48 protein-coding genes and 14 tRNA genes (2 of these 62 cut by a window edge) are annotated in these 57,671 nt (G+C 47.9%); 16 read left to right on the top strand and 46 right to left on the bottom strand.

From position 1 onward, the window contains the following. The 5 genes in view from holA to BN3910_RS00570 are tightly spaced (at most 18 nt apart) and all read right to left on the bottom strand, a layout consistent with a single transcriptional unit that may run on beyond the window. Window positions 1–1,005, bottom strand: the 5' portion of a protein-coding gene (holA, locus tag BN3910_RS00590) for a DNA polymerase III subunit delta (protein ID WP_066923167.1). 57 nt of this gene lie to the left of the window's left edge; the window shows 1,005 of its 1,062 coding nt (coding positions 1–1,005); it begins with the start codon at window positions 1,003–1,005; its stop codon lies off the left edge, out of view. Between the two features lie 18 nt (window positions 1,006–1,023). Next, a complete protein-coding gene (locus BN3910_RS00585; protein ID WP_066923163.1) occupies window positions 1,024–2,082 on the bottom strand; it encodes an ABC transporter substrate-binding protein in 1,059 nt (352 codons plus the stop codon). Further along, the gene (locus BN3910_RS00580; RefSeq protein ID WP_066923160.1) at window positions 2,079–2,855 is read right to left on the bottom strand and encodes an ABC transporter permease; all 777 of its coding nucleotides are present in this window, start codon (window positions 2,853–2,855) and stop codon (window positions 2,079–2,081) included. Before BN3910_RS00580 ends, BN3910_RS00585 begins: the two co-directional genes overlap by 4 nt. Next, window positions 2,848–3,717 (bottom strand): ABC transporter permease, encoded by an 870-nt coding sequence (locus tag BN3910_RS00575; protein ID WP_075967938.1) that lies wholly within the window; start codon window positions 3,715–3,717, stop codon window positions 2,848–2,850. The genes BN3910_RS00580 and BN3910_RS00575 overlap by 8 nt, the downstream gene beginning before the upstream one ends. After that, complete coding sequence (locus BN3910_RS00570; RefSeq protein WP_066923157.1) at window positions 3,714–4,766, bottom strand: ABC transporter ATP-binding protein; 1,053 nt, start codon at window positions 4,764–4,766, stop codon at window positions 3,714–3,716. Before BN3910_RS00570 ends, BN3910_RS00575 begins: the two co-directional genes overlap by 4 nt. 235 nt (window positions 4,767–5,001) lie before the next feature. On the opposite strand from BN3910_RS00570, the gene BN3910_RS00565 reads away from it, so the two are divergent. Continuing rightward, window positions 5,002–6,306, top strand: a complete 1,305-nt coding sequence (locus BN3910_RS00565; protein ID WP_066923155.1) for a YjiH family protein — start codon at window positions 5,002–5,004, stop codon at window positions 6,304–6,306. Window positions 6,307–6,472: 166 nt separating this feature from the next. Next, window positions 6,473–6,985 (top strand): thiol peroxidase, encoded by a 513-nt coding sequence (tpx, locus tag BN3910_RS00560; RefSeq protein ID WP_066923152.1) that lies wholly within the window; start codon window positions 6,473–6,475, stop codon window positions 6,983–6,985. A 185-nt stretch (window positions 6,986–7,170) separates the two neighbouring features. Here the strand turns inward: tpx and thiI are convergent, their stop codons facing one another. Together thiI and BN3910_RS00550 are read right to left on the bottom strand one after the other, a co-directional pair. After that, window positions 7,171–8,364: a tRNA uracil 4-sulfurtransferase ThiI gene (gene thiI / locus BN3910_RS00555; protein ID WP_066923149.1), complete on the bottom strand. Its 1,194-nt coding sequence runs from the start codon at window positions 8,362–8,364 to the stop codon at window positions 7,171–7,173. Beyond that, entirely contained in the window at window positions 8,361–9,566 is a 1,206-nt protein-coding gene (locus tag BN3910_RS00550; protein WP_066923146.1) for a cysteine desulfurase family protein, read from the bottom strand. The genes thiI and BN3910_RS00550 overlap by 4 nt, the downstream gene beginning before the upstream one ends. Before the next feature lie 216 nt (window positions 9,567–9,782). On the opposite strand from BN3910_RS00550, the gene BN3910_RS00545 reads away from it, so the two are divergent. Beyond that, complete coding sequence (locus BN3910_RS00545; protein ID WP_066923144.1) at window positions 9,783–10,748, top strand: ribonuclease H-like domain-containing protein; 966 nt, start codon at window positions 9,783–9,785, stop codon at window positions 10,746–10,748. 72 nt (window positions 10,749–10,820) lie between these two features. Here BN3910_RS00545 and BN3910_RS00540 read toward each other — a convergent pair. From BN3910_RS00540 to BN3910_RS00450, 19 genes are all read right to left on the bottom strand, one after another. Then, a tRNA-Ile gene (locus BN3910_RS00540) sits at window positions 10,821–10,894 on the bottom strand. A gap of 4 nt (window positions 10,895–10,898) precedes the next feature. Beyond that, a tRNA-Trp gene (locus tag BN3910_RS00535) sits at window positions 10,899–10,970 on the bottom strand. 128 nt (window positions 10,971–11,098) lie between these two features. Then, entirely contained in the window at window positions 11,099–11,338 is a 240-nt protein-coding gene (locus BN3910_RS00530) for an acyl carrier protein (protein ID WP_066923141.1), read from the bottom strand. Window positions 11,339–11,434: 96 nt separating this feature from the next. After that, on the bottom strand, window positions 11,435–12,322 hold the full coding sequence (locus tag BN3910_RS00525) for a DegV family protein (RefSeq protein WP_066923138.1): 888 nt from the start codon (window positions 12,320–12,322) through the stop codon (window positions 11,435–11,437). A gap of 38 nt (window positions 12,323–12,360) precedes the next feature. Further along, window positions 12,361–13,308 (bottom strand): YitT family protein, encoded by a 948-nt coding sequence (locus BN3910_RS00520; RefSeq protein ID WP_066923135.1) that lies wholly within the window; start codon window positions 13,306–13,308, stop codon window positions 12,361–12,363. Next, window positions 13,295–13,825 (bottom strand): dihydrofolate reductase, encoded by a 531-nt coding sequence (locus BN3910_RS00515; RefSeq protein WP_066923133.1) that lies wholly within the window; start codon window positions 13,823–13,825, stop codon window positions 13,295–13,297. The genes BN3910_RS00520 and BN3910_RS00515 overlap by 14 nt, the downstream gene beginning before the upstream one ends. Before the next feature lie 191 nt (window positions 13,826–14,016). Then, a tRNA-Phe gene (locus BN3910_RS00510) sits at window positions 14,017–14,089 on the bottom strand. Between the two features lie 95 nt (window positions 14,090–14,184). Beyond that, window positions 14,185–14,258, bottom strand: a tRNA-Ile gene (locus tag BN3910_RS00505). A 6-nt stretch (window positions 14,259–14,264) separates the two neighbouring features. Continuing rightward, window positions 14,265–14,353 (bottom strand) — tRNA-Ser (locus BN3910_RS00500). Between the two features lie 3 nt (window positions 14,354–14,356). Further along, window positions 14,357–14,445: transfer RNA gene (locus tag BN3910_RS00495), tRNA-Ser, on the bottom strand. A gap of 5 nt (window positions 14,446–14,450) precedes the next feature. After that, a tRNA-Lys gene (locus BN3910_RS00490) sits at window positions 14,451–14,523 on the bottom strand. Between the two features lie 3 nt (window positions 14,524–14,526). Beyond that, a tRNA-Gln gene (locus BN3910_RS00485) sits at window positions 14,527–14,600 on the bottom strand. 24 nt (window positions 14,601–14,624) lie between these two features. Further along, window positions 14,625–14,697, bottom strand: a tRNA-Gln gene (locus BN3910_RS00480). A 4-nt stretch (window positions 14,698–14,701) separates the two neighbouring features. After that, window positions 14,702–14,775 (bottom strand) — tRNA-Arg (locus BN3910_RS00475). Window positions 14,776–14,864: 89 nt separating this feature from the next. Continuing rightward, window positions 14,865–14,937 (bottom strand) — tRNA-Thr (locus BN3910_RS00470). A gap of 25 nt (window positions 14,938–14,962) precedes the next feature. Beyond that, window positions 14,963–15,036 (bottom strand) — tRNA-Asp (locus BN3910_RS00465). Window positions 15,037–15,049: 13 nt separating this feature from the next. Next, window positions 15,050–15,122, bottom strand: a tRNA-Val gene (locus tag BN3910_RS00460). Window positions 15,123–15,128: 6 nt separating this feature from the next. Continuing rightward, window positions 15,129–15,200, bottom strand: a tRNA-Glu gene (locus tag BN3910_RS00455). A gap of 149 nt (window positions 15,201–15,349) precedes the next feature. After that, window positions 15,350–16,243, bottom strand: a complete 894-nt coding sequence (locus BN3910_RS00450; RefSeq protein ID WP_066923131.1) for a LysR family transcriptional regulator — start codon at window positions 16,241–16,243, stop codon at window positions 15,350–15,352. 131 nt (window positions 16,244–16,374) lie between these two features. On the opposite strand from BN3910_RS00450, the gene aroA reads away from it, so the two are divergent. The 3 genes from aroA (at window position 16,375) to BN3910_RS00435 (ending at window position 20,762) form a co-directional block, all read left to right on the top strand. Further along, the gene (aroA, locus tag BN3910_RS00445) at window positions 16,375–17,685 is read left to right on the top strand and encodes a 3-phosphoshikimate 1-carboxyvinyltransferase (RefSeq protein ID WP_066923128.1); all 1,311 of its coding nucleotides are present in this window, start codon (window positions 16,375–16,377) and stop codon (window positions 17,683–17,685) included. Window positions 17,686–17,746: 61 nt separating this feature from the next. Next, entirely contained in the window at window positions 17,747–18,796 is a 1,050-nt protein-coding gene (locus BN3910_RS00440) for a TAXI family TRAP transporter solute-binding subunit (RefSeq protein ID WP_066923125.1), read from the top strand. Window positions 18,797–18,857: 61 nt separating this feature from the next. Then, the gene (locus BN3910_RS00435) at window positions 18,858–20,762 is read left to right on the top strand and encodes a TRAP transporter permease (RefSeq protein ID WP_082790233.1); all 1,905 of its coding nucleotides are present in this window, start codon (window positions 18,858–18,860) and stop codon (window positions 20,760–20,762) included. A gap of 354 nt (window positions 20,763–21,116) precedes the next feature. Here BN3910_RS00435 and BN3910_RS00430 read toward each other — a convergent pair whose 3' ends face one another. Then, window positions 21,117–21,593, bottom strand: coding sequence for a YcxB family protein (locus BN3910_RS00430; RefSeq protein WP_066923119.1), 477 nt, complete (start codon window positions 21,591–21,593; stop codon window positions 21,117–21,119). A 297-nt stretch (window positions 21,594–21,890) separates the two neighbouring features. Between BN3910_RS00430 and BN3910_RS00425 the strand changes: the two genes are divergently transcribed. The 6 genes from BN3910_RS00425 (at window position 21,891) to BN3910_RS00400 (ending at window position 28,343) form a co-directional block, all read left to right on the top strand. After that, entirely contained in the window at window positions 21,891–23,192 is a 1,302-nt protein-coding gene (locus BN3910_RS00425; protein WP_066923116.1) for an RNA-binding domain-containing protein, read from the top strand. 46 nt (window positions 23,193–23,238) lie between these two features. Next, complete coding sequence (locus tag BN3910_RS07640; RefSeq protein ID WP_066923113.1) at window positions 23,239–24,315, top strand: site-specific DNA-methyltransferase; 1,077 nt, start codon at window positions 23,239–23,241, stop codon at window positions 24,313–24,315. Window positions 24,316–24,330: 15 nt separating this feature from the next. After that, complete coding sequence (locus BN3910_RS07635) at window positions 24,331–24,927, top strand: DNA methyltransferase (RefSeq protein WP_082790231.1); 597 nt, start codon at window positions 24,331–24,333, stop codon at window positions 24,925–24,927. A gap of 2 nt (window positions 24,928–24,929) precedes the next feature. Then, the gene (locus BN3910_RS00410) at window positions 24,930–27,116 is read left to right on the top strand and encodes a DEAD/DEAH box helicase (protein ID WP_066923107.1); all 2,187 of its coding nucleotides are present in this window, start codon (window positions 24,930–24,932) and stop codon (window positions 27,114–27,116) included. 70 nt (window positions 27,117–27,186) lie between these two features. Continuing rightward, a complete protein-coding gene (locus tag BN3910_RS00405; protein WP_066923104.1) occupies window positions 27,187–27,660 on the top strand; it encodes a helix-turn-helix domain-containing protein in 474 nt (157 codons plus the stop codon). Continuing rightward, a complete protein-coding gene (locus BN3910_RS00400; RefSeq protein WP_066923101.1) occupies window positions 27,660–28,343 on the top strand; it encodes a hypothetical protein in 684 nt (227 codons plus the stop codon). The genes BN3910_RS00405 and BN3910_RS00400 overlap by 1 nt, the downstream gene beginning before the upstream one ends. A gap of 390 nt (window positions 28,344–28,733) precedes the next feature. Here BN3910_RS00400 and BN3910_RS00395 read toward each other — a convergent pair whose 3' ends face one another. The 3 genes from BN3910_RS00395 to guaA all read right to left on the bottom strand — a co-directional run bounded on the left by BN3910_RS00395 (window position 28,734) and on the right by guaA (window position 32,053). Further along, window positions 28,734–30,158 (bottom strand): SEFIR domain-containing protein, encoded by a 1,425-nt coding sequence (locus BN3910_RS00395; RefSeq protein ID WP_066923098.1) that lies wholly within the window; start codon window positions 30,156–30,158, stop codon window positions 28,734–28,736. Between the two features lie 61 nt (window positions 30,159–30,219). Continuing rightward, window positions 30,220–30,516 (bottom strand): AlwI family type II restriction endonuclease, encoded by a 297-nt coding sequence (locus BN3910_RS07710; protein WP_231862173.1) that lies wholly within the window; start codon window positions 30,514–30,516, stop codon window positions 30,220–30,222. Then, a complete protein-coding gene (guaA, locus tag BN3910_RS00390; RefSeq protein WP_066923095.1) occupies window positions 30,503–32,053 on the bottom strand; it encodes a glutamine-hydrolyzing GMP synthase in 1,551 nt (516 codons plus the stop codon). The genes BN3910_RS07710 and guaA overlap by 14 nt, the downstream gene beginning before the upstream one ends. Window positions 32,054–32,261: 208 nt before the next feature. Between guaA and BN3910_RS00385 the strand changes: the two genes are divergently transcribed. Beyond that, window positions 32,262–33,128 (top strand): MaoC/PaaZ C-terminal domain-containing protein, encoded by an 867-nt coding sequence (locus BN3910_RS00385; protein WP_066923092.1) that lies wholly within the window; start codon window positions 32,262–32,264, stop codon window positions 33,126–33,128. A gap of 9 nt (window positions 33,129–33,137) precedes the next feature. On the opposite strand, the gene BN3910_RS00380 is transcribed toward BN3910_RS00385, so the two are convergent. Continuing rightward, window positions 33,138–34,010 (bottom strand): Cof-type HAD-IIB family hydrolase, encoded by an 873-nt coding sequence (locus tag BN3910_RS00380; protein ID WP_066923089.1) that lies wholly within the window; start codon window positions 34,008–34,010, stop codon window positions 33,138–33,140. A gap of 251 nt (window positions 34,011–34,261) precedes the next feature. Here BN3910_RS00380 and ppk1 point away from each other — a divergent pair, with 251 nt between their 5' ends. Then, on the top strand, window positions 34,262–36,709 hold the full coding sequence (gene ppk1, locus BN3910_RS00375; protein ID WP_066923086.1) for a polyphosphate kinase 1: 2,448 nt from the start codon (window positions 34,262–34,264) through the stop codon (window positions 36,707–36,709). A 113-nt stretch (window positions 36,710–36,822) separates the two neighbouring features. On the opposite strand, the gene tadA is transcribed toward ppk1, so the two are convergent. Genes tadA through BN3910_RS00355 form a run of 4 tightly spaced genes read right to left on the bottom strand, consistent with a single transcriptional unit; the run spans window position 36,823 to window position 43,494 of the window. After that, entirely contained in the window at window positions 36,823–37,422 is a 600-nt protein-coding gene (gene tadA, locus BN3910_RS00370; protein ID WP_197457208.1) for a tRNA adenosine(34) deaminase TadA, read from the bottom strand. A 13-nt stretch (window positions 37,423–37,435) separates the two neighbouring features. Further along, window positions 37,436–40,273 (bottom strand): excinuclease ABC subunit UvrA, encoded by a 2,838-nt coding sequence (gene uvrA / locus BN3910_RS00365; RefSeq protein ID WP_066923083.1) that lies wholly within the window; start codon window positions 40,271–40,273, stop codon window positions 37,436–37,438. A 24-nt stretch (window positions 40,274–40,297) separates the two neighbouring features. After that, window positions 40,298–42,292, bottom strand: coding sequence for an excinuclease ABC subunit UvrB (uvrB, locus tag BN3910_RS00360; RefSeq protein WP_066923080.1), 1,995 nt, complete (start codon window positions 42,290–42,292; stop codon window positions 40,298–40,300). Next, window positions 42,289–43,494, bottom strand: coding sequence for a S41 family peptidase (locus BN3910_RS00355; RefSeq protein WP_066923076.1), 1,206 nt, complete (start codon window positions 43,492–43,494; stop codon window positions 42,289–42,291). Before BN3910_RS00355 ends, uvrB begins: the two co-directional genes overlap by 4 nt. A 218-nt stretch (window positions 43,495–43,712) precedes the next feature. Between BN3910_RS00355 and BN3910_RS00345 the strand changes: the two genes are divergently transcribed. After that, window positions 43,713–44,351, top strand: coding sequence for a thymidine kinase (locus BN3910_RS00345; RefSeq protein ID WP_066923070.1), 639 nt, complete (start codon window positions 43,713–43,715; stop codon window positions 44,349–44,351). Window positions 44,352–44,387: 36 nt separating this feature from the next. Here BN3910_RS00345 and BN3910_RS00340 read toward each other — a convergent pair whose 3' ends face one another. Next, a complete protein-coding gene (locus tag BN3910_RS00340; RefSeq protein ID WP_066923068.1) occupies window positions 44,388–45,014 on the bottom strand; it encodes an ABC transporter ATP-binding protein in 627 nt (208 codons plus the stop codon). A gap of 1 nt (window position 45,015) precedes the next feature. After that, window positions 45,016–47,043, bottom strand: coding sequence for a DUF1430 domain-containing protein (locus BN3910_RS00335; RefSeq protein ID WP_066923065.1), 2,028 nt, complete (start codon window positions 47,041–47,043; stop codon window positions 45,016–45,018). Between the two features lie 438 nt (window positions 47,044–47,481). Here BN3910_RS00335 and BN3910_RS00330 point away from each other — a divergent pair, with 438 nt between their 5' ends. Then, window positions 47,482–47,724, top strand: a complete 243-nt coding sequence (locus tag BN3910_RS00330) for a thymidine kinase (protein ID WP_066923061.1) — start codon at window positions 47,482–47,484, stop codon at window positions 47,722–47,724. Here BN3910_RS00330 and BN3910_RS00325 read toward each other — a convergent pair. From BN3910_RS00325 to BN3910_RS00285, 9 genes are all read right to left on the bottom strand, one after another. Continuing rightward, window positions 47,721–48,440 carry a B3/B4 domain-containing protein gene (locus tag BN3910_RS00325; RefSeq protein WP_066923058.1) on the bottom strand — a complete coding sequence of 240 codons (720 nt, stop codon included), beginning with the start codon at window positions 48,438–48,440 and terminating at the stop codon, window positions 47,721–47,723. The genes BN3910_RS00330 and BN3910_RS00325 overlap by 4 nt on opposite strands. Window positions 48,441–48,464: 24 nt before the next feature. Then, window positions 48,465–50,225 (bottom strand): pyruvate kinase, encoded by a 1,761-nt coding sequence (pyk, locus tag BN3910_RS00320; protein WP_066923055.1) that lies wholly within the window; start codon window positions 50,223–50,225, stop codon window positions 48,465–48,467. 11 nt (window positions 50,226–50,236) lie between these two features. Then, entirely contained in the window at window positions 50,237–51,196 is a 960-nt protein-coding gene (gene pfkA, locus BN3910_RS00315; protein WP_066923052.1) for a 6-phosphofructokinase, read from the bottom strand. Further along, window positions 51,193–54,744, bottom strand: a complete 3,552-nt coding sequence (locus tag BN3910_RS00310) for a DNA polymerase III subunit alpha (RefSeq protein ID WP_075967936.1) — start codon at window positions 54,742–54,744, stop codon at window positions 51,193–51,195. The genes pfkA and BN3910_RS00310 overlap by 4 nt, the downstream gene beginning before the upstream one ends. A gap of 67 nt (window positions 54,745–54,811) precedes the next feature. Continuing rightward, window positions 54,812–55,549, bottom strand: a complete 738-nt coding sequence (locus BN3910_RS00305) for an NAD-dependent protein deacylase (protein ID WP_066923050.1) — start codon at window positions 55,547–55,549, stop codon at window positions 54,812–54,814. 26 nt (window positions 55,550–55,575) lie between these two features. After that, the gene (locus tag BN3910_RS00300; RefSeq protein ID WP_066923047.1) at window positions 55,576–56,043 is read right to left on the bottom strand and encodes an 8-oxo-dGTP diphosphatase; all 468 of its coding nucleotides are present in this window, start codon (window positions 56,041–56,043) and stop codon (window positions 55,576–55,578) included. A gap of 16 nt (window positions 56,044–56,059) precedes the next feature. Then, window positions 56,060–56,707, bottom strand: a complete 648-nt coding sequence (gene deoC / locus BN3910_RS00295; RefSeq protein ID WP_066923044.1) for a deoxyribose-phosphate aldolase — start codon at window positions 56,705–56,707, stop codon at window positions 56,060–56,062. A gap of 35 nt (window positions 56,708–56,742) precedes the next feature. After that, window positions 56,743–57,450: a purine-nucleoside phosphorylase gene (gene deoD, locus BN3910_RS00290; RefSeq protein WP_066923040.1), complete on the bottom strand. Its 708-nt coding sequence runs from the start codon at window positions 57,448–57,450 to the stop codon at window positions 56,743–56,745. 52 nt (window positions 57,451–57,502) lie between these two features. After that, window positions 57,503–57,671 carry the end of a glucose-6-phosphate isomerase gene (locus tag BN3910_RS00285; protein ID WP_066923036.1) on the bottom strand. It continues 1,106 nt past the right edge of the window, so only the last 169 of its 1,275 coding nucleotides appear in the window; its start codon lies off the right edge, out of view — the gene reads right to left on this strand; its stop codon occupies window positions 57,503–57,505.

Genomic DNA, 57,671 nt, shown 5'->3' with positions numbered 1-57,671 from the left:
ACGTTCCAGCTCCGACTCAAGGTGAAATACCTGCGTTTTCATACGCTTTTCCATCGAAAAGAGGCGGTCATGATAAGCAATCAGTTCTTTTTCGGTATAGTTCTGCACACCCCGACGCAATTTACCATATTCAAAAGACGATAGTTTTAAGCGAGCCTGGCCGTCCCGCGGTGAAAGGCGCATGCCTTCGGCGCGCTTCACCCCGATCATATTGCGAATTTGCCTTACGATCATGTAGAACAGGCGAAACGGGTCCTCTCCCAAGGATTCATATCCCTTAATCAGGGCGCAGGCGCTCGCCGATCGCCGATCGTTGATCGCGTCCATCAGCGCAAAAATGTTACGCTCGGACGGAGAAATCAGCGCTTCTTCGGCATCCCGACGATATAAACGGCCGTCTTTCGCCAGTGCCGCTGTGGACTCCACGAGATTTTCCACGTCATAGAGTGTTTTTTCCGCACGCGGATCAAGATATTCGCTGGAAGTCATCAAAAGCGGCAAAACCCCTTCTTCCACGAGGATACCGCGTTGCTTCCATTTCTTTGTCACAAAGCGATGCAATTCCTGTTCTGTCAGCCGAGTGAGCGAAATACGCTGCAAATCAGGCTCCATTTGCTTCAGGATTTTTCCACGAAACGGCTTGTCTCCCACAAATCCAAGAACCAGGAGCACATGCGGCGGACGATGCAAAACGCTCTCACACAATGTCGTTAACAACGCCTCATTTTTTTGCAGAGCTTCTTTTTGAAGAGGTACATTTTCCACAACGACCACTCGCCGTTCCCCCATGAGCGGCAGGGTTTCCAAAGCCGAAATCAAGGTTTCCGACGAAAGCGTACGGGCATCCAGATGCTCATAGTTAAACGACAGATAATTCCCGCCCAGCACATCGTTTTGGAGCACGTTTTTGAGCATTTCCCAAAGATACGGTTCCTCAATACAGCAAAGAAGCACTTGTCCGGGTTCGCCCCGATCCACATGGGAAAGCCAGTCCACGTAATTCATGTGTCCTCCTTTGCTCGCTTACTGATTCTTGACGTCCTGCCAAAGCTGATCATAAAGGTGCACTGCATCACCGATGTATTCAAACACTTCATACTTCTCATAGGCCTTCGGATCCGGATAGGCCACCGGAGAATTGCGCATTTCTTCCGGCAAAAGCGCTCGACCCGCTTCACTCGGAAGCGAATAGCCGACCCATTCCGCATTCTGCGCCATGACATCCGGACGCAACATAAAATTGATGAATTTCTCGGCATTTTCCTTGTTCTGTGCGCCTCTGGGAACGGCAAACACATCAAACCAGAGATTGCCGCCTTCCGGAGGATTGACAAAATCCAGATCTGGATTTTCCTGCATAGCGGCGTAGGCATCCCCCGAATACATGACCGCCAGCGCATTCTCTCCATTGATCATCAAGTCTCGAATTTCATCGATAAGATACGCGTAAACGAGCGGATATTGGCGAATTAAATCCTCCTTCGCCGCAGTCAGCTGTTGCGGATCCGTGGAGTTCACGGAAGCGCCCAGACGAACCAAGGAAACCATCAGAGAATCGCGAGAAGAATCCAGCATGATGATTTGGCGCGTATAGTCCGGATCCCATAGAATATCCCAGGATTTTACCGGCTCTTTCACCATCTTCTTGTTATACAGGATACCCACGGTGCCCCAAAAATAAGGTGCGGAATAGCGTTGTTCCGGATCAAACGGCTGATGAAGAAAAGCGCGATCAATGTATTGCATGTTCGGGATCCGGCTGTAGTCCAGAGGAAGCAGCATATCTTCCTGCACCATGCGCTGGAGCATATATTCCGAAGGCACAATGACATCATACGTCGTTCCACCGTTCTTCAGTTTGACATACAAATCCTCATTGGTGGCGAAGTTGGAGTAGATGACATCAATGCCCGTCTCGTCTTCAAAGCGATGAATAAGTTCGGGATCAATATATTCCCCCCAGTTGTAAACATTGACCTGCTGCTTCGCGCTCCCGGCATCCTTCCCCATGCCGCAGCCATATAGCGTTGCGGAAAGAAAGAATACAAACGCTGCAATAATCGTCAACCGTACGCGTTTCATGGCATCTCCTTTCCATGAATGGTGCGCCAGTTGGTCGCCAAAAGCAATAGGAACATGGCGACAAACATCATGGCGGATAAAGCGTTGACTTCTGGATTGATTCCGCGACGCGCCATGGAATACACCAGGGTGGATACCGTCTCGACACCGTTTCCGGCGTTGAAAAAGGTAATGACAAAATCGTCAATGGACATCGTAAAGCCCATCAAGGCACCGGAAATAATGCCACTTTTAAGAAACGGCAGAATCACATAGTGCAAGGTCTGCCAAGGTGTGGCGCCAAGGTCCATGGATGCTTCCGCCAGCTCCAACGGCATCTGTTTCAGGCGCGGCAGAATGGACAGCACGATGTAGGGAATCTCAAAGGCGATATGCGATAAGAGAATCGTGAGATAACCCGGAGTCATATGCAAAAAGCCAAACAGGGCCATAAAGCCAATAGCGGTCACAATATCGGGGTTGAGTACAATCACCTGATTGATGAGATGCACAGCCACGCGACGTCGCCGTGAAAACCAGTATATGCCGATGGTTCCGAAGGTTGCGATCGCCGTAGCGATGACCGTGGCAAAGAGAGCAATGGACACCGTATTCTTGAGCGCATTCAAAATTTCCTGATTATGCATCAACGACTGATACCAGTGCAGCGAAAAGCCTTCCCATGCTCCACGCGTGTGGCCGCTGTTAAAGGAAAAGACAATCAGTACAACAATCGGTGCATAGAGGAACGCATAAAGCAAAAAAAGGAATACTCGCCTAAATCCTTTAGACATCGCTGACCTCCTCCTGCTCTTCTGCCGCTAAGGCTAAATCCTGCGCCGTGACGACGCTGCCCTGTGCATGCGTTTTTTCCTCTCTTCCGAAGAACAGCGAGAGTACGAGAAACACCATTAAAATCATGGCCATGGCGGAGCCGTATTGCCAGTTTCCGGTGACGGTAAACTGCTGTTGAATGACGTTACCGATAAGATTTGTCTTGTTGCCGCCCAAAAGGGACGTGATTTCAAAGGTGGCAATGGCAGGAATGAAAACCATCGAAAAGCCGGAAGCCACACCGGGAAGTGAAAGCGGCAACGTTACGCGCAAAAACGCCTGCCTCTTGTTGGCGCCCAGATCATCGGCCGCTTCCAAAAGCGCAGGATCCATTTTTTCCAGCGACGTGAAAATAGGCAAGATCATGAACGGTAAAAAGTTATACACCATGCCCAGGATGACCGCCGTCTCCGTATACAACAGATCCGTCGGTGCCAGGCCGATGCTCGTAAGAAAGGTGTTCAGTATGCCGCCGCGTGAAAGGATGGTGATCCAGGCGTACGTGCGCAGCAAAAAGTTCATCCACATCGGAATCATCACCAGCATCAGCAGCATGGGGCGTATGCGCGCATTGGCCTTCGCCATAAAATAGGCCATGGGATAGCCCAAAAGAAAGCAGATCACGGTCGACACAAACGCCAAGCGTAGCGATTTCACCAGCGTGGCTGTCGCATTGCCGGCAAAAAAACGCCGAAAGTTATCCAAGGTCCACTGTCCGTCGGCCGTCGTCAGAGCATAGTAAACAATCATGCCCATAGGGATTAGCACAAAAATCACCGCCCAAAGTAAATAAGGGGCACTTAAACGACGGTATCGCTTCATCGCTGTACTCCTTGCGGCGATGATCGGTGCATAACCTGAATGAGATCGGGTGCAATGACAATACCCACGCGGCTTCCCACTTCCATCGCCTTGGTGCTCTGGCTCTTGTAACATTCGCCGTTGACATCAATTTCCATCTCGTAATGGACGCCGCGGAACAGGCAGCTTTCTACCACACCCACCAGCATTCCCTTTTCCGGTGCCACCAGTTCCAAGTCTTCCGGACGCAAAACGATATCGACCGCTTCTTCCGGGGCAAAGCCCTTATCGACGCACACAAAGCGATGGCCGGAAAAACTCACGTCAAAATCGGCGTGCATGATGCCTTCGACAATATTGGAGTCCCCGATAAAGTCCGCTACAAAGCGGTTACGAGGTTCATCATAAATATCTTTGGGATCGCCCATCTGCTGAATGACACCGCCGTTCATCACCACGATGCGATCCGACATGGTAAGGGCTTCTTCCTGATCATGCGTAACAAAAATAAACGTGATGCCGAGCTCCTGCTGCATACGTTTCAATTCGCCCTGCATTTCTTTTCGCAGCTTGAGATCCAACGCACCGAGCGGTTCATCCAGAAGTAATACCTCGGGTTCATTCACCAGAGCACGGGCAATCGCGATGCGCTGCTTCTGTCCGCCGGAAAGCTGATCCACTTTGCGCTTCCCATATCCGGAAAGATTCACTAAGCGCAGCATCCGCTCCACACGCGCTTCTCGTTCGTCTTTTTCCACGCCCTTCATGCGCAGGCCGAAGCCTACATTTTCTTCCACATTCATATGGGGAAAAAGCGCATATTGTTGAAACACGGTGTTAAACGGCCGTAAATGCGGCGGAACATGCGTGATGTCCTTCCCCTCAAAGAGAACCTGTCCGCTGTCCGGTTCTTCAAACCCGCCAATAATGCGCAATATTGTTGTCTTTCCACATCCCGACGGACCTAAAAGTGTTAAAAATTCTTCATCCTCAATCGTCAGATCAAAATTCTTCAATACCGTCAGCGCATCAAAGGACTTGCTGATTTGCTTGAGTTGAATTTGCTTCAATTCGGTTCCTTTCTGGGTTCTCCCGTTACCTTTGTTTGCAGTCTCTCCTATTTTATGTGAGTTCGGCAGAAAAGCAAACGTCAAGAGGAAAATTTGAAAAGACGATGATTTTCATCGATTTTTTACGCCAATCGTTTTCATTTCCGCATAGAACGAGTATAATTGAGACGAAAGAACTTTATCGCAAAGCTCTTGGTCTTATTTCAACGTTTAACGTAGGTAGAAGGAGGTAATTATGAATACCACCAAATGGTCGGCGAAAGATGTCTGTCTTTTCGTCCTGTACTCCCTGTTCGGCATTTTTATGTTCTTTGTGCCGATCGAATTCGGCGGGAAAAAGACCATTCCCATCGATCACATCGTCAATGCCATCAAAGGCATTCCAAATTACGGTCTTATCTTCGGCACCATCATGATTGTGGCAGGATTGGCGTATGCCATCAAACGCAAGGAATGGGAAGGCGGCGTGGTGCGCAAGATTTTCTTCGCGCTCAAGCTTGTATCCGCTGTATTTCTGGTCATGCAACTCACCGGCTGGGGTCCTGCCGCTTTGCATGAAAAAGGAATGCTGCCCATGATTTATAATTCCATTCTCGTCTCGGTAACCACTATCGTCCCCATCGGTTCGATTTTCCTGGCATTCTTAATCAGCTTCGGTCTGATGGAATTTATCGGCGTCTTTATGGAACCGGTCATGCGCCCGGTCTTCAAAACGCCGGGGCGCAGCGCCGTCGATGCCGTTGCCTCGTTTGTCGGCAGCTACTCGTTGGCACTTCTCATCACGAACCGTGTCTATCGCGAAGACGGCTATACGCAAAAAGAAGCTGCCATCATCGCGACCGGCTTCTCTACAGTCTCGGCAACCTTTATGATTATCGTTGCCAAAACGCTGGATCTGATGGATCATTGGCTCTTCTATTTCTGGGCAACACTCATCATCACCTTTATCGTCACTGCAATTACCGTTCGCATTTTCCCATTAAGTAAAAAGAAAGATATGTACTTCTCCGGAAAACCGGCGGTCAAAGAAGAGCGCAAAAAGATTACGCTTCACAATGCTATGGAAGAAGCCATGACTGCGTATCATCAGGCACCGTCGCTGTTAGAAGTCATTAAGATGAACTTCATCGACGGCTTCAAGATGGCGCTTAATATCGCTCCGTCGCTTCTTGGTGTCGGCATGACCGGTCTTCTCATTGCGACCTATACGCCGGTCTTCGATATTATCGGCTATATCTTCTATCCCTTTACGGCTTTGTTGCAAGTTCCGGAAGCCCAACTGACCGCAAAGGCGCTGTCACTGAGTATTGCCGAAATGCTTCTGCCTGCTCCGCTGGTTGCCGGAGAAGGCATGGCGATTGCCACCCGTATGCTGGTTGCCATCGTCAGCGTTTCCGAGATTCTGTTCTTCTCGGCCTCTATCCCCTGCATGATGGGTACGGATATTCCAATCAAGTTCAGCGACTATCTCCTCATCTGGGTTGAGCGCGTCATTCTCAGTATCATTTTAGCCGGCGCACTGATGCTCATCGTTTTCTAAAACAGCATTCAGATTCTCTCGTGAGCCTCCCCCGAGCTTGTCAAGCACGGAGGCTCACACTTTTCGGGCATGACGAACATCCTTTACGGGGTGTGCGTCATGCCCATTTCCTGACACTACATCAACACCGGACAAAACGGCACTCTCGAAAAGAAAGGAAAATACCATGACAAGAACAGGTTATAAAATGGGGGATACGCCCCTGACATTGCACGGCAAGGAATTGGTTCCCGGAGACACCGCGCCCGACTTTACCCTCACCAAACAGGATTTAAGCTCTCTGCACTTGGCGGATCTTGGCGACAAGGTAAAACTTCTCGTCGCCGTTCCTTCGGTGGATACCTCGGTATGTGAACTGGAGACCATCCGGTTTAACGAAGAAGCCGGAAAATTGGGCGACAAAGTTGTTGTTCTGACCGTCTCGGTAGATCTGCCCTTTGCGCAACAACGCTTTTGCGCTGCAAAAGGCATCGAGAATGCCATCGTAGCATCGGACTATCAACATCGCACTTTCGGCGAAGCCTACGGTGTATTGATTGATGAGCTTATGCTTCTCAACCGTTCGGTATTCGTTTTGGACGGGAAAAATCAGATCACCTATGTGGAATACGTCAAACAGAATACAGAACATCCGAACTACGACGCCGCTCTGGACGCAGCAAAAAAGTTGCTGAAGTAACACCGGTTCACGCTGCAAGAAGCGTGCATAAGCTGACTTGCAACGAGGATGGAACGAGACACAAAATCACCCCTCTTATTTCAAGTATTACGACGAAATGAAAATAAGAGGGGCGCTTTCTTTTGATTTATGTGCTCTGCAACGGCAAGAAGAGCACGAGAGGCACAAACGCTTCGATTGCTTCTTTACTCGACAATTTCCAGCGTTTCCAGCGCTTCCGCAACGAGCACTTCAATATCCAAATGCCCTTCGTCTTCGATAATCTGCTCCAAAGCCGGTCGGGTGTTGGGATGTTCCGGCGCGAAAAGAGAGCAGCAGTCATCATACGGCTCAATGGAAAGCTCGTACGTGCCCAATTCTCGGGCAACATCGATAATCTCCGTTTTGTCGGTGGCGATCAGAGGGCGGAGAATGGGATGAAATGCGGCGTTGTTAACCACATGGATGCCCTGTACGGTCTGCGAGGCGACTTGGCCGAGACTTTCACCGGTAATTAAAGCATGATAGCCGAAGCGTTCACAGAGACGATCACCGATGCGCATCATCATACGGCGCGACAAAAGCGTCGTATTCTTTTTTCGGCAATTTTGCGCAATTGCGGTATATATCTTCACCAGATTAATCATATACAGACGTATAGGTCCGACCGAACGTTCCAACTGCGTTTTCAGACGCTTCGCTTTGTCTTGCGCACGCTCACTCGTAAACGGATAGGAATGAAAATGCACTGCGCCTAACGCCAACCCGCGTCGCGCCATCTCATATCCAGCAACGGGCGAATCGATGCCGCCCGATAAAAGGAGCAAACCGCGACCACCCGACCCTGCCGGCAAACCGCCCACCCCTTCAAAACGCTCCACGGAAACAAAGGCATCTTCGCGAATCTCCACGGCCAGTATGATCTGCGGATCGCGCACGTCGACACGAAGGGCAGGAAAATCCGTCAGCATCCAATCCCCCACGGTCGCGGCAAAGGTTGGCGATGGAATGGAGAACGCCTTGTTGCTTCGCTTCACTTTGACTTTAAAGGTTGGTGTTTTATCGGTGGTGTTTTCCGCGATCTTCTTCGCCATCAGAGCGCGGCACGCCTCGCGAATAGCCGCTTCTTCACAGGCTACACGCAGACCCGGCGTAACATAAAGCAAGCCAAAGACGCGCCGACAAGCCGCAACCGTTGCCGTCACATCTTCTTCGCGGACAACAAAAAACAATTTGCCGAATTGTTCAAACTCTTCTACCACAGGAATGTCCTGCAAAGCGCGGTGCAAATGCCGCTTGATCGCCGCAACAAACATCCCTCGATTTTTCCCTTTAAGCACCAGTTCCCCATAGGAAACCGAAACCACCGGCTGCATACCGGTGTTTGTGTTTTCATTCATGCCTTTCCTCCTGTAATGCGACGAATTTGTTGAATGGAAAACGCCAAATGAGCAAAAAACGGATCCACCTCTTCTTCCCGATTTTCCCGTCCAAACGACAGGCGAATGGCCCCATCGAGATATTCTTCCGGAAGATGAATTTCTTGGAGAATACGGCTGACCTTTCCTTTGCTGCAGGCCGATCCGGAAGAAAGATACATCTCTTCCTGCTCCATAAAATGCAAAAGTACTTCCGCCTTCACGCCCGTAACGGCGAAATTCAAAATATAGGGGCTTCCATCCGCAGGACTATTGATGCGAACACCCGGCAAAGCTTTCGCCCGCTCACGAGCCCTCTTCGCAATAGCGACCACATTGGGATCATACGTTCCTTCCCGGTGCGCCTCCATCTGCGCCAGTGCTTCGGCAAAGCCGAGAATATAGGGTACATTTTCCGTGCCGGATCGCCGGTTTTTTTCCTGTCCGCCACCGGTAAGAAGTGGTAACAAGGTGGTTCCGGGACGAACATAGAGCAATCCGATGCCTTTGGGCGCATGGATTTTATGACCGCTCGCAACATAGGCGTCACAGGGAAGGGCGGAAAGCTGAACCGGAAGTTTTCCCAGCGCCTGTGTACCGTCCACCAGATAGAGTGCACGGGATTGATTTTTGATGATCTTCCCCACTTGATCCACCGGAAGAATCGTACCCAACTCATTGTTGACGTGCATGACGGCGACCAGAAGTGTCTCTTCATCCACCAAGCGTTCCACATCGGAAAGGGAAATCTTCCCCTCTTCATCGACGGGAAGAAAGCGCACATCGAAACCAAACGAAGAAAAAAGCATCGCCGTTTCATGTACCGCTGCATGTTCCACTGCGGTAAGGACGATATTGGCTTTCGACGCGTCTCCCACACGATCGGCGTCGGAACACTCTGCACGTCCTGCATGGCCAACTTGACGCTGGAGCGCCTGCATGAGAACGCTACGCATTACCATATTGATGCCCTCCGTCGCGCCGGACGTAAAAAGCAAACTATTGGCAGGTACGCCGAGCAAGGCGGCTATGCGTCCTCGCGCCTCTTCCATGGCTGTTTCCGCCTGAAAACCGAGTCGATGCAGAGAGGACGGGTTTCCCCATTGATATTGTAAGGCATCGGTGACCACGTTCGCGACGTCCGAAAGGACAGGCGTTGTGGACGCATTATCAAAATAAATCATACAATCCTTTCCACGCAAAGATGCGTTGACTATACTGAAGGCGGATACCGCAAAAATGTTGCGTCATTCACCGTGAACGCGCCTTCTTTCCTACTCTATACAAGATTCTTTCCTATTCTATACAAGGAGGGAAGGACGTGACAAGCTCAACCAGGAAACGGGCAGAAAGATTTGTCTGCTAAAAAAGAGCAACGAAAATCATCGCAAGGAGTATATATGCTGCAAGTCATCCGAAAAAGCGAATCCTCGCCACATATTGCGCCGGAGAGTGCCGTTTTGGATATTGAAACAACAGGGCTTCACAAAGCAACGGATGCCGTCTTTCTTATCGGTCTGCAAACCGCCGAGGAATTTCACCAATGGCTGGCACCTTCGCGTGAAGAGGAAGGAGATTTGCTCAAAGCCGTATGCCCATTTTTAGCCGATAGGACGCTCATCACCTATAACGGGGATCGCTTTGATCTGCCGTTTTTACGGGAACGCTTTGCCGTGCATGGCCTCTCGTTTCCATCGATTCTCTCTCGGGACTGGTTTGCCTATCTTCGACCGCGCCGCCTGTTTTTCCGTTTTCCCAACCTTCGTCTGCGTACTCTGGCACAAAGTGCGGGCCTGGTACGTCAGGATCCGTACACCGGCGCCCAGATCGCGACGTTCGCCAAGCACTTGGACGATCCGGAGGCAAAAGAAGCCGCTCTTTTGCACAACGAAGAAGATGTGCGCGAGCTCGCTCTCCTTCTTCCCTTTTTTTTCCGTCTTCAGCAACAGTTACAGCTGGAAACACCGATTCGCGCCTCGCTGGAGGCTTTTGAACAGAAGGGCGATCAAGCTGTCATGCGGTATCTCACGGAAAAGCCCGCGCACCCGGAGTTGCATATGGAAAACAGTTTTGGCGCCGTCCACTGGGTAGAGCATGATCTGTACTGTATCGTGCCGACGCATCGCCTGGTTGCGGATGCACCAAAGAGCGATCCGCCAGCGATAGCCCATTCTTCCAGGGATGTGCGTTCTTCGGAAGAAAAAACGCCTTCAGGCGATCTTCGTATCACCGCGGTCAGTCCGTCTTATGCCAAAGATTGTGCTGTACCGCCACTTCCTAAGCCGTTTCTCACTCTTTCTTCTGTGGAGGGCGTTTTTACCCGGAACTGTCATCAGCTCGTTCGGGATTTGTTTTCCCTACAATAAATGGTGCGCTGCTTTGCCATTCCGCCTTTTATCGCAAAGAAAAATCCTACATCGAACGGTGTAGGATCTCTATGGGCCTGAATGGACTTGAACCAGCGACCTCACGCTTATCAGGCGTGCGCTCTAACCACCTGAGCTACAGGCCCATAACAGGGGCAAGAGGACTCGAACCCCCGACATTCGGTTTTGGAGACCGACGTTCTACCGCTGAACTATGCCCCTTTACCGATCAAGAGGAGTCTCTTAACCAGTGCTCATTTGCATTGACCGATACAGTATACCAAAAAGGAAAGCGGCATGCAAGGCAAAATGGACTTTTTTCCTCTTTCTCGTATGACGAACGATTGCGACTAACGATTGCTGTCCAGTTCCTCCAATTCGCGCGCCACATCGCCGATGGTGTGGAGGTTGACCAGCACGTCATCATCAATTTGAATATCAAATTCGTCTTCAATGTTCATGACCATCTCGACCAGGTCCAGAGAATCTGCATCCAGATCATTGACGATATCCGTCTGGGCATTCAGCTTCTCTTTCGGCACTTCGAGATTCTTGGAAATGAGATCAATGACGGTTTCCAAATAATCCATGGCTCCTCCTTCAGAACGCATCCGCGATAACACCCGTATTTTACGAACTTCCTATCGCCTTGTCAAGCGCATGCTCGTTATGTTCGACATTGTCGATTAATCTTCGCGTTTTTTGCCCCAGAAGAAGACGGCCACAGTTCCCGGCCCCGTATGGCTTCCGATGGTTGTTCCGATGCTGTTGATTTCCACCTTGCCGCAAAGGTTGGGAAAGCGCTCTTCAATCTGTCGGGCAACCTCTTGCGCATCTTCTAAACAGCCTGAATTGGACACATAGCACTTTTCAGCATATTCCGTTCCGTTGTCCGCAAGCTGTGCCATTTTATCGACAACGACTTTAAATACTTTTCGCTTGGTACGTATTTTTTCGCGCACGATCAGGCGACCGCAGTAATCCATGTTCAGCAACGGACAAATGTTGAGCATCTGGCCAACAGCACCGGCGGCCTTGGAAATTCTTCCCCCCTTAATATAGAACGTGAGATCCATGGAAAAAAACCAGTGATGCACGCGCAACTTGTTCTCTTCTGTCCACTGGTACAGTTCGTCGATGGACATCCCCTGATCACGCAGGTGCGCTATGGTATCCAGCAGCAAACCGTAGCCCGACGAAGCGCCCAATGAATCCACGATGTACAATTTTCGTTCCGGAAACTCACTAAGCAGAATTTCTTTCGCCAGATTCGCCGAATTCATGACGCCCGTAATACCTGAGGAAAGGCAAACATGAAGCACGTCCAATCCCTGTTCCAGAAAAGGCCGAAAGTAGGCGACAAATTCTTCCACGTTAATTTGCGACGTCTTCGTTTCAGCGCCATCCGCCATGCGCTGATAAAACTCGGAATACGAAATGCTTTCTCCCAAATCGTCGACATAGGTCACGCCGTCCATTTGGTATTGATAGCAAATATACTTCACGCCGATCGCATCAAAATGCGCCTTGGAAAGATCCGCTGTGGTACTTCCGCTTACAATATACTTCGCCATTTTTTCTCCCTTGCTATCTCTTTACTCGACAATCGAAGTTAGTCTAACGGTTCGATGTAGAAACGCCCCTCCAATTCTTCCGAATCGAAGATGTTCATAAAGACCGTTTGCTCCGTTTCCTTCAGATAACGCTTGATGACCGGCATGTCCGTCTTGCTGACCACGATATAAATCAAATAGCGTGGCTCCTGACTGAAATTGCCGACACCCTCAAAAATCGTCACGCCGTGATTCGTCAGGCGCTGCAAATCCGTAGCGATCGGTTCGCATTCATTAGCAATAATGAAAAGCGTTTTTCGCTGGTAACGAGCATGCAGACGATTGACCAGTATGGTGGAGCCAAACTGAAAAACCATCGAATACATTGCTGCTTCCGCACCGAAGAGCGCTCCGGAGATGAGGAGTACCACAACGTTAAACATGAAAATATAATTCCAGGTGGCAATATTGTACTTCGTAGAGGCGATCATAGCAATGAAGTCCGTTCCGCCTCCGCTCGCATTCGCATTCAAAGCCACCGCTGCGGAAATGCCGTTAAACGCCGCGCCGAAGATGACGTTAAGCACCGGATCGGTGGTGAAAGCGAATTTTGGCAACAGGTCTACAAAGAGCGAAAAAGCAATGATGTAGACAATAGAAAATGCAAAAAACTTCCTTCCGACGATGAAAAAAGCCAGTATCGCCGGCAAAATATTCAGCGCAATATTGAGCACGGCAAACGAGACATGCCAGCCGAAAAAGGACTGGAAAATATTTTGCAGCAACAGCGAAACGCCACCAAAGCCGCCCGGAAGCATGCCGGAAGGATGCAGAAACACATTGACGCTGAAAGCGCAGAGAAACGCCGCAAGCAGCACCTTAAAAAGGCGCCAGCCGTCCTTCTGGATCGTTTCTCGAAACGGACCAAACATTTCAAACAGTGCACGGGCGGTCAGTTTTTCTTTCTTCTTCTCGGTAACCGAGATCTTCTTTTTATCCTTCGTCATGCACGCCGTCCTTTCCCTTCACGCGTTGAAAATGACGGATTACCCAACGCTTTCCATGATGTTGTCCTTCGCCCAGTTCATCTACAAATCGAAATTCCGGACTTTCATCCAGATTCGGAATCCATGTATCCGCTTCAGCATATTCTTCATCCAACTGCGTCAAGATCACTTCGTCGATCTCCGTCCACAGCGTTTTGACAAGCCCGCCCCCGCCAATATGAAATACCTTCCGCGATCCGTCCCTATTCACTTCACGGAGTAATGTTTTGAGTTCTTCCGGGCTATGTACCACACGCAGTCCGTCAAGTTCTTCCCGTTCTCCGCGTGTCAGGACAATATTCAATCGCCCCGGCAACGGCTTGCCGCCGGGAAGTGATTCAAGCGTCTTTCTTCCCATCACGACGATATTTCCAGTCGTCGTCTCCTTAAAATGGCGCAAATCCGCCGGAATATGAAACAGCATATCGCCCCGGTAGCCGATGGCATAACGTCGATCACATGCAATGAGCAGTATCATGGTTCCTCCTGTTGTCGTTCTGTCCTGTTCGGTTCTATCATACCCTGACACGCCACCTTTTGCTCCTTCTTCACAATAAAAAAGCTGGCCGAAGCCGATAGCAATCTATTATGCGAACACGCTATGTGTTATCGGCCCTCGCCGGGTGCGCAGTAACAAAAAAAGCCCAGCCGAAGCCGGGCCTTTCGTAGTGCCCAGAGCAGGAATTGAACCAGCGACACAAGGATTTTCAGTCCTTTGCTCTACCGACTGAGCTATCTGGGCATGATCATCTTTCGATACGAAAGACAGTATATATTAAATTGTTGAGCGCTACCACCCCAAAAGGTGCACCCCAAAGGGGCGAAGTGGTCAATCTTTGGGCCATCAGGGACTCGAACCCGGGACAAACCGGTTATGAGCCGGCTGCTCTAACCAACTGAGCTAATGGCCCGAACATCGGAGAAGGAGGGATTCGAACCCTCGCACCGTTCATCACGGTCTACTCCCTTAGCAGGGGAGCCCCTTGAGCCACTTGGGTACTTCTCCGAATGGCGGAGAGAGAGGGATTCGAACCCCCGTGAGCTTTCGCCCTAACGGTTTTCAAGACCGCCCCGTTATGACCACTTCGGTATCTCTCCAAAGTTGACCCATCGGGGATTCGAACCCCGGACACCCTGATTAAAAGTCAGGTGCTCTACCGGCTGAGCTAATGGATCGTACTGGGGTAGCAGGACTCGAACCTGCGAAATGCTAGAGTCAGAGTCTAGTGCCTTACCAACTTGGCTATACCCCATCATGCAACGTATTCACTTATGAACTGGGGTAGCAGGATTCGAACCTACGAAATGCCAGAGTCAAAGTCTGGTGCCTTACCGCTTGGCTATACCCCATTAACGCGCCCACGAGGATTCGAACCTCGGACACACGGCTTAGAAGGCCGTTGCTCTATCCAACTGAGCTATGGGCGCATAACCTGGCCCCGCCGAATCTCGGCTCATCCCTATGCCCAACGTCTTTTGGTGACGAGTCGGAACATTTTCGTGTTCGCGCCATCAAAAGCTGGTGAAAGGACTTGAACCCTCAACCTACTGATTACAAGTCAGTTGCTCTACCGATTGAGCTACACCAGCATTCCTCGCTTTCGCAAAGGAAAAACGACCCGGATGGGCTTCGAACCCACGACCTCCAGCGTGACAGGCTGGCATTCTAACCATCTGAACTACCGGGCCAGAAATGGACGTATGGGCGCTACAGGGCTCGAACCTGTGACCCCCTGCTTGTAAGGCAGATGCTCTCCCAACTGAGCTAAGCGCCCATAAATTGACCCTACCCGGATTCGAACCGGGGATACCGCCGTGAAAGGGCGATGTCTTAACCGCTTGACCATAGGGCCGCATAAAAGTTACTCAGATAGTATAGCAAGGCAGTTGCACCTTGTCAAAGTTTTTTTGCACCTCTACCTTATCCAAGTTTTTTACACCACGGTAAGGAATAATATGCCATCGTTTGATAGAAAATACTCGAAGGAATTGTGGAGACCTTTTAATGAACTATACCATTAAAATAGTCTTCAAACAGGCGTAAGGCATAGGATGATGTTTTTCTTTTATACGTAACCATTGCCGTTTGTGTTTTATGTATGGGACGAAGAGGAATACTAACGAGATCTTTCCGCAAATACGGTCGCGCCACGCCGGAAGATAAAAATGTAATTCCTATATTCGCTCGCACCATTCCCATCAGACTATCAATATCGGGACACGTACAGACGATTTTTGGAGACCGGTGCATAGTTGAAAAAATGTCGTTCATCTGCATGCGAATGCTCGTTTTGTTGTCAAGCCCGATAACCGGTAAATCGCAAAGGTCATCCATAGTCAAATATGTTTTATCCCCAACACGGGAGCGACGAGCTGCCACAACAACAACCTTGTCTTCAAAATATGGAATGATATTGAGACGTGGATCTGGGTCTTTGTCTTTAGAAAAGTAAACATTTGTAACCGCTGCATCTAACTCCTGCGTTTTCACCATGGTTATTAATTCTGAGCTCCACCCGATCTGAATATCAATTTGAATGTTTGGATAATGTTGACGAAAGCCCATGATATATTCAGGAATGTTTAGATGAGATAATGTACTGAGAAGCCCTACTGACAAGGTGCTACGTATCTCACGACGGCGAAGTTTCACAATTCTGTCCAATTCATCCATTTCTCGCAATACAGACTGTGCTCGCTCGACAAATTCTTTTCCGACCTCGGTGAGGGCGACTTTTCTTGTGGTACGTTCAAAAAGTTTTACGCCAATCTCATTTTCTAATGCGCTGATCTGTTGTGATAGTGCTGGTTGGGTAATATAAAGTTGGTTTGCTGCCTTGGAGTAATTCGCAATCTCCGCCAACTTTACCACATATCGAAGCTGAGATAACTCCATAAAATCGACTCCTTGGTTATAAGTTTCACTTATAAGTATATTATAGATTGTTATTTCACGTAATTCAACCCCTTTGCTATATTGAAGGCAACCTTCGGCCGAACAATTTACGAAGAAGGAGCGGTTCTTTTATGTATTACATGATAAAGCCTACCTCACGCCTAAATGGTGAGGTGCATATTCCCGGCTCCAAAAGTCAGACTGCTCGTGGTCTAATTTTGGGAACGCTTGCTAAGGGAACCAGTCACGTTTTAAATCCGATGCTGAGTCTCGACAACTATGACATTGCAGAGTGTTGCCGCCGTCTGGGTGCTATAGTAGATACCTCGAATGATAACGATTGGGTAATTACTAGCCCCGGTCTTGATGGATTACACATTCCTGCAGGTGTATTAGATGTCGGAAATTCCGGTACGGGCTACTATTTTTTAACAACGCTTGCCGCCATGCTTGATGGAAAGAGCGTGGTCACTGGTGATTATCAGATTGCCTATCGCCCCATCGCCCCACTCCTCAATGCCATTCGTAAAATGGGTGGAAAAGCGATTTCTACACGGGACAATGAATTAGCCCCTCTTATCATTGAAGGACCTATTGAAGGTGGACATACGGTCCATCTGAACGGCAAAAATGTTCAATGGGGGATCGGGCTTATGGTCTGCTGTCCAGCGCTTAAGGATACCACAACGATCGTTTATGATACGGTTCTCGGCGAGCGGCCTTATGCAAATTTGACCATGGATTGGATGGAAGCAGCCGGAGTTCATCTTGAAAATCATGATTATGAAAAATTCGTCATTCCCGGCAATCAACAGTACCGTCCTTTCACCAAACGGACTGCCTGTGACTGGTGTTCCGCCAGCTATCCCATGGTGGCTGCTGCCATCATGAAGGAAAAATGCCGCATCAAGTTGCACGGTATGGACATCCATGATTTTATGGGTGAGCGCCATTTTGTAGATTGGATTAACCAGATGGGCGGTCATGTAGAAGTGTTGAACGATGGCAAAGACGGAATCATTGTAGAGGGGGGGCATGTTTTACACGGTATCGAAATTGATTGCGGCGATACCCCGGATGCGGTGCCTGCTCTGGCAGTTCTCGGGTGCTACGCACAAGGCAAAATGAAACTATATAATGTCGCTGCCAGTCGCATGAAAGAAACGGACCGAACAAAAACCATCGCTGGCGAATTGCGCAAAATGGGAGCAAAAATTGATGAGGAGGAAGACAGTATCACGATTTACCACTCTCCCCTTCATGGTGCGACCATTGACGGTCATCAAGATCATCGCATCGTCATGGCAACTTCCTGTGCAGCGCTTGGCGCAGAAGGACAAAGTTTCATTGATTCGGTTGCACATGTTGGCGTGTCTTTTCCACGTTTTTACGAAGAAATGAAAGGTATCGGTGCAAACATCTTACGTTTGACCGAGAAGTAAAAGCAGTGAGGGAGTCTCATACACTACAGAAGAAATAAAAATCATTTTAAGGAGGAAAAAAATGAAAAAGGTCGTCGGAATTTTGCTTGCGGTCGCCATTATCTTCGGCTTAACCGCCTGCGGTAAAAGTCAAGCTCCTGCACCTGTGGAGAGCACTTCTGGTGCAGAAAGCGTATCTACTGCGGATAGCTCTACGCCAAAGCGATCCGGAGAACTGCGCATCACCATCGGTACAGCCGGTACTGCCGGTGCTTTGTATCCCATGGGTGTGGCTATGGCAGAAACGATTACCAAACACGTGGATGGCATTTCGGCAACGGGTGAATCCACCGCGGCTTCCATTGAAAACCTGCGAAATCTTCATGAAGGCAAAATGGCCATGGGAATCTCTATGAGTGAAATTTGCTCCTACGCCTATCATGGCGTTAGCGACTATGAAGGTAGTGCGTATACCGATATTCGTGCTATGTTCTCTACAATCAACAATTATCTTCAGGTTTTCACACTAAAAGACAGTGGGATCAAATCCATTGCGGATCTGAAAGGCAAAACCGTTAGCATGGGTGCTGCAGGTAGTGGCGGTGAAATGGCCGGCCGCTTACTGCTTGGCGTCTACGGCCTGGATTATAATTCGATCAAGGCGCAATTCATGGGTGAGTCCGACGGCGCAGCCGCTTTGAAAGATCATAAGATTGACGCTATGATTGCCACGCATCCTTTGAACTCGGCTGCGCTGACGGAACTTACTACTTCTTGTGATGCTGTGCTTCTTCCCGTCGACAATGATGAATTCTATAAAACCTATCCCGCCTATGCACGATGCACTGTTCCTGCCGGAACGTACCCTAACAATGACAAAGATGTAACTATTCCGCAAAACAGTGTCATTATGTGCACTTCCCTCAACAGTGGTTTGACGGATGACGATGTTTATGAGATTACCAAAGCCATCTGGGAAAATCGCGATGAGTGGGCATCTAGCGCAAAGAGCGTGGAAAAACAAGCTGTCTGGGATTCCATTCTGAAGAATATCGATATTCCCTTGCATCCCGGTGTTATTCGTTACTTAGAGGAAAAGGGAGTGACTATACCGGAAGGATTAAAGGGCTAAATTACAACCGGAAGGGCTGGGGATACTTCCTCGGCCCTTTTTTCACATGAACTGAGGTAATATGATGAACGAGAAACAAAGTTCGAAAAACAACAAAATACTGGACGTTATCCTTGCCATTGTTTGCCTTGCAGCAGCGATCTTTCATATTTTTATTGCTTGGAATACTTCCATCAGCATTATTCAGCAACGAGTATTTCATGTTTTTATAATGATTCTCATCTTCTTCCTTATGAAATGCTCCGCCTCTTTGAAAGAGGAAAAAAAGTTCTCCATCATAATGTACGGCTTTTGTTCCCTATTGGCGGTAATTTCCGGATCCTATTTTCTCCTGCGTACAAATCTGGATGTTATGTTAAAACGAAGCATTCAAGGCACTTCGGATATAGAAATATTCTTTGGCGTCCTTTTGATTGTTTGCGTCATGTATCTGGCTTGGCGAACGGTAGGTTGGGCTCTCTCCATTCTTAGCGCTATTTTTCTACTATATGCTATTGCTGGGCCATATATGCCCGAGATCATCTCTCACCGAGGTTACACGATTCCTTATATTACGAATTATGTTTCCTGGACAAGCGAGTCCATTTTTGGGACTTGCGTCAGCGCCTGTGTATCTTTTGTTGCGCTATACATTATATTTGGTGAGCTATTGGACAAATTCGGTGCCGGCCAATTCTTTATTGATATTGCTTATGCGCTTACCGGTCGAATGAAAGGCGGACCAGCCGAAGCCGCGGTTGTCTCCAGCGCACTGATGGGATCCATCAACGGCAGCGCTGTAGCCAATGTTGTTACTACTGGAACCTTTACCATTCCCTTAATGAAGAAAGTTGGATACCGGCCGGAGTTTGCTGGCGCTGTGGAAGCGGTCGCTTCTACTGGAGGACAAATTCTTCCTCCCGTAATGGGGGCTGCAGCTTTTGTTATGGCCGATTTGACAGGCATTCCTTATTCAACCATCGTCATTGCTGCTATCGTACCCGGTATTCTCTATTATTTAAGTCTTGGAACATCGGTCTATCTGGAAGCGGATAAACGCGGATTGGAAGCTGAACCCCCAGAAAACTTGCCGCAGGTAAAACAAGTTCTCAAAGAAGGTTGGTATTATGGGTTGCCTATTATTACCTTAATTATCGCTTTACTCGGCTTTAATCTCTCCGCTAACTATTCCGCTCTGTTCAGCATCGGCGTACTACTCATCATCGGATTTGGAAAAGAATGGTTCGCGCATCGGCGTCTTCCTTTCCGGGAAGTGTTTGAAGCCCTTGTTAAAGCCTCTAAAACAACCGTTTCGGTAACGATCGCCTGCGCCTGTGCGGGAATTGTGATCGGCATCGTTTCTATGACCGGTATCGGGATCAAATTTACCAGCATCGTATTTCAGCTTTCCGGTGGCAATGTTATTCTCATGCTCCTATTGGTCATGCTGGCCTGTATCATAATGGGCATGGGGCTCCCCAGCACAGCCGCTTATATTATTGCAGCAACCGTCGGTGTCCCAACACTTGTTGCTGCTGGAATTTCCACGCTTTCTGCTAATCTATTCGTATTCTACTTTGCTATCATGTCGTTCATCACACCACCAGTTGCAGTTGCTGCCTATGCTGCAGCTGGCTTAGCGGATGCCAGTGCAAGCAAAACCGGTTGGCAAGCATTTATGCTAGGAATGCCCGGCTTCATCATTCCCTATGTTTATGTTTTTAATCCCGCATTACTCATTGTGGATACATCGACGATAGACACGCTTTACATTGTTGCGCTGGCAACATTCGGCGTAATTCTCACCTCCATCGCTGTAATTGGCTGGTTTAAAGGGAAGTTACATCCAATAATCCGACTTCTGATTGCCATCAGTGCTATTCTCATGTTTGTCAGCGGAACAATCTATGATGTTATCGGCGTCGTAATGGGAGTTGCTATTATAGGCTATCTTTTGGTCACCCGAAAAAAGCGCGTTGCTGCATAAAAGATAAAAGCTGGTCTTCTTCTGTCGCATGAAATTTTGGTTTTGAAAAGCCTGTTTCATGCAGTGCATCACCCATGCTCCTACGTTCACTATTAAAACCTGCGCAATACACTTTTATCTGTGTATTGCGCAGGTTTTCTTTCGCCTTTAGAGCGTCTCTGAGATACTTTCTAAAACCATGTTTTTGAAAAAATTATGCATAATATCTCGTTTTGATTTGTTCCAGCTCTTCCTTCATCGAGTGCTCAATGATAATCAAAAAAATCTCTATAGTGTCGCTACTGCTGTGTACGAAACTTTTCTTTCTCTCACCTTTTCCCGCTTGTGCGCGTGAAAGTTATCCCTTTCCGCACCTCACGCCTGATGAAGTCCTTGAAGCCGCACCAACAATTCCTTCGTACAGTTGGCCTTTTTGACCGCAAAACTTTGGTTTGCACCGACCAGGAGATAAAAATTCGTCTTCGTTTCTATCACTTGATACAGCTTATCATAGGGCACTTCCGAATTTCCTGCTTCCGTCTTTGCTGTCAAGTGGTCCTCGTAGAAAACATATTCTACCCGGTGATCTTTCGGCCACTGTTGCGAATAATAATTTTTATGTAGTGAACGCGAGTATAGGCTGATCAACAACAGCGGAAAAAGGAATGTGACAGCAAGGTAAAACACCCCCTCCTTCACCTCTCCATTATAGAGATAGAAGATGCCGAGCAGCAGCATCAGCGTAGATACCACGCCACTAACGATGAGGAATTTCTTACGCTTGAGCGCCCAACACATCCGCTTGTATTCCGGATAGGTCATCTCCATTGTAGTTTGGTAAACGGGGTTCATGGGAGTTCCTCTTCCTATTTTTCGAGCGGTTCGAATGTATAGGTGACAATAAAATGAGCGGTCTTTCCCCTGTTTTTACCACCATTTTCCGTTACATATACATCCAGTTTTTAATATAATAGCGCAACACTTAATAAAAAATATACGCAAGAAGACCGCAGCTTGAAACTTCTTATTTTCAATAACGGCTTGTTGGAATCTTAAATTTTATATTGCTTTTTTCTTTTAATAGTATTAGAGTGTATAAGAACGAATAAGAATGTATTAGAAAGGATTAAAAAGAACGGCGGTGCAGGTATGAACCTTATCGAAAATGTAAATACGGAATTCAAGCGCACATATGTTGATGATATCAAAAAGACGGTTATCGCATTTGCAAATACAAACGGCGGTAAAATCTATATCGGGATTGATGACGACGGAACCGTTGCAGGCGTAGAGGATGTTGATGAAACTATGCTCAAATGCACGAATACGCTTCGTGATTCGATAAAGCCCGATGCTACGCTTTTTTCTACCTGCTCTGTGGAAAACATTGACGGGAAAAATGTTGTTGTATTGGAAATTCAAAAAGGAACAGCGTCTCCTTATTATATTGCTTCCAAGGGTATTCGTCCCGAAGGCGTGTTTTTGCGTCAGGGCGCATCAACCGTTCCGGCAACAGAAACGGCAATTCTGAAAATGATAAAAGAAACAGACGGCGATGAGTATGAGGATGTTCGCTCCCTCAATCAGGAGTTAACATTTACCTATGCGGAAAAAGAATTCAAAAAAGCAAAAGTTCCTTTTGGTGCTCCGCAAAAAATATCGCTCGGCATTGTAAATCCGGATGGCATTTACAGTAACTTAGGTCTGCTTATCTCGAATCAGTGTGTTCATACAATTAAGGTTGCTGTTTTTGAGGGAACCGAAAAAGCTGTTTTCAAGGACAGATATGAATTTTCAGGTTCTCTGTTGAAACAGCTTAATGAAGCATACGAAATGATTGACCGATATAATCGCACAAGAGCTGAATTCGACGGTCTTTATCGTGTGGATATGCGTGATTATCCGATTGACGCTATTCGTGAGACCCTGCTAAATGCTTTGGTTCACCGTGATTATTCTTTCAGTGGCAGTACGCTCATCAGTATTTTTGATGATCGTATCGAAATACTTTCTCTCGGCGGTCTTGTTAAGGGAATTGCATACGACGATATTATGCTCGGCGCTTCTATTTTAAGAAATAAAAAGTTGGCGAATCTCTTTTACCGATTGAAGCTTATAGAAGCCTACGGAACGGGAATGCCGAAAATCGTGAACAGTTATAAAGATTATCCGGTAAAGCCGAAAATTGAAATCTCCGACAACGCATTCAAGATAACGCTTCCCAACACAAATACATGCAATGAGGAAGCTGTGCTTGATACGCTTTCCGAAAAGGAAAAACAGTGCTTTAATCTTTTCAAAACAGAAGAACGCCTTTCACGTAAGCAAGTCGAAGAAGCGCTGAAAATATCGCAGCCTTTTGCAGTGAAATTACTGACCGGCTTAACGAACAAGAAACTGCTTCGCCGTGTCGGTAACGGAAAAAACACACGATATGAAGCGAATGTGTAGTTATTTATAATTGAAAAGATATATTGATATTAAGATGGGAGCAACTATGAGTACGAATATCTCAAAACAAAAGCGTGACGACCTGATTGCAAAAATCGGGGAAATACGCAAATATATATCGTCCGCCCCACAGGATGAAAACACGGGCAACCTGCTGGCCTATCTTTCCGAACTTGAGAAAGATGTGAACGGCAAAAAATACGGGCTTGTTTTCGAGGAGCACCGAGAGGAAATTGACGAGGTGCTTGCAACGCATACGCCCGTATTATCCGAAGAAAAAGACCTTTTCATCGATAACGGCGGCAATATGAATTTTCTCATTGAAGGGGATAATCTGGCTTCTCTTAAATTACTTGAAAAAACTCATAAGAATAAAATTGACCTGATTTATATTGATCCGCCGTATAATACTTTGAGTGAGGGTTTTGTATACTCAGATACTCAAATAGATAAAAATGATACATTTCAACATTCAAAATGGTCGTCACTTATTTGTAATCGTCTGAGAATAGCAAAAAAACTTTTATCAGAAAGTGGAGTTGTTTTTATTTCTATTGATGACAATGAGTTGTATTCATTAAAATTTATATGTGACGAAGTGTTCGGTGCAGATAACTATATATCAACTATTGCTGTAATTGTGAAACCCGAAGGAAGAAGATATGGTGCATTTGCAAAAACACACGAATATATTCTTGCCTATGCAAACAACATAAATCTAATTCAACTTAATGAGATTGAAGTTGAGGGTGCAAAATATCAATATTTTGACGAAAATGGTGGCTTTAACTTAAAGGGACTACGTAATCGTAATGTTCGTGCATTCAATTCAACTAATCGACCTAATTTGAGATATCCATTTTATGTTGATATAAATAATCCTGATAAAAACGGATTATGTAAAGTATCTACTCAAAAAAACGATGATTTTATAGAAGTTTGGGCAAGTGCAATAGAAGGGTTAGAAAGTGTTTGGCGATGGGGTGTAGATACTGCCACTACTCGTATTGATGAGTTAACATCATATCGAGGCAAAGATGGTGAAATACGAATATTTCAAAAAGAGCGAAAACTAACTCAAACCGCCAAAACAATTTGGGACGGAAAGGATTTTATTTCATAAAAAGGAACGAAAGAAATACAATCTATTTTAGGAAAAGGCAAATTCGACTTCCCTAAACCCCTTGAATTGATAAATCGTATTGTTAAAATAGGCTCAACTGAAGAAACAACTATCCTTGATTTCTTTGCAGGTAGTGGTACAACGGGACACGCTGTTATGAAGTTGAATGCAGAGGACGGCGGAAACCGCAAATTTATTCTTTGCACCAATAACGAAAATAATATCTGCCGTGATGTGACCTATGAGCGTATCAAGCGTGTTATTGATAAGGAAAACTACGCAGCAAGCCTTAAATATTATAAAGTTGACTATATTCCCATCTCCGATCGTATGTACTACGAATACGCCGACGAGTTGCTTGCTCATATTCGTGAGTTGGTTGAGCTTGAAAACGGATTGAATTTTACAGGCAATGCTGAAATTGCTATTGTTTTGACCGACGAAGAACTTGAAGCGTTTACCGCAGATACGGATAAGCTGGCAAAATGCCGTAAACTCTATATGGGACACGATTTACTCCCCGACGAAGTACAGGAAAAGGCGCTAAAGGGTAACGGCGTTGAAATCAGCATAATTCCCGATTACTACTACCGTGCTTTACAGGAGGGTTAAAAATGGAGTTAAAAGAATTTCAGCTTAAAGCGGTAAAAGATTTGTTTGAAGCGATGGACTCTCCTGCAAGAGATATCATCTTAAAAAGTCCTACGGGCAGCGGGAAAACCATCATTCTCACTTATTTTATGCACCAATACATACAGAGCGTTCCGAAAACTGTTTTTGTTTGGCTTACCCCCGGTAAAGGCAGTCTTGAAGAACAAAGCAAGGCGAAAATGGATAAGTATATCCACGCTGCACAGACAAAGTTGCTCTCCGATGTTATGACGGGCGGTTTTGAAGAAAACGACAGTTGTTTTATCAACTGGGAGAAGCTGACGAAGAAAGGCAATAACGCTCTCAAAGACGGCGAACGCACCAATTTCATCGAGCATATCGATCACGCTTTGAATGACGGTCTGCATTTTGTTGTTATCGTTGATGAAAGTCATCAAAATAATACGGTTAAGGCGGATGAGATAATTCAGTATTTCCATACGGATAAAATTATCCGTTGTTCCGCTACGCCGAAGGGCATTAAGAATGCAGAAATTATAGAAATACCCGAAGAAGATGTTATCGCCGAGGGACTCATCAAGAAAATGCTCATCATCAACGAGGATTTTCCGCAGGTTATTGAAACCGAAAGCCAAACGGAATATCTACTTGAAAAGGCATACGATAAACAGCGTAAATTACGCTCCGCTTTTCTTTCGGCAGGTAAAGATATTAACCCGTTGATTGTTGTGCAGATACCGAACAAATCGGAAAAATTGCAGGATGATGTAGAGCGTTATTTTGAAAAGCAAGGCGTAGCCTATGAAAATCAGCAGTTGGCAGTATGGCTTTCTGATATGCACGAAAATCTTGAGGGTATCGATGAGCCGAATGCAAAATCCGTTGCCGTTATTATAAAACAAGCCGTTGCTACGGGTTGGGATTGTCCGAGAGCGCATATTCTCGTAAAACTGCGTGACAATATGGACGAAACCTTTGAAATTCAGACTATCGGGCGTATTCGCCGTATGCCCGAAGCAAAACATTACGACAGCGATTTACTTGACAGTTGTTATCTTTACACATTCGACGAAAAATTCACCGCAGGCGTAAAGATGAGTTTGGGTAAAGGTGCTTTGGAAGCACAGACGCTTTTCCTTAAAAAAGAATACAAGGATATTACACTCACAAGCGAACAGCGTACTATGGTAACGAAAACAAGAAATCCGAAAACAGCTTTACTTGCCGTTGCTCAATACTTTGAGCAGGAATATAAAACGGGTGGAAATAAAGCTGAGAATACAACACGCTTGCAAACGGCGGGCTTTGTATTCAATGACGCCATTTTATGCCATACCTATTCGGGCGAAACCGCTACACTTGATTTTAAGTCGAACGATATGAATACCGTTGTGCTTACGGAAAAGCTGAACACGCACGAACACGGTCATCTATACCATAATAGAATCGGTAAACTCGGCTTGGAAATCGGTATGGAATACAGCTATATGAATACCATTATCCGCAAGCTGTTTGACAAGAATTTTACCTATTCGAGAAAAATCCTCGCTCTTGAGCCGAGGCAGGTTTACACCTTTGTAATCAACAATGCTGGATTGCTTAAACATACTGTTCGTGAAGCGATGGCAGCCGAACTTGCACAGTTTACTTTGGATATAAAAACGGTGTCAAAAGTACCCTTCCGTATCCCGCAGAGTTGTATATTTACTTACGACGGCACCGCAAAAACACAGCTTGAAATGAAGAAAAATGTATATCAGGGATACCTTTCTTCTGCCGAGATTCGTTCTTCTTCGGAGCGTAAGTTTGAAATATTCTGTGAAAAGGCAGACAGCGTAGATTGGGTTTATAAAAACGGGGACAAAGGCAACGAATACCTTTCTATCGTGTATGCAGATAACTCCGAAAAGCAAAAGAATTTCTATCCCGATTACATTATCGGTGTAAATGGAGAAACATGGATTATCGAAACAAAAGGCGGATTTGACCGTTCGGGTAACAGCCAAGATATTGATATTTTCACGCCGAAGAAATTTGAGGTGCTGAAAGATTATCTCTCCCGTTACAATTTACGAGGCGGAATCGTTCGCTATGACGACAAGAGCGAGGAATTGTGTATCTGTATGGATACCTATTCCGAGGATATTAACAGCGACAGTTGGAAGCTGTTGAGTGATATTTTAAAGTGAGGTGAATCCGCCGGTTTCTGCATAAGATTCTTATACTATCATTGTAATAAGCGGAAAGGAGCTTACAACTATGGCTATTGGTGAAAGAATACGCTTTTTTAGAAATTTAAGAGGTATGACTCAAAAATATCTCGGTATGCAGGTCGGCTTTCCCGAAAAAACTGCCGATGTTCGTATGGCGCAGTATGAATCGGGTTCAAGAACCCCAAAAGCTGATTTAACCAACAATCTTGCGGAAGTGTTCGGTATATCAGTGCAAGCTCTTACTGTTCCCGATATTGACAGCTATAATGGCTTAATGCATACGCTCTTTACATTGGAAGATTTATACGGCATAAGAATTGATAAACTTTCCGATGAAGTATGTATTCGTCTTGATAAGGGGATGGGTACAAATTACATAATTATGTTTGAAATGTTCTCTGCTTGGCAAAAGCAAGCGGAAAAGCTCAAAAACGGAGAAATTACCAAAGAAGAATACGATAGTTGGAGATATAATTATCCTAAGAGGATAATTGTAAATTCTAATATGGAGAACAGATAATGAGTGAACTTTCTTTTGAAACATTGTTAGAATCAAGTTTTGCCAATGAAAGGTGGTATCCAAACTCTATTGCTACATATAAATGTTCTTTAAAAATCAATATGCGTATGGAAAATGCACAGGCATTACGCAGCAATTTAGCATACAATTTACAATACATAGAGTTTTTGGAGAAAGAACTTGTCGAATTACAGTTATCAAATGTTCTATATACAATGGTTATAAAAAGCTATGTAATTACAGGAATGTCTATATTAGAAGGTCTTTTTACAAACATTATCAAATCAAATGGTTGGTGGAAAACATTGGATTTAGAAAGTTTAGGTACAACTCAATCTAACGAAACGAATTTTTCGGGTCAGAATTTTGTTATAAAAACTGAGATTCTAAAAAAAGTAGAACCATATAGTGTTCAAATGAATTTGGACGAATTGATTAAAATTTTAGATAGACATCACGAGGCACTATCCGTTAACCATCTTATATATCCTGCATTAAGAAGATTAAAGGATTTGCGAAATAGAATTCATTTACAAAAATCCGAGGGGAATACTGACCACGATTATAATGCATTTGATTACTTCGTAAAAAAAGAGATGGGGAAAATCCTTTTTGATATTTTGACTTCTCGTAATATTACTGATAGACCCGACACCTTTAATTTTCTTAAGGTCAATTTATAGACGACAAAAAAGGCATTACCGACTGCATAAGTCAGTAATGCCTTTTTAGAATTTATTAAGATAATTGTACTCGCAAACCACTTGAAACACACAATAAAAACGTTTTGCACTCTACTATCATTTTGCTATCAAATCGGGACTTTGTAAGCCACAAACCCAGTGTTTATGCTGGTTTACAGATTTTACGATTATTCCCATTCGATATGTCCATTGATATCGTTTTGTATAAATGGCATAAAATCAATGCTTTTATTATCAAATCTAGCCTTATTATCTATTTTATTTCTGTTTATATTATTTTTTGCAAGCATATTGCAAGCACAAAACTATTACTTAACACCCCAATAACCTGTCTTGTTTAGTATTATCTATATACTATACACAGTAAGGCTAATTTCTTGTTCCCAACTCTTCGGTCTTCATATAATTCCAGAAATTTTTTGCCGTTTCAAAACAACTATTATAACGATACTCCTTCAAGTCTCCATTATGGAACTTTTCCTCCACGCTCATATATTGTTTCTTAAACGCATCAATTGATTCAAAATCAAGAATGAACAACATGTTTCCCAAATATTCCTTTGACACCAACCTTTTTGAATAAGTTGCAAATAGTCCCCTATACTCATCGGTATTATAAACATATGTTAAGGGAAACCATGCCCAGTCTTTATCATAATTTGAAATCAAAAGTGACGCACTGTGACAAAGCAAATCTCCCGAAACAAACTCATCTTTATTGCATATTTCTACATTAATATTTTCAATCCATAGTGCTGCAGTTCCACAATAATAATTCTTATCATCTCTTTTACATACTGCGTTATCCAAAACATCGTTATAGCAATAAAAGCAATTATAACTATCAGCTTCCTGATTAAAATGTGAGGTGCCTGCAAAATATGTTTTATTCAGAAGATATCTCAAAGCTTCATTTGCATTCTTTTTAAGATAATACGCTACCGAATATATGAAACACTCATGCACAAACGTCACTTTCAAGTTGGCATAATTTATTTGCTGTCTTCGTATTTCATACATTAATTCTTCTAGGAATTTCGCTATATGTTTAAACCCCTCTTGAACATATTCAGAACTTTTAACGAGAATAAGAAATTCGTCTCTGAAGGGCATTAGCTCAAGATAGCATGTAATAACATCTTTTTTAGTATAATCATATTCCAAAATCTGTTTTTTAAGTTCTTCCAGATTCTCAGCAAACTTATTTTTCTTTAATGTTTCACTTGCCGATCCTCGAAAAAAATCGCTTGTCACTCTGGACTTATGTGACACTTTAGGTATCTCCTCTAACCAAACTGGCGGTTTTCCTAATTCTGGCTCATTATATGTGTCTATCCCATATAATGTACGCACCATTCTCTGATACTCAGTATCATAAGTATCTGGCAACGATAAATCGAAGTGCAAAAGCCCCTTTAAGTACTGTGGCTTACACACGTTGCCTTCATCATCTCTCTCGAATACAATCGGTATAAATTTTCTCTGTTCTACCTTGTTGTATACTTCCGATGATATAATCTGTGTTTCTGTACCTACGCCACCGGCTCTTTCATTTGCTTTTTTTGCATAAATAGGGTCTATAAGAATCAGTACATTGGTAACACTCTCATCTAAAACACTTTTTTCCATGAATTTAAAGGTATCATTGCCTTCTTTTAGCTGCCATTTATCAAAAATGACATCTACACCATCTCCTTTAAGATTTGCAGCTAAAGCAATAACCTTCTCATCATGTTCTTGTGACCCCCAAGCATATGAAATAAAAATCTTAGGATGTTCAATTCTATTCTTCATCTGTATCAATTCCCATGTATTCCTTTCAAAATAAGTATTCTTTATCACTATCTTATAATCACTATGCCTTATACTCCCCAGTAGCCTCTCTTATCATTCCATCATGCCAATCTACCGTTTCTAATGGTATTTCATGATATTTATCAAATACTTCATACAGATACTTATACTTGACCTTATTTTCAATTATCTTCTTGAGAGAATCTGTATCCATTGAAATAATCTTCATACCTGTAATAGTTTCTTTATCTCTGGTATATGGGATTATCTTTCTATACCTAAAATCTGAAATCACATTTTTATCTAGGTATGTGCTGACAAAGAGGCTGTAATCGAAAGGATTATTATTCCCACTCAATCGTCGCCGGGGGCTTGCCGGTGATGTCATAGACGACACGGCTGACGCCGTCGACTTCGTTCACGATGCGGTTGGATGCGCGGTCAAGGACGTCATAAGGGATGCGCGCCCACTCAGCGGTCATGAAGTCGTTGGTAGTGACGGCGCGTAGACCGAGGACGCAGTCATAGGTGCGATGATCGCCCATGACGCCGACGGTGGCAATGTCGGTGAGAACGGCAAAGTATTGGCCGATGGTGCGATGGAGACCGGCGTTCTTGATTTCTTCGCGCCAGATGGCATCGGCATCCTGGACGATGCGAATGCGTTCGCGGGTGATGTTGCCCAGAATGCGCACGGCAAGACCGGGGCCCGGGAACGGCTGACGCCAGACGAGATCCTCAGCAATGCCAAGCTCGGTGCCGACAGCGCGCACTTCATCCTTGAAGAGATCACGCAAGGGTTCTACAAGCTCCTGAAAACGGACATTTTTCGGCAGGCCGCCAACATTATGGTGTGACTTAATCACCGCGCCGCCTACGCCGGATTCGATGACGTCCGGGTAAATCGTGCCCTGAACAAGGACATCCACCTCGCCGATCTTGGCCGCCTCTTCTTCAAATACGCGAATAAACTGCTCGCCGATAATTTTGCGCTTCTTTTCCGGATCGGTGACCCCGTCCAGCAAGTGCAAAAAGCGTTCTGAAGCGTCTACGCGAATCAGATTGAGTCCGAATTCTTCCTTAAATACGCGCTCAACCGTATCCGCCTCATCCTTGCGCAAAAGGCCGTGATCCACGAAAACACAGGTCAGATTCTTGCCGATCGCTTTATGAACGAGAAGCGCCGCCACCGACGAGTCCACGCCGCCGGAAAAGGCGCAAAGCGCTTTTTTTCCTGCCAACGTTTCTTGCAAATGTGAAATGGTCTGCGAAGCGAATGTCGACATTTTCCACTGTCCCGTCACACCGCAGATGCCATAGAGAAAATTGTGAAGCAATTGCTTTCCGAAGACCGTATGCTCCACTTCGGGATGAAATTGCATGCCGTAAAGACGGCGATGGTCATCGCCAAAGGCCGCCACCGGACAATTCGCGGAATGTGCGATGGCGGAAAAGCCTTCGCCCAAAGCATGAATCTGATCACCATGGCTCATCCAGACAACGGAAGTTTCCGGCATTTCCAGAAAAAGAGGCGAGGAGAGATCAAACGTCGTCTCTGTTTTGCCGTATTCCGGAACACCGGCCTTCTCCACCTTACCCTCTGTATGATAGGCAATCCACTGCGCACCGTAGCAGATGCCGAGAACAGGAATGCCCAGCGACAGGATGCCCTCATCCGCCTGCAAAGAGTTCGGATCATAGACCGAGTCCGGGCCACCGGTAAGAATCAGGCCGGAATAGTGCCCTTCCTGAATAACGGAAAGCGGTGTCGTACAGGGCTTGATCTCACAATAGACGTGTTCTTCCCGCACCCGACGACCGATGAGCTGTTTATATTGTCCGCCGAAATCCAAAATCAGGATCTTTTCCTGACGAAGCGTTTCTGTTTGAAGCATAATTCCTCCTGTTTGCACTACACCCGCGCGGGTAGATAAGTAAGCAGTCGCAAGGCCTTAGCATGCCGAAAACGAAGGTTTTCGACGTGAAAGGGCGGCTTGATAAATTCATTATATCGAATTTTACCGCCGCTTTGAAACGGATGTGCTGATGTTATGTTCGATAAGCGGAAGCAAAACGGTATCTCTGCTAAAGAAAGGATCCCCTATGTCTACGATAAAGCGAATGCGCTATTTTGACGACTTTGCCGTCGGCGAGACATTTCCGATCGCACCGATACGCCTTGACGAACAAGATCGTCAGGCGTTTTCCACACAGTTTGAAGGCGGCACACTGTTTCCCGGCCTTTCTCCCTGGCACGTGGCAACCGCCGTCTGGGGAAAATGGGTGGATACGAAAACAGACGCCGGCGGAATGGTGGCCGGTATGAGCATCGATTTTGCCCGCTGGTATCGAAAGGTTTCCGTCGGCGAAACGCTGATCGGCACCATCACCATTTCCCGTAAGCGCGTCTTCTCCGGCGGCGATGCCGGAAGCGTATCCTTTTTGCTTGACGTCGTGGACAAAGATCACCTTCCCCTCCTACAGATGGAAATAACCGGAAAGATGCTGCTCCGCACACCGATAGTGCCCGATTCCCAATCGACATCTGTTCCTAAGGCAAACAAAACGGAACGGAAAGCCGAACAAACGTGGTATCCCGCACCGTTTACACTTACGGAGAAAGAAATCATTGCCTTCGGTTTGGCCTTTGATGATCGCCCGATTCATGTAGATCGTAAGGCATCCGCGGAAGGCCCCTTCGTGGAGCTGATCGCCTCGGGATTGCATTCCATGGCGCGTCTTCTCGGTCTATGCCGTAGGATCGTCCACGAAAAAGAAGGTGCATCAGCCGATGACGGCACGTTCGAAATTCTCAGTGCGCGCTGGCTTTTGCCGGTACGAGCGAAGCGTACCATCGTTCCATCCATTGCGCGCATAAAAAAGAACCCGCGACGGATGGACGCACGGTTCTTTACTATACCGCGAAACTTTGTGATGCCAAGGGCAATGCGCTCCTTGTCTGCAACCTGAGATGGTTAACTACTTTTCCTGCGTAAGACGCGACAAAAACTGGTAAATTCCGCCGGCATTATTCGATCCCGTGCGGTACTTCGCCGTGGATGCCGCACGATCGGAGGCTTTCTCCATCGCCACACTCACCCCGGCGTAGGCCAACATCGGAATGTCATTATCCTCATCCCCAAAGGCCACCATCTCATCCGGCAAGATGTCATAGCGATCCGCGTATTCCTGCAATCCCGTACCCTTGTTGATGCCGCGCATCATGGCCTCAAAATACGTTTCCGCAGAAAAAGCACCGTAAATATCGGCTTCATAATCATCTTTCACCATGGCCTGCGCCTTCAGAATCAGCGAACGGTCACCTAAAACACAGGCTTTTACCGGTTCCTCCGGAAGCGGCGTACTCAGGTCATAGTGTTCGACTTTCATTGTCGTCACTTTTTCAATGCGTTCCAGTCCCTTTTCCATGGACATTCCGAAGTAGGTAAGGCCTTCCCGTTTCGGCACGTCCACATAAATTTTCTCGCGTCCATAGGCGATCAACGTCAACAGAAACGGCTTCCACAGCTGAAAGTAATGCTGTGCCGAGGCAATCGTCAACGTATGACGCCAAAGTTCCTTCTCCACGCCCAGCTGATAGGCATGTCCACCGTTTGCGCCGATGATGACGCCCTCGTGGTGATCCATTTCCAACTCGCGGGCATAACGCATCATGCTCTGAATGGGTCGTCCGGAAATGAGCGTCAACCGGATGCCTTCCTTCTGCCAGGCGATGAGCAATTCTTTTGTACGCGGTTCAATTGTTAAGTCCGAACGGAGAATCGTGCCGTCCATATCGGAAGCGATCAGGCGCAACGGATGTCCATTCGGTAGAAGTATCGTTTTTTTCATTGGTCCTCTTTTCTTTTCCTTACACGCGCCTCCCTGTCGCCGCCCCTGCGGCAACGGCGTGCATTCCTTTTTTTCTCTATGTTCCTTCGTCAGTATACCAGACTTTTCTTCCGCCCTCCTACTCAAGCGTCCGAATAAAGACGGAAATACAATCAATTTTACCTGGTTCTTACCTAAACACGTGGGTTACCGGTGGACTAAGGATATAATACCGATAGAGGCCTGAATAATAGACTACCCGGGAGGGCAAAATGCGTGAAGTAAATACCGAAAAGTCGAAAGACACCACTAAAAGCGCAAAATCCAACAAAAACCAAGCCACGGATACCGGCTTTACCCAAAACCGTGAGCTGTCCTGGCTGGAATTTAATCGCCATGTTTTACAGGAGAGTACGGATCCGCGCGTGCCGCTCTACGAGCGCTATAAATTTATCGCGATTTTCACGAGCAACCTCAGTGAATTTTTCCGCGTGCGCGTGGGATCGCTGATGAATCTAAAAGAATGGAAAGGCGACGCTATAGACAACAAAACGGGCTGGACAGTCGATGAACAGCTTGCGCATGTCTTTGCCGAAATACCGAAACTCTATGCCGAACGCGATGCCGCCTTCGCCAAATTAAGTGATGCATTGGAGCTTGCCGGCGTCCATCATAAAAAGATGGAAAATCTCACGAAGAGCGAAGCGAAATTCATTCAAGAGTACTATGAAGCAAACGTGTTGCCTCTTCTCTCGCCGTTGATTATTGATGCGCGCCATCCCTTCCCCCATATGCTTAACCAAATGCTCTACATCTTCTGCGACGTGGTGGATGCCAAGGGAGCCGCGTATTATTCGTTGATCGGCGTACCGACCTGGATTCCTTCCATCATCTTTCTTCCGAACAGCTGTTCGTTTGTCTTGTTGGAAGAAGTCATCATGGATCAGGCGGCCGCGCTTCTTAGCGGCTTTAAAATTATGGACGCTGCCGTTATATCGCTTACGCGCAATGCGGACATTGACCTGGATGACGGCATTGACGAGATGGAAGGCAACCTCTTGCAGGCAATGAAAAAGGCGATCAAGAAGCGCAATCGTCTCGCACCGGTTCGTCTGGAAGTTCAAGGTACGCTGCCCAAGTCGTCGATAAAATTTCTGTTGAAATATCATCATCTTGACAATACGCAGGTCTATTTCAGCAAGGCACCGTTGCGCATGAAATATGTTTTTTCGATTGAAGAGGTGCTGACGCCCAAGCAAAAGGATCAGCTTTGCTATCGGCCGTTTTCTCCACAGCCGTCCCCCATGTTCTTGCCCGACGTGCCCATTATTGACCAGGTCTTCCAAGAAGACAAATTGTTGCACTACCCATACGAGTCCATGGAGCCCTTCCTGCGCATGTTAAAAGAAGCCGCTCATGATCCTTCGGTGATTTCCATTTCGATTACCATTTATCGAATGGCGTCCATCTCAAAAGTGGCGGAATATTTATCTATGGCAGCCGAAAACGGCAAAGATGTGCTGGCACTGATGGAACTGCGTGCCCGTTTTGACGAGGAAAACAATATTGACTACTCCGAGCGCCTAGAGCAGGCCGGCTGTACAGTCATTTACGGCATCGAAGATTACAAAGTACATTCGAAAATCTGCCATATCACCCTCTACCGGGAAGGAAAAGTGCGCACGATCACCCAAATCGGCACCGGTAACTACAATGAAAAAACGGCCAAGCAGTACACCGATTTGAGCTATTTCACTGCGGATGAGCGCATCGGCGCGGACGCCGGTACCTTTTTCAAAAATATGCTCATCAGTAAACTGGACGGCCGCTACAATAAACTATGTGTCGCGCCGACCGGCATTAAGCCGATGTTGTTAACCCTTATTGACCGTGAAATTCTACGGGCGAAAAATGGCGAAGAAGCAAGCATTCTGCTCAAGTGCAATTCCATTACCGAGCGCGATCTGATGGATAAACTTTCCGAAGCCTCTAACGCCGGTGTGCATATTGTGATGATAGTGCGCGGTATCTGCTGTCTCCTTCCCGGCATTCCCGGGAAAACCGAGAACATTCGGGTTCTTTCCGTCGTCGGTCGCTTTCTGGAGCATCATCGCATTTATTGCTTCGGTGCAAACCGCGAGGATATGTATATCTCTTCCGCCGATCTCATGACACGCAATCTTGTCAACCGCGTAGAAATTGCGGTACCTATTCAGCAAGAAGCCATTCGTTCGCGGATCAGCCATATTCTGGATGTATTTCTTATGGATGATCAAAAAGCACGGGAGCTATTGCCGGATGGCTCCTATCGTCGGGTGACGGGAGATCATGGCCTTTCCGCTCAATCCCGTTTCATGGAAGAAGCGGAGGATAACGCCGGTCGTCAGCGTGAGCGATTGCGCGACAGGCAGGAACGGCAAGGATATGCAGGCCATAAGGATGCGGATGAAGCAAGGTTGGCACTTCTACGAGAACGCGAGGCCGTCGATGCGAAGAAGATGGATTACCTTATTCACCACCCGGAAGTGTTGAAAACGGACAACGCTTCTATGTCGGAAGAGGTTGTGCACCGCACCGACGCCAATTCTGCACCGGAGACACAAAACACGGAAGAGACCCGGTCGAATCCGAAGGATGTTACAGATTCCTCCCCTCACGTCAACAGAAAGAAACGTCGAAGCTTTGGGCAATGGCTAAAGGATCTTTTTTCCGGTAAATAATATAACGATTCTGCAAGAAATAAGGCGGCCTCAGAGGCCGCCTTATTTCATTCTCCAAGAACAAGCTTCTGTAAAAAATGTCTGCGTCAGTCTAAACGATATCGTCTTCGACGTTATTTTCCATCATCGATACCGTGTTCTTTTTGCCCTCCATCGACGTTCCTCTCTTTCGCTTGAGCGCGTCGCGCCTGAAAAAAATCCTGCAGCAATTGTTTCGCTTCCTCTTCTAGGATACCTTTTCGAAGGATGACGTGATGTAAATTTTTTGTATGTTGCGGGATGGCAAACTGGGATCCGCAACCGCCACGTTCCGGATCATCCGCGCCGTAAACGAGACGACCGAGTCGTGCATGAAGGATGGCGCCGGCACACATGACGCACGGCTCCAGCGTGACGTACAGGGTCATATCGGTCAATCGTCTTCCATACTGACGCCCTGCTTCCTCCAAAAGGAGCAGTTCCGCATGGGCAAGACCGTTGTGATCCCGTTCAACGTGGTTGATGCCTTCCGCCACGACGACGCCGCGACGAACTAAAACAGCTCCGATCGGCACCTCGCCGATTTCTGCCGCCCGGTACGCCAAGCGCAAAGCGCGACGCATATAATGCCGATCAACCACCCGACGCGGAAAACAGGCGACCGCCATCGGACGCTTTTTTCCCTTCGGACCGCGCATCACTTTTTTTAATTGTGCACGGCGCAAAAACCGCATTCTTGTTCCTTCCCTATTTCTTCGGCCGATCCCGTTCCAGTAGCGGAGCCAAATATTTTCCGGTATATGATGCTTTCACACGGCAGACTTCTTCCGGCGTACCTTCCGCCACAATTTGGCCACCGCCGTCTCCGCCCTCCGGCCCCAGGTCAACCAGATAATCCGCAACCTTGATGACGTCCAGATTGTGTTCAATGACGACGATGGTGTTCCCCTGCTCGATCAGGCGCGTAAAGACCTTGATGAGCTTGTCAATATCCGCCACATGCAGTCCTGTCGTAGGCTCATCCAAAATATAAATGGTGTTTCCCGTAGAGACTTTGCCCAACTCCGCCGCCAATTTGACGCGCTGGGCTTCACCGCCCGAAAGCTCCGTCGACGGCTGACCGATCTTGAGATACCCCAAGCCAACATCTACCAGCGTTTGCAGCTTACGGGCAATTCCCTTATGATTACGGAAAAAATCCAGTCCCTCTTCAATGGTCATCTCCAGCACGTCGGAGATGGTTTTTCCCTTGTAATGGACCTGCAAGGTTTCATGGTTATACCGATGTCCATGACAGACTTCACAGGGAACATAAACATCCGGAAGAAAATGCATCTCCACCTTGATGGTGCCGTCCCCGCGGCAGGCCTCGCAGCGCCCGCCCTTCACGTTAAAGGAAAAGCGTCCCTTGTCAAAGCCGCGAATTTTCGCTTCGTTTGTCTGAGCAAAAACGTCCCGAATGAGATCAAAAACCTTCGTATACGTTGCCGGATTGGAGCGTGGCGTGCGCCCGATGGGTGACTGGTCAATTTCAATGACTTTATCCAGCGCTTTTTCACCGCGAATGCTGCGATAGGCACCCGGACGCAGATGCGCCTGATTCAGCCGATTGGCCAGCACCTTATATAATATGCCTTCCACAAAAGAACTCTTGCCGGAGCCCGACACCCCGGTAATGCACGTCAAGACGCCCAGAGGCAAACGGATATCGATGTTTTTCAGGTTGTTTTCCTGACAACCCAACACCTCCATCCATCCCGTTGGTTGACGGCGTTCTGCCGGCACGGGAATAAATTTGCGGTGGGCAAGATAATCGCCCGTGATGGAGTTCGGATTTGCACAGATGTCATCAAAGGTGCCTTCCGCGACCAGAGTACCTCCCTGAATTCCGGCTCCGGGGCCGATATCCACAATCCAGTCGGCCGCGCGCATGGTGTCTTCATCGTGTTCGACCACAATTAAGGTATTGCCCAGATCGCGCAGATTTTTTAAGGCACCGAGTAGGCGGTCGTTATCGCGCTGATGCAGGCCGATGGACGGTTCATCCAACACATAGACGACACCTACCAGTCCGGCACCGATTTGTGTAGCCAGACGAATGCGCTGACTCTCTCCGCCGGAAAGCGTCGCCGCATAGCGATCCAGTGTTAAATAGTCGAGACCGACATCCACCAGAAATTGGAGACGCGCCTTCACTTCCTTAAGAATCGGACGCGCAATAATGGATTCCGCTTCCGAAAAGGTGAGCGTGTCGACCCAAGTCAGTGCCTCATGAATGGACATCCGGTTAAATTCGGCAATGTTCTTTCCGCCGATGTGGATGGCCAGCGCTTCCGGACGAAGGCGGTCACCGTGACAGGTTTCACAAGTGTTTTCCGCCATATATTCGCGAATACGCTGCTGCATAAAATCGGAATTGGTCTGGTGATAGCGGCGCGTCAAATTCGGAATGACGCCTTCCCAGGCATCATAATAGGTTTTTTGACCGGAAAAATGCGAATCAAAACGGAAACGCAGCTTTTTCCCCTTTGTGCCGTAGAGGATGGCATCGGTAACATCTTTTGGTGCCTCGCCTATTGGTTGATCCGTAGGCCAATCATACAGTGCACAGAGCGCATGAATCATCTCATAATAGTACGTGCCCTTTGCGGAAGTCGCAAACGGCGCGATCGCCCCCTCGTCGATGGAAAGATCGGGATTGGGAATGCAGAGTTTGGCATCCACGGCAATATGAAAGCCGATACCATTGCAATCGGGACAGGCTCCCTGGGGACTGTTAAAGGAAAGCAGACGCGGCTCAATTTCTTCGATGATCATGTGTCCGTTGGGACAGGCGAGTTTCGACGAATAACGGTGCAGTTCTCCGTCCACGACCTGAATAGAGCAGCTTCCATTTGCCTGTTTCAGCGCTGTTTCAATGGACATTGCCAGCCGCGAGCGCATCCCGTCGCGACGCACCAGACGGTCCACGACAATCGCAATGGAATGCTTCGTATTTTTGTCCAATTCCGGCTGTGTGCCGAGATCATACATCTCTCCATCCACTAACACACGGGTAAAGCCCTGACGTTCCAAGTTGGTGAAGATCTTATCGTGCCGACCTTTTTTATCGCGTACCACGGGCGACAACACGAGAAAGCGCGTTTTTTCCGGAAATGCCATCACCTCTTCGACGATCTGATCTACCGCCATGGCGCGAATGGGCTCGCCGCATACCGGGCAGATTGCCTTGCCCACTTTGGCATAAAGTAAGCGCAAATAGTCATGAATTTCCGTCACCGTCCCCACGGTGGAACGCGGGTTGCGGTTGGTCGTTTTTTGGTCGATGGAGATGGCCGGCGACAGCCCTTCCACGAGATCCACATCCGGTTTATCCATCTGTCCAAGAAACATGCGCGCATAACTGGAAAGACTTTCCACATAGCGGCGTTGTCCCTCGGCGTAAATCGTGTCAAAGGCTAACGAGCTCTTTCCGGAACCGGAAAGCCCGGTCATTACAATCAGTTTATTTCGCGGCAGCGTCAAGTCCAGGTTTTTCAAATTGTTGACGCGCGCACCGCGTATGACGATATTCTCGAGAGTCATGGTTGTCCTTTCTATGGCATTTGCTTAGGAAAGGCCATATTCGCGCTTCATTGCACGAATCGCATCGCGCAGGCGTGCTGCACGTTCAAAGTCCAGCTCTTCCGCGGCACGACGCATCTCCACATCCATCGTGGTGATCATCTGCATCAGATCTTCACGCGAATAGCTTTCTTTTTCTTCGGTCAGCAACTCGCCCTGATACTCTTTTAGCTCTTCCGCAGCAATTTCCGTCGAGATGCGAGCATGAATTTCTTTTTGGATGGTCGTAGGAATAATGCCGTGTTCCTCATTGTAGGCCTGTTGTAAGGCACGTCGACGCTTGGTTTCTTCCATCGCGGCCGCCATCGAATCCGTGATTTGGTCACCGTAAAGGATGACGTGGCCGTTGACATTTCGGGCTGCACGGCCAATGGTCTGAATGAGCGACGTCTCGGAACGCAAGAACCCCTCTTTATCCGCGTCTAAAATGGCAATCAGGGATACTTCCGGCAAATCCAGCCCCTCACGAAGGAGGTTGATGCCAATGAGTACGTCATAAGTTCCCAGGCGCAATTCACGCAAAATTTCCATACGCTTGAGCGTCTCGACATCGGAATGTAGATAAATCGCCTTCACTTTCGCTTCTTCGAGGTACTTGGTCAAATCTTCCGCCATCTTCTTCGTCAGCGTGGTGATCAGGGTACGCTCACCGCGTTCGGTGGTTTTTTGAATCTCCGCCATCAAATCATCAATTTGGTGCTTCGTTGGCCGCACTTCTACGAGCGGATCCAGCAGTCCCGTCGGGCGGATAATTTGGTCGACGGTCTGTGTCGCATGTTCATTTTCATACGGCCCCGGCGTGGCGGACATAAAAATCGCCTGCGGAACCAACGCTTCAAACTCATCAAATTTAAGAGGACGGTTGTCCAGCGCCGAAGGCAAGCGGAAGCCGTAATCCACTAAGTTTTGCTTGCGCGCACGGTCGCCGTTGTACATCCCGCGCACTTGCGGAATCGTCTGGTGACTTTCATCCACCATGAGAAGAAAATCCTTCGGAAAATAATCAATGAGGGTATACGGCCGAGATCCCGGCGGTCGACCGCTCATGGGCGCGGAATAGTTTTCAATACCGGAACAGAAGCCGACTTCCGTCAACATTTCCAAGTCGTAGAGTGTGCGCTGTTCGAGTCGCTGCGCTTCCACCAGCTTGTTTTCGCTTTGCAAAACGCTCAGGCGCTGTTGCAGCTCCTCTTCAATGCGTACAATCGCGCGTTTGAGCTTTTCTTTCGTCGTTGCATAGTGGCTGGCCGGATAGATCATGTAATAGCTTCGACCGCGCAGAATTTCACCGGTTAGAGAATTAATTTCCAAAATACGGTCAATCTCATCCCCGAAAAATTCGACCCGAATAGCCTCTTCATCGGAAGATACCGGAAAAATATCCACGACATCACCACGTACCCGAAAGGTTCCGCGCTGAAAGGCCACATCGTTGCGCACATATTGAATAGAGACGAGTTTGCGCAGAAAATCGTCGCGATCCATGGTCATTCCCGGACGCACAGAAACGGTCAGTTCCAGATAGTCTTCCGGATCGCCGAGGCCGTAAATACACGACACCGAGGCCACGATAATCACATCCCGTCGTTCAAAGAGAGACATCGTAGCCGAATGGCGCAATTTATCAATTTCATCGTTCACCGAAGAGTCTTTAGCAATGTAGGTGTCCGTCGCCGCCACATAGGCTTCCGGCTGATAATAATCGTAATAGCTGACAAAATACTCCACCGCATTGTGTGGGAAAAAGCCCCGCAGCTCTGAACAGAGCTGCGAAGCCAATGTTTTATTATGCGCAAGTACCAGCGTCGGACGTTGAACGGCCTGAATGATATTCGCCATGGTAAACGTCTTGCCCGATCCGGTTACCCCGCGTAAGGTTTGGTAACGGTCTCCGCGGCGCACACCCTCTACCAGCGTCTCTATGGCCTGTGGTTGGGCGCCCGTCGGTTGAAACTTGGATTCAAGCTGAAAACCGCTCATAAGCCCTTCACTTCTTCAATCGCACGCTTAAGCTGCGGATCTTCCTCCAAAAAGTCCGGACCGATGCCTTTCTCGTCTTCCGGCGCTTTTACGACGATATCCGGCGTGATGCCTTTGCCGTGAATCTTTTCTCCGTTCGGCGTAAGATATTCGGCCATGGTCAGCTTAAATCCGCCGTCTTTTCCGTCTTCGCCAAGAGGATAGATTTGCTGCACAATACCTTTTCCAAAGGTCGTCTCCCCGATGGATTTGGCGCGTTTATTGTCGCGCAAGGCACCAAGCAGAATTTCCGAGGCGGAAGCCGATCCGCCGTTGGCCAGAACAGTAAGCGGCTCTGTAAATTGTTCCGCGTCCGATTCACTCTTCTCTTCGTGACCCTTATTGTCTACGGTCGTGACGATGGTCGCTTTGCCCAGCAGACGATCTGCAATATCTTCACAAGTGTCCAACAGACCGCCCGGGTTGTTGCGCAAATCAATAATGAAGCGCTTCGCACCCTGTTTTTCGAGATCTTTCCACGCCTTTTCAAAATCGATAGCGGTTTCTTCATCAAATGAGGTTAATTGCAGATAGCCGATATTGTCCGGAAGCAGTTTACTGATCACCGTATCCACTTTGATCATTTCGCGAATGATGCGGACATGCGACGTCTGCGTTTTGCCCTGAATCACACGTTGGACCGTCAAGTCGACCGGCGTCTGCGGCTCGCCGCGCATCTGATCCGTAGCTTCTTGCAGATCCTGTCCCGTATAGGTGACGCCGTTCACTTCAATAATCTTATCTCCTGCCTTCACGCCCGCGCGTGCAGCCGGTGTATTGGCTATCGGGGAAACAACGGTGATCAGATTATCGTCACCTGCAGTAATGACCAGGCCGACGCCGGCAAATTTTCCGCTGGTGTCCTCCATCAGACGCTGATATTCTTCCGGCGTATAGTACTCCGAATAGGGATCGTTAAGGCCCCAGAAAAGTCCCTTGTAAATGCCGGTTTCAAGATCTTCCGGCTTATAGGAAAAGAGATAATCACTCTGGATGGCTTTGCGATACATGTCCAGGTTTTTCATGATGCGCTGATCGGTTTCCCAGTCGGCCGATGCTGTTCCGACCGGATAACCTTCCATATTGTGACCCAAAATAAATCCGCCGCTGCCAACCGAAACCAGGAGGAGCAACAGCAGTATGGTTTTCCCAAATTTTTTCATCGTCGTCTCCTTTTCTCTGAAAACTGTCCCGTTCATTATAGCACGGAACGCCAACGACATAGATAAAGGTCTCTCTCCGTTCCCCGTCTTTGTTTTCCTGTATCAGGATGCTCTCATAACGCCCCCAACGCTTTTCCCCTGCCGGTTGGATTCACACCTCGTTGTCTCCCCTTCTCTTGTGGTATAGTGAACTGACGCGTATCAGGAGGAAAAAACATATGGCAAAACTCTATTTTCGCTATGGCGCAATGAATTCCGGTAAATCGACCTTGCTTTTGCAGGTTGCCTATAATTATGAAGAACGAGGAATGCACGTTTTGCTTCTTAAGCCCGGCGTGGATACCAAAGGCGAAGACGAGATTGTTAGCCGTCTTGGCGTCCGTCGGCGTGTTGATCGCACCATCACGGAAGATACGGATTGCCGCGTGCTGGTGCAGGAGGAAAGCAAAAAGCGCCCTATCGACTGTATCCTTGTCGATGAAGCGCAATTCCTTTCTCGGCAACATGTTGAACAGCTTTTTGCTGCCGTTATGGACACCCGTATCCCTTGCATTTGTTATGGCCTGCGTACCGACTTTCGCGGCGAAGGCTTTCCCGGCAGTCAACGTTTGCTGGAACTCGCTCATTCGCTGGAAGAGCTCAAAACCATCTGCCATTGCGGACGAAAAGCCATCATGAATATCCGTCGCGTAAACGGGAAAACCGTCTTTGAAGGCGATCAAGTCGTCATTGATAACAACGCCACCGTCGAATATGAAGCTGTCTGTGGACAGTGTTTTCTTGCGGAGCGCAGAAAACTGGGCGAAGTTCCCTTGGCAAGCCTGAATGAGGATTATCCTCTCCCCAACGAAGAATAGGGGATGGTTTTCTCCTCAAAAAGCCATCTCTTCTTTTTATGACAGAGCGACGACTTCGTCTGCTCGCTCCCAAATCGACGGACTATGTGTTGCAATGATGATGATTCGCTTTTCATCACGCATACGAAATAAAAGTGCTAATATTTCTTCTGCCGTTTTCGGATCTAAAGACGCGGTAGGTTCATCGGCAAGCAGAAGCGGAGGTTCCTTAAGGAATATCTTTGCTAAGGCGATGCGTTGCGCTTCCCCGCCCGATACCGTATACACTTTCGCTTTCGGATTCAACTTTTCCAGTCCGACCGTTTTCATCACGTCATCAAACCGTTTTTGTTTCTCTGCCTTTGTCAGCTTCTTTCCAACAAGACCCAGCCGTAGGTTTTCTTCAATGGATTCTTCCGGAATCAATCCGGAATTTTGGAATAAATAACCCAACTGATTAGCAAAAAAACTATGATCTTTTATCGTATGGATTGGTTTCCCGTCAAGAAGTATCTCTCCCTGATCATAGGGCTCCAATTTTGCCATCATATTCAGTAATGTTGTCTTTCCCGATCCGCTTCGTCCGATGAGTGCATAGATTTTCCCCGGATGAAAACACTGGCTGAACCGAGAAAAAATAACACGCTTGCCAAATGCTTTTGTTACTTCTTTGATCTCCAGCATTTCATTCTCCTTTCAATACGGTTACCGCCATTTGATTTTCTCGTTTCCTTTGCCAAAAGAGTAGAGCTATAGACAGTACAACAAAGGTGCAAGAAACCGTCGCGACAACCAAAACACTCTTTATCAACAGCCATAACGCCATTCCGACCAGAGAATACAAAGCAAATTGTAACGCCAGGTAGCGCTGATGATTCGCAAGAAACGAAACCCCGGATAGGCGATATAGAAATATTTTGCGACGAAATTCTTCAAAATACATTCGATTCATCGATATAAAAATCACGATGGCAGTAAAGAAGCCCATCATTGTGGAAATTATCATCGTCAACAGCTCAATGGTATAACGTCGCGTTGATTGCTCATATACACTTGCGCTCTCCTTAACATGAGAGATCCATTGCAAAACGCCCTCTTCGCGCAACATCGATTTATAGGGACCTTCTTTATGCAAAAACAGATAATAGTCGAGATCCCGTGCCCACATTATTTTCAATGCAAAAGAATCTCCGGTAGACTTTGGTGTGAGGACAATAAAAACCGGTGCATTCACAAACTGCTCCGTCGGGAAACCAATTTGATTAAACAGGAACACCCTCTGCAAGTCGGGAATCTGCACCGTTTTAGCATGCATTGTCCGACTTGCCGTTTCGTCTTGATTAGCGGCATAAGGCCCATTCATGAGTTGAACCGCACTCTTCTCTATATCCTCCGTAGATTCTGCTAAAGATTTGGGCACCAAAAGGGCGAATTCCCCTTGCTCAAGATTATTAATGGTTGATCGTACTTTTTCATCCAGAGAAATGGACTCCGCTTCAAAATAGGATGGACTGACATAAAGCAAACGCTTCTGCAGGTCTCTTATTTTGCGTTCTTGTTCGCTATTCCCAGATGGATTGATGTCTACAAATTCACCCATCTCATTTTTCACAAAAACCGTTTCCTTCTGTTGCAACGCTTTCTCGATGAACGAAAACCATGCTTCATCTCTCCGCTTCTGCTCGTTTGCATCTTTAGAGAATGCAGTCTCGCTGAAAGAAAGATTCACATATTGCTTTCTCTTCGCCCATTCCGCTTTCGCTTCCAAGAGTCGAATCGTCGCAGGCAATAGCTTTTGGCTTTGATTGACGCCAAAACCAACGTTAAGCATTGCTGCGGCTTGCCCGAGCAGGAGAATCACCAAAATTGATTTTGCCGGAACCTTTCCCTTTACGAGTTCCACCAGGCGAGAGGATTGTAAAATGCAAAGAAAGAGCAAATGAAGCAAAAAACCGACAGCAAATAACACACCCAGATACAAGAGAAGAGCAGCCCCCACATACTTCATAAATGCTGTGTGCCAGAATTGGAAGGCAACCATGATCATATTCGCAGTCAGGAAGGCGATGCCACCGGAAAACACCATCGCAAGAAGATCTTCTCTGATACTTTTCCGGAAAAGATCTCCCTTTCGTATCCCGGACAACAGACGAATGCCTGCCGCCGGAAGATCATGTAAATGATCCAGAATTTCTACGGCAATAAAGAGCAAAAGAAGAAGTCCGAAGAACAGAAGCGCGGAAGCACTGACAAGATTGGCTGCGACACGGGCAAAAACGGAACGATGAGGAAAAAATTTGACAGGATCATCGGACAGAGATGCAAGTTCTTGCGCCAACTTCCTCTGGCTCAAAGCGCCTTCATAAATAATCACCGATCCGGCACGATCCGCATCCTCAATTTCCTTTATTGTCGCGGAGTAAAAACCGGCTGGTGTTGTTTTCGTACCGAAGAAGACATACTTAAAGGCCGTTTCTGATAAAGAGGCTACAGAAATACGGCGCGCCAGAACACTATGATTCTCTTGGGCGACTTGCTCTAATTTTTCACTGACATCATCCCACGTTACATTTTTCTTCACCGATTGAAGTCTAACCGATGGAAAAGAGGAATACAGATAACTGCGCTGATTAAAATAAATCATCGTTATTGCTAATAAGGAGATCGCAAGTGTACTGAACAGCAAAGAGAAAAACAATCTTTTATTTTTCATCGTATCCTCCTCTGGAAAGCCATGTATTAGAGGCGATTACTGACCAGATTTTTTATTGATGGACGAAACAAGGCATCGTTCTATTGCGATGCCTTGTTCCTTTGCAATATAAATTGCGTATTACCTGCAAACATCCATCACAAAATATGATATTCTTGAACGCGACAAAGCAGTATTTTCTTTAGAATCCATAGTCGAATTCAATGTGCTCCCCAAAGTTAAAATTAATAAAAGCTTTAGAAGTGCCCCCGGCGGATGCTGTGCCACGATCCGAGGTTGCATCACTGTCTCCTACTACCGATGACCAGTTATTAAACTCCTTATCGTTTTTAAGCAATCACAGTCGACCTTCTTCATGACCCCACTTTTCATTTCCAACTTAATTATAAATATTTTTTTAATTCGTGTAAACTTATTGCTATTTGTATTGGAAGAATTATGTGCACTCAGTTAGAGCCTGCTCATTCGCTGGAAGAGCTCAAAACCATCTGTCATTGCGGGCGTAAAGCCATCATGAACATCCGCCGGGTAAACGGTCAAACCGTTTTTGAAGGCGACCAGGTGTGCATCGACAACAGCGCCACCATCGAGTACGAGGCCGTCTGTGGACAATGCTTTCTGGCGGAGCGAAGAAAACTGGGCGAAGTGCCTTTAGCAAGCCTGAAGGCGGATCTTCGCTAAATTTCTACTTCTCTGTTCTCCGCCGTAAGAACCTTCTTTACCGCTACTTCCGCGCCCAAATAACGCTTCCCGTCTTCGGCCAGTCGATCAAGAATGGCAAGTAAATCGGCATGGCGTGTCGGATCAACGCTTTCTACGATCAAAAATGCCTTCTTCGTGTTTTCCGTAAGCATGGTGCGCTGACCATCACGCCAATTCCAGCAACGGCAGACCGCTCCGGCATCATCCAGGTAGCACAGTTCGCCGGGCAACGTGGGATTGTTCTCTGCATCCCCCAGCGCGAGAAAAGCATCGCCACCGTTTTCAGAGACCGTCAAACGCAAATCACCAACAAAGCAGTCGATATCTTCACCGCCGACCGGAAGTGCATAGGTAAGGGAAGCCGTATTATAAATGTCCACAAGTGGATTGATGCAGGATATCTCATTTCCTTTGTAAACACGGGTAAGCAGCGCTTCGATGGAAGAGCGATTGCCTTTTTTCTTTTTGAATTTTTGAAAAGCCTCTCGCCAGACCGCAATCACCTTACTTTGACTAATAGGCGTAGTGTCCAACCACTGTAAAGCTTTTTTGTTGGCTTGCTGCAGTTCTTCTTTTAATTCCGGATGTTCGGTATAAACGGCATCCGTATTGTTCACGTTTTTCAAGACCACAACACCGATTTCCGCTTCCGGGAAAAGCGTCCAAAACGATTCTTCCGTAATAAACTTCGTCATTCTTTCTCCCTCGTTTTCTTTTTCCTAAGCGAACGCCTGAATCCCCTTATATACCACTCCGGTCGAAGCATCGACCGTAACTTCTTCGCCTTCTTCCAACAGTGCATAAGCGTCCGTCGCGCCCACAATGGTCGGAATGTTGTAATGCCTGCCGAGAATGGCCGCATTGGACGTCAATCCGCCTTCTTCCACAACGACGGCGCCCGCTTTTTCAATGTATGCAATCATATCCGTTCCGGTCGTTCGGCAAACAAGGACACTTCCGGGAACAAAAGAATTCTTGATTTCGTCCACCGTGGAGCCGTGAACGACGTTGCCGGAAACAATACCCGTACCGATACCGGTGCCGGAAACAACAATATCGCCAATCGTGTGCACTTTGATGAAGTTGGTCGATGCGCCTCGGCCGACGGGAATGCCCGCAGTGAGCACGATTTGATCTCCCTGATGACATATACCCGTGGAAAGCGCCGCCAAGATAGAACGCTCAATGAGTTCGTCGGTTTCTTTGGATACGGTGGAAAGCACCGGTGAGACGCCCCAGACAAGCGACAGCTGATGGTAGACCGCCTCCTGGGGGGTTACCGCAATAATGGGTGTCACAGGACGGTAGCGGGAGATCTGGCGAGCGGTAAATCCGCTGGCGGTCGATGCCACAATCGCGGCAAGCTGTATCTGTTGGGCAATAATGCAGGTGGAACGGGAAATGGCGCTCGAGACATCAATACTCACCCACATATCCCTATCTTCAATAGTACGCAGAAAATCCGGCGATTTCTCCGTCGTTTCGGCAATGACACGCATCTGACGTACCGCTTCCACCGGATATTTTCCCGCAGCCGTTTCTCCGGAAAGCATGACCGCATCCGAACCATCTAAAATCGCATTGGCAACATCGTTGACTTCCGCACGCGTCGGACGAGGATTTCTCTGCATGGAATCCAGCATTTGTGTAGCGGTGATGACCGGCTTGCCGGCTAAATTGGCTTTACGGATGATCTGTTTTTGCACCAGCGGAACGCGTTCCGTGGGAATTTCCACGCCCAGATCGCCGCGCGCAACCATAATGCCGTCGGCAACATTCAAAATATCGTCCAGATTATTCACGCCCTGCTGGGACTCAATTTTGGCAAAAATGAGCACCTTCTCACCGCCATGCTCTTCACAAAGCGCCCGAATGGCCAAAATATCTTTCGCGGAGCGAATAAAGGAAGCAAAAATAATTTCGATGCCTTCCTGCAAGCCGAACAGAATATCGTCACGATCCGTATCCGTCAATGCCGGAAGCTGAATGTCCGTCGCCGGCACATTCACGCCCTTGCGGTTAGAAATCACGCCGTTATTGTTGGCTTTGCAATGAATTTCCGTGCCATTTTCAACCGAAAGCACTTCCAATTCAACAAGACCGTCATCAATGAGAATGCGCGTTCCCGCCGCGACGTCCTCCGGAAGACCGGCATAAGAGATATGTACGATGTCCTTGGTTCCCACGACGTCCCGCGTAGTGAGCGTAAACACATCGCCGGTCGACAGTTCGACCGCTTCGTCATTCTCAAACGTCCCAATGCGAATTTCCGGCCCCTTGGTGTCCAAGGCAATGGCAAGCGGCACGTGCAATTCCTCTCGCACTTGATGCAGCGTTTCCAGTTTTCGCTTCTGTTCCTCATGCGTGCCATGTGAGAAATTCAGGCGCGCAACATTCATTCCTTCTTTGACTAACGCTTTTAAGCAGTTCGCCTCTTCCGAAGCGGGGCCTATGGTACAGACAATTTTTGTTCGCTTCATCGGCACTCCTTTCAGCTGGACAGCACTTGCGCCATTTCATACAATTCCTGATTAAAAGTGTGCGGCACCGCAATGGCTTCCAAAATCGGCATGGTGAAAATTTCTTCTCCGCGCACGCCGATAGCGATGGAACTCGATCCGGCCAACAACTCTTTCACGGCCCGATAGCCCATGACACATCCTAATTTCGCATCGGTAAAACTTGGGCTACCACCGCGCTGCACATGGCCCAAAATGGTAAGTTTGGTTTCCACACCGGTTTTCGCTTCAATCTCTTTTCGCATATTGTACGGTTCGCCCGTTCCCTCGGCAAAAACAAGAATGTGATGGCGTTTGCCGCGCTTTCGCCCGCGAATAATGCGATCGGTAATTTCCTGCATGGAAAAGTCGTGTTCCGGCACGATGATGGTTTCCGCTCCTCCGGCAAGACCCGCATAGAGAGCGATATCGCCGCAGTGGCGTCCCATCACTTCAATGATATTGGCACGACCGTGTGAGTTGGAGGTATCGCGCAATTTACCGATGGACTCAATGACCGTTTCGACAGCCGTATGAAATCCGATGGTATAGTCGGTATACCCCAAGTCATTGTCAATGGTGCCCGGAATACCCACCGTACGAATACCGCGTTGATGCAATTGTGCCGCCCCCTGAAATGAGCCATCTCCACCGATGACCACCAACCCGTCTACGCCGAATTGCTGCAGAATGCGCACGGCTTTATCCTGTCCTTCCGGCGTTTGAAACTCTTCGGAACGCGCGGAGCCTAAAATCGTTCCGCCTTTTTGAATAATATCGGCAACGCTGGAAACATTCATTTCATAAATATCGCCACTCATCAATCCATCATAACCGTAGCGAATGCCTTTGACGCGCAGGCCGGCATCAAAAGCGGTGCGTGCCACGGCACGAATTGCCGCATTCATGCCCGGCGCATCGCCACCCGACGTGAGTATGCCAATCGTCTTCATTCTGTATCCTCCTGTATCTCATTGAATACGACATTGTGCTCGCCGAAGCGCTGTGTGAGCTCCTCCAATAAAGCGGAAGTACCGTCTCCATAATACCCTTTCGGGATGGAATAGGCTCTTTCCTGATCCACAAAATAGACAATCACCGGAACCGATCCGGGATGTTTTTGCAAAATGGCCGTCATCGCTGCATAGTCTTTACGATCCTGTCGTGGCAAACGCACATACAGTTTCGCGTTTCTGTTGGATTTCGCTCCTGTTTCCTCGGATGCCGCCTCCACAGTTTCCACTGAAGACAATGAGGTAGGTACCTTAGGCTCCCCTTGCGCTTTTGGTGCGGACGGCAACTCGTCCTTGGCCCAAAGTCGATCCACCAATAAATTGACTTCGTCCTCTCGCACTTGCAACGAACCGCTTAACAGCAAGGGTTCTTCCATGTGAATGCGATCGCGATATGAGGCGTAGACACGCGGGAAAACCACACAGCGCAAACTTCCTGTGCGATCTTCCACTTCAAGGAAGCTCATTGCCTCCTGTTTCTTGGTCAGCAAATCACGCTTTCCGCGCACAATGCCCGCAAAGCGTACTTTTCGACCATCCAGGTGATCGCGATTCTCCTCTTCCAACAATTCCTCCGTCGAAAAGGTCTGGAAAGGTGCAAACGCCGCTTCATATGGCGCAAAGGGATGTCCGGAAAGATAGACGCCCAATACCTCCTTTTCGTAGGCGAGTCGTTCGGGAACACCGTATTCCGGAACCGGCTTCGTACGCCATCCGCCCGGATCTTCCAAAGCGGAAAACGTGCCGAAGAGCGATTGCTGGCCGCTTAGATTTTGCCGATGCGCCGTTTGAATGCCGGAAAGCGACATCTCCAAGTCCGCCATCATCTGGGCGCGATGCGCACCGAATCCGTCACAAGCACCCGCATAAATAAAACTTTCCATGGATTTGCGATTCAGCGCATTGCTGTCGACATCGCATATGCGGCGCATATACTCTTCCAGAGACGTGAACGGACCGTCTTTTCGCGCTTTCACCGTCGCCTCCACAATGGCGCTACCGACGTGCTTAATGCCCAAAAGGCCGAAACGCATGGCATTTTGTTCCACAGAAAACTTGCCGAAAGACGCATTGACATCCGGAGGTAGCAATTTTACCCCGATACGTTCCGCTTCGCGAATATAGAGCGACATCTTGGAAAAATCCCCCATCACGCTGGAGAGCAGCGCGGCAAAATACTCACAGGGATAGTATCTCTTCAAATAGCCGGTCTGCACCGCCAAGAAGGAGTAGGCCACCGAATGCGATTTATTAAACGCATACTTGGCAAAGGCAATCATCTGGTCGAAGATTTCATTCGCAACCGTAGCGGGAATGCCGCGGCGCACACATCCCTCAATCGTAACGGTTCCGTCTGATTCTGTTTTGCCGTGCACAAAATATTCCCGGTTTTCTTCCATAACGGCCATTTTTTTCTTAGACATGGCACGGCGCAAATTATCCGCACCGCCAAGCGTATAGCCGGCCAGTTGCTGCACAATCTGCATGACCTGTTCCTGATAAACAATGACGCCGTAGGTTTTTTCCAGTATCGGCGCCAGTGCCGGATCCAGGAAGCGCACCAACGCCGGATTATGCCTTGCCTCGACATAGGTCGGAATTTGTTCCATGGGTCCCGGACGGAATAAGGCGTTTGCGGCCACCAGATCGTCAAAACGCGTGGGTTTCAGCTGCGAAAGGAAGCGACGCATTCCCGGCGACTCGAATTGAAAGAGGCCGATGGTTTCGGCATCCTGAAACTGTTTGAGCACTTCGGGATCGTTAATGTCCATGCGATCCAAGTCCGGACGCGTTCCCGTGCGTTTTTCAATCATATCCAGGGCATCGTCAATGACGGTAAGGTTACGTAGACCGAGAAAATCCATCTTGAGAAGCCCAAGCTCCTCCAATTCGATCATATTGTACTGCGTCGTCACCTGGCCGCTATTTGTCGACAACGGTACCAAATTCTCCACCGCTTCGCCGGCAATGAGAACGCCTGCCGCGTGTGTGGACGTATGGCGCGGCATTCCTTCAATGGCGCGAGCCAAATCCACCAGACGATGATGCATTTCATTTTCCTGATAAATCTGTCGGAAATCGGGGCTTTCTTCCAATGCCCGATCCAGTGTCATCTTTAACGCATTGGGGACGGCTTTGGCAATGCGATCGACGGTACCGAGCGGCATATCCAACACCCGGCCGACATCCCGAATGGCCATCTTGGCCGCCAGCGTCCCGAAGGTGACAATCTGTGCTACTTTTTCGGCGCCGTAGCGTTGTTTGACGTAATCGATCACTTCTTCCCGGCGCACATCATCAAAATCGATGTCGATATCCGGCATGGATACGCGCTCGGGATTGAGAAAACGCTCAAAAAGGAGATCAAAACGCAACGGATCAATGCCGGTAATGTCCAAAGCATACGCCACAATGGATCCGGCGGCGGAACCGCGCCCCGGTCCGACGGAAATGCCGTGCGTCTTCGCAAAATGCACAAAGTCGGAAACGATGAGAAAATAATCCACAAAGCCCATGGAAGAAATGACATCGAGCTCATGCTCGGCGCGTGCAACCGCCTCGCCGGAATCCGGATATTTTTTCTTCAGGTTTCCCCGAACCAGCCGACGCAAAAAGGTTTCATGGTCTTCCCCGCCGGGCACTTCAAAATTGGGCAAATGCGGCTCGTGGAAGGGAATCTCGACATTGCAACGCGCGGCAATGCGTGCCGTATTCGCGATGGCGCCGTCGTAATCGCCCAAAACGGCTTCCATCTCTTCCGGGCTTTTCAAATAAAACGAATCGTTCGGAAAGCGCATCCGCTTTTCCTGGTCAATGGTAGCACCGGTTTGAATACACAGCAAAACATCATGTGCTTCGGCATCTTCCTGACGCAGATAGTGGCAGTCGTTGGTCGCTACTAAACCAATCCCCGTTTCTTCATGAATGCGCGCAAAAATACGGGCGACCGTCGCCTCTTCCCGCAATTCATGATGTTGAATTTCCAGAAAAAAGTGATCCTTACCGAAAAGCTGCTCGTAGCGCAGCGCCGTTTCTTTCGCCACTTCATAGGAACTGTCCAGGGCGCGCTGTGCGCACTCCCCGGCAAGACAAGCCGACAGTGCGATCAGACCCTCATGATATTTTTCCAAAGTGGAAAAATCCACACGCGGCTTATAGTAAAAGCCCTCCACCCAGCCGGTGGAGACGATTTTCATTAAGTTATGATAGCCCGTCTCATTCTCGGCCAACAGCACGAGATGATAGCGCGTGCGATCCTTGCGATCGAAACGATCTTCCGTCACGTAGATCTCACACCCGATAATCGGCTTTATTCCCGCCTCCTTGGCGGCCTTGTAGAATTGAATTACGCCGAACATATTGCCGTGATCCGTGATGGCTACCGCTTCCATCCCTTGATCACGAACGGTATCCATCAACCGGTCAATACGGCAAAAGCCGTCCAGCAGGCTGTATTGTGTATGCAAATGGAGGTGTGTAAAGGTCACCGGTCCCTCCTGTCCGTGTTCGCCTCTTCAGCGACGAGAAAATCTGTTTCGTTCTTTCCTCGCGTTTTCAATCTTCCACCAAAGCCGGTAAAATTTCGGCGATGTTGCCGTGTATCGCAATATTCGCCCGCGAATCTGCCGGTGTAGGGTCGCGATTAAGAAGTATGAACTGATGACCGCGATAATAATTCAAGAGACCCGCAGCCGGATAGACGACAAGCGATGTACCGCCTACGATGAGCGTGTCGGCTTTCGCAATGGCCTGAATGGCACCGAGAAATACGTCTTCATTGAGCGGTTCCCCATAGAGCACTACGTCCGGGCGCATAATTTCCCCGCAAATCGGGCAAAGTGCGCGCCCCTTTCCGGCCATAAATTCTTCAACGGGCAGATGATGCCCACAAGCGGGACAGTAGATGCGCGCCATATTGCCATGCACTTCAAAAACGCGTTTGCTACCGGCGCGTTGATGCAGACTGTCGATGTTTTGCGTGACCACCGCATCGAGCTTTCCTTCCTGCTCCAGGCGCGCCAACGCCAAATGGGCGCCGCTTGGCGGAACCTGATAGCTGGCGATGCATTCACGAGTAAAATCCGCAAAGCCGTCGGGATCTTCGATGCTAAATTCATGACTGAAATAATATTCCGGAGAATGCTCACGCTTCATGGTGTGATAGAGGCCGTTTTCTGAACGAAAATCAGGAATACCCGAAGCCGTGGAAACGCCGGCACCGCCGAAAAAGACGATGTGGGAGCTATCCTTGACCCAGGCTTTCGCTTTCTTCATCGCGTCTGTAAATTCCATGGCTTCCTCCTTTGGTTTGTGCATCATCACCGAATGAAGGTGACCTCGCCTTTTTTCCCGTCGTTGACGGTAATCAGCACCTCTTTGGCTTTTCCCTGATAAATTTCCAGCATCTCATCCATGGAATCGCTCTTGGGTTGAATCGCCAGAAAAGAAGAAAACGACATCCATTGCAAACTGCCTTCCGGCCCGGCAACCACGTCGCCGGAAAAGTCGTCACAACGATATAAGAGTCCCAGTTGGCGCAAAGGTTTATCCTGATGCAGCCAATGCACCATGCCGACGAGATCCACCCGACCGAGGGTGAGACCGGTTTCTTCCCACGCTTCACGGCGCATGGCATCGGTCAGACTCTCATTCGGTTCCACTTTGCCGCCCGGAAAGGTCAGCCCTTCCCAACCTTCTTTTTTGACTTTATCCAACACCAAAACAGCGCCGTCGGCACGCTCCAACATCACCATGTTGAGCAGCTGAACGTCTTCTTGTCGATGCATGCTTTCCTCGAATTCGTTACTTCATGCCTTCCACAATGGCGATGCCTGCACTTGCGCCGATGCGCGTTGCTCCGGCTTCAATCATAGCGAGGGCTTCTTCTGCGGTATGAATGCCGCCGGAAGCCTTGACTTCGGCGCTCTCGCCTACCGTTTCCTTCATCAGGCGCACATCGTGCACCGTCGCACCACCTGTCGAGAACCCGGTAGAGGTTTTCACAAAATCTGCGCCACCCTGAATGGCCAAAACACAGCCCAGCGATTTTTCTTCGTCGGTCAACAGACACGTCTCCAGAATGACCTTCAGGATGCGATTGCCACAAGCGGCCTTGACCTGAGCAATATCTTCGCGCACGTATTCGGTGTCCCCGCGTTTGAGCGCACCCACATGAATTACCATATCGATTTCATCGGCACCGTTTGCTACCGCATCGCGCGCTTCGGCCGCTTTTGCTGCCGTTGACATCGCGCCAAGAGGGAATCCGACCACACAGCACGTCTTCACATCCGACCCGGCAAGACGTCCGTGCACCTGTGCGACAAAAGAGCCGTTTACACAACAGGAATAAAAGTGATACTGCAATGCCTCAACACACAATTTTTCAATTTCTTCCGGCTGTGCGTCGGGTTTGAGCAACGTGTGATCGATCATGCGATTGATCTGCATAGTTTCCTCATTTCTATTTTGTTTCATTCTTCAAACTACACGGCCAGTGCAATTTCCATCATGGCGTGAAAACTGTTCTGTCGTTCCTCGGAGGTGGTTTCCTTACCGCTGACAAGAGAATCGGAAATGGTGAGAATGGCCAGCGCATCGACGCCTGCGGAGGCTGCCAGAGCGTAGAGAGCGTACGTTTCCATTTCCACAGCCAAGCAGCCCATATTTGCCCATTTTTTCCAATGGGCTTCACTGCTGTTGAGCGGATTGTAAAAAACATCGGTGGAAAACACATTGCCCACATGTACGGTTTTTCCCTGTGCATCGGCTGCCTGTGCAGCGCGCGAAAGCAGATTCCACGAGGCAATAGCGGAATACGTACCGTTTAAGGCATAGGGAAAGGCAATACGCGAATCGGTGCAGGCCCCTTGCGCAAGAACAAGATCATACAGATGCAGATCCTCACGCATCGCCCCCGCCGAACCCACACGAATCAAGGTCTTTACGCCATACGCATGAATCAGTTCATGTGCGTAAATGGACAGCGAAGGCATACCCATGCCCGTGCCCATGACGGAAACGCGCTCTCCGCGATAGAGGCCGGTATAGCCCAGCATATTGCGCACGCGATTAAAGCAAACCGCATCGGTCAAATACGTCTCGGCAATGAATTTTGCGCGCAACGGGTCACCCGGCAACAGGATTTTTTCCGCAATTTCGCCTTTTTCTGCTTCAATATGTGGTGTGGCCATGTTTCCTCCTTATTAAGTTCCATAGGAAAAAGCGGTTACGAACGCGCTCTTATTAATAGCCCGGTTTACCTAAGCGTTGGAACATATTTGTCTTGTACTGCTCCACGCCCGGTTGATTGAAGGGGTTAACGCCCATGGCATAACCTGTAATACCGATGACCGTTTCAAAGAAATAGAGCATAGCGCCGAGATTTTCCGCATCCAGTTTGCGGAAAACCAGC

This window comes from Murdochiella massiliensis (assembly GCF_900059565.1).
Taxonomy (GTDB): domain Bacteria; phylum Bacillota; class Clostridia; order Tissierellales; family Peptoniphilaceae; genus Murdochiella; species Murdochiella massiliensis.
Note: the sequence above shows the minus strand (reverse complement) of the source record. Positions and strands in the feature narration are given on the sequence as shown.

What these genes read in the sequence shown, in the direction of transcription:
- BN3910_RS00585 (WP_066923163.1), bottom strand. Translation starts at nt 2,082, where the DNA reads ATGAAACGCGTACGGTTGACGATTATTGCAGCGTTTGTATTCTTTCTT.
- BN3910_RS00580 (WP_066923160.1), bottom strand. Translation starts at nt 2,855, where the DNA reads ATGTCTAAAGGATTTAGGCGAGTATTCCTTTTTTTGCTTTATGCGTTC.
- BN3910_RS00575 (WP_075967938.1), bottom strand. Translation starts at nt 3,717, where the DNA reads ATGAAGCGATACCGTCGTTTAAGTGCCCCTTATTTACTTTGGGCGGTG.
- BN3910_RS00565 (WP_066923155.1), top strand. Translation starts at nt 5,002, where the DNA reads ATGAATACCACCAAATGGTCGGCGAAAGATGTCTGTCTTTTCGTCCTG.
- tpx (WP_066923152.1), top strand. Translation starts at nt 6,473, where the DNA reads ATGACAAGAACAGGTTATAAAATGGGGGATACGCCCCTGACATTGCAC.
- thiI (WP_066923149.1), bottom strand. Translation starts at nt 8,364, where the DNA reads ATGAATGAAAACACAAACACCGGTATGCAGCCGGTGGTTTCGGTTTCC.
- BN3910_RS00550 (WP_066923146.1), bottom strand. Translation starts at nt 9,566, where the DNA reads ATGATTTATTTTGATAATGCGTCCACAACGCCTGTCCTTTCGGACGTC.
- BN3910_RS00545 (WP_066923144.1), top strand. Translation starts at nt 9,783, where the DNA reads ATGCTGCAAGTCATCCGAAAAAGCGAATCCTCGCCACATATTGCGCCG.
- BN3910_RS00530 (WP_066923141.1), bottom strand. Translation starts at nt 11,338, where the DNA reads ATGGATTATTTGGAAACCGTCATTGATCTCATTTCCAAGAATCTCGAA.
- BN3910_RS00525 (WP_066923138.1), bottom strand. Translation starts at nt 12,322, where the DNA reads ATGGCGAAGTATATTGTAAGCGGAAGTACCACAGCGGATCTTTCCAAG.
- BN3910_RS00520 (WP_066923135.1), bottom strand. Translation starts at nt 13,308, where the DNA reads ATGACGAAGGATAAAAAGAAGATCTCGGTTACCGAGAAGAAGAAAGAA.
- BN3910_RS00515 (WP_066923133.1), bottom strand. Translation starts at nt 13,825, where the DNA reads ATGATACTGCTCATTGCATGTGATCGACGTTATGCCATCGGCTACCGG.
- BN3910_RS00450 (WP_066923131.1), bottom strand. Translation starts at nt 16,243, where the DNA reads ATGGAGTTATCTCAGCTTCGATATGTGGTAAAGTTGGCGGAGATTGCG.
- aroA (WP_066923128.1), top strand. Translation starts at nt 16,375, where the DNA reads ATGTATTACATGATAAAGCCTACCTCACGCCTAAATGGTGAGGTGCAT.
- BN3910_RS00440 (WP_066923125.1), top strand. Translation starts at nt 17,747, where the DNA reads ATGAAAAAGGTCGTCGGAATTTTGCTTGCGGTCGCCATTATCTTCGGC.
- BN3910_RS00435 (WP_082790233.1), top strand. Translation starts at nt 18,858, where the DNA reads ATGATGAACGAGAAACAAAGTTCGAAAAACAACAAAATACTGGACGTT.
- BN3910_RS00430 (WP_066923119.1), bottom strand. Translation starts at nt 21,593, where the DNA reads ATGAACCCCGTTTACCAAACTACAATGGAGATGACCTATCCGGAATAC.
- BN3910_RS00425 (WP_066923116.1), top strand. Translation starts at nt 21,891, where the DNA reads ATGAACCTTATCGAAAATGTAAATACGGAATTCAAGCGCACATATGTT.
- BN3910_RS07640 (WP_066923113.1), top strand. Translation starts at nt 23,239, where the DNA reads ATGAGTACGAATATCTCAAAACAAAAGCGTGACGACCTGATTGCAAAA.
- BN3910_RS00410 (WP_066923107.1), top strand. Translation starts at nt 24,930, where the DNA reads ATGGAGTTAAAAGAATTTCAGCTTAAAGCGGTAAAAGATTTGTTTGAA.
- BN3910_RS00405 (WP_066923104.1), top strand. Translation starts at nt 27,187, where the DNA reads ATGGCTATTGGTGAAAGAATACGCTTTTTTAGAAATTTAAGAGGTATG.
- BN3910_RS00400 (WP_066923101.1), top strand. Translation starts at nt 27,660, where the DNA reads ATGAGTGAACTTTCTTTTGAAACATTGTTAGAATCAAGTTTTGCCAAT.
- BN3910_RS00395 (WP_066923098.1), bottom strand. Translation starts at nt 30,158, where the DNA reads ATGAAGAATAGAATTGAACATCCTAAGATTTTTATTTCATATGCTTGG.
- guaA (WP_066923095.1), bottom strand. Translation starts at nt 32,053, where the DNA reads ATGCTTCAAACAGAAACGCTTCGTCAGGAAAAGATCCTGATTTTGGAT.
- BN3910_RS00385 (WP_066923092.1), top strand. Translation starts at nt 32,262, where the DNA reads ATGTCTACGATAAAGCGAATGCGCTATTTTGACGACTTTGCCGTCGGC.
- BN3910_RS00380 (WP_066923089.1), bottom strand. Translation starts at nt 34,010, where the DNA reads ATGAAAAAAACGATACTTCTACCGAATGGACATCCGTTGCGCCTGATC.
- ppk1 (WP_066923086.1), top strand. Translation starts at nt 34,262, where the DNA reads ATGCGTGAAGTAAATACCGAAAAGTCGAAAGACACCACTAAAAGCGCA.
- tadA (WP_197457208.1), bottom strand. Translation starts at nt 37,422, where the DNA reads ATGCGGTTTTTGCGCCGTGCACAATTAAAAAAAGTGATGCGCGGTCCG.
- uvrA (WP_066923083.1), bottom strand. Translation starts at nt 40,273, where the DNA reads ATGACTCTCGAGAATATCGTCATACGCGGTGCGCGCGTCAACAATTTG.
- uvrB (WP_066923080.1), bottom strand. Translation starts at nt 42,292, where the DNA reads ATGAGCGGTTTTCAGCTTGAATCCAAGTTTCAACCGACGGGCGCCCAA.
- BN3910_RS00355 (WP_066923076.1), bottom strand. Translation starts at nt 43,494, where the DNA reads ATGAAAAAATTTGGGAAAACCATACTGCTGTTGCTCCTCCTGGTTTCG.
- BN3910_RS00345 (WP_066923070.1), top strand. Translation starts at nt 43,713, where the DNA reads ATGGCAAAACTCTATTTTCGCTATGGCGCAATGAATTCCGGTAAATCG.
- BN3910_RS00340 (WP_066923068.1), bottom strand. Translation starts at nt 45,014, where the DNA reads ATGCTGGAGATCAAAGAAGTAACAAAAGCATTTGGCAAGCGTGTTATT.
- BN3910_RS00335 (WP_066923065.1), bottom strand. Translation starts at nt 47,043, where the DNA reads ATGAAAAATAAAAGATTGTTTTTCTCTTTGCTGTTCAGTACACTTGCG.
- BN3910_RS00330 (WP_066923061.1), top strand. Translation starts at nt 47,482, where the DNA reads ATGTGCACTCAGTTAGAGCCTGCTCATTCGCTGGAAGAGCTCAAAACC.
- BN3910_RS00325 (WP_066923058.1), bottom strand. Translation starts at nt 48,440, where the DNA reads ATGACGAAGTTTATTACGGAAGAATCGTTTTGGACGCTTTTCCCGGAA.
- pyk (WP_066923055.1), bottom strand. Translation starts at nt 50,225, where the DNA reads ATGAAGCGAACAAAAATTGTCTGTACCATAGGCCCCGCTTCGGAAGAG.
- pfkA (WP_066923052.1), bottom strand. Translation starts at nt 51,196, where the DNA reads ATGAAGACGATTGGCATACTCACGTCGGGTGGCGATGCGCCGGGCATG.
- BN3910_RS00305 (WP_066923050.1), bottom strand. Translation starts at nt 55,549, where the DNA reads ATGGAATTTACAGACGCGATGAAGAAAGCGAAAGCCTGGGTCAAGGAT.
- BN3910_RS00300 (WP_066923047.1), bottom strand. Translation starts at nt 56,043, where the DNA reads ATGCATCGACAAGAAGACGTTCAGCTGCTCAACATGGTGATGTTGGAG.
- deoC (WP_066923044.1), bottom strand. Translation starts at nt 56,707, where the DNA reads ATGCAGATCAATCGCATGATCGATCACACGTTGCTCAAACCCGACGCA.
- deoD (WP_066923040.1), bottom strand. Translation starts at nt 57,450, where the DNA reads ATGGCCACACCACATATTGAAGCAGAAAAAGGCGAAATTGCGGAAAAA.